This is a genomic window from Mycobacterium sp. AZCC_0083 (genome assembly GCF_014202335.1).
In the GTDB taxonomy this organism is placed as follows: Bacteria; Actinomycetota; Actinomycetes; order Mycobacteriales; family Mycobacteriaceae; genus Mycobacterium.
The window spans coordinates 57,672-105,534 of record NZ_JACHGP010000019.1 but is presented as its reverse complement, the minus strand read 5'-3'; the positions used below and the strand labels follow the sequence as shown (position 1 = coordinate 105,534).

At 63.0% G+C, this 47,863-nt stretch carries 87 protein-coding genes, 15 tRNA genes, 1 other RNA gene and 1 pseudogene (2 of these 104 only partly in view); 70 read left to right on the top strand and 34 right to left on the bottom strand.

Annotation, left to right across the window (positions count from 1 at the left end; genetic code table 11):
* From HNP02_RS35055 to HNP02_RS34720, 69 genes are all read left to right on the top strand, one after another.
* A protein-coding gene (locus tag HNP02_RS35055) for a hypothetical protein (protein ID WP_184445257.1) crosses the window boundary here: on the top strand, positions 1 to 278 show its 3' portion. It extends 109 nt beyond the left edge of the window; only the last 278 of its 387 coding nucleotides appear in the window; its start codon lies beyond the left edge, outside the window; it ends in the stop codon at positions 276 to 278.
* Positions 278 to 502 carry a hypothetical protein gene (locus HNP02_RS35050; protein ID WP_184445256.1) on the top strand — a complete coding sequence of 75 codons (225 nt, stop codon included), beginning with the start codon at positions 278 to 280 and terminating at the stop codon, positions 500 to 502. The genes HNP02_RS35055 and HNP02_RS35050 overlap by 1 nt, the downstream gene beginning before the upstream one ends.
* Positions 487 to 723: a hypothetical protein gene (locus HNP02_RS35045; RefSeq protein WP_184445255.1), complete on the top strand. Its 237-nt coding sequence runs from the start codon at positions 487 to 489 to the stop codon at positions 721 to 723. The genes HNP02_RS35050 and HNP02_RS35045 overlap by 16 nt, the downstream gene beginning before the upstream one ends.
* Positions 720 to 1,106 (top strand): hypothetical protein, encoded by a 387-nt coding sequence (locus HNP02_RS35040; RefSeq protein ID WP_184445254.1) that lies wholly within the window; start codon positions 720 to 722, stop codon positions 1,104 to 1,106. Before HNP02_RS35045 ends, HNP02_RS35040 begins: the two co-directional genes overlap by 4 nt.
* Complete coding sequence (locus HNP02_RS35035) at positions 1,090 to 1,422, top strand: hypothetical protein (protein WP_184445253.1); 333 nt, start codon at positions 1,090 to 1,092, stop codon at positions 1,420 to 1,422. The genes HNP02_RS35040 and HNP02_RS35035 overlap by 17 nt, the downstream gene beginning before the upstream one ends.
* Positions 1,403 to 1,957 carry a hypothetical protein gene (locus HNP02_RS35030; protein WP_184445252.1) on the top strand — a complete coding sequence of 185 codons (555 nt, stop codon included), beginning with the start codon at positions 1,403 to 1,405 and terminating at the stop codon, positions 1,955 to 1,957. Before HNP02_RS35035 ends, HNP02_RS35030 begins: the two co-directional genes overlap by 20 nt.
* A gap of 266 nt (positions 1,958 to 2,223) precedes the next feature.
* Positions 2,224 to 2,583: a hypothetical protein gene (locus tag HNP02_RS35025; RefSeq protein ID WP_184445251.1), complete on the top strand. Its 360-nt coding sequence runs from the start codon at positions 2,224 to 2,226 to the stop codon at positions 2,581 to 2,583.
* 1 nt (position 2,584) lies between these two features.
* Positions 2,585 to 2,806: a hypothetical protein gene (locus HNP02_RS35020; RefSeq protein WP_184445250.1), complete on the top strand. Its 222-nt coding sequence runs from the start codon at positions 2,585 to 2,587 to the stop codon at positions 2,804 to 2,806.
* Between the two features lie 422 nt (positions 2,807 to 3,228).
* Positions 3,229 to 3,669 (top strand): single-stranded DNA-binding protein, encoded by a 441-nt coding sequence (gene ssb, locus HNP02_RS35015; RefSeq protein WP_184445249.1) that lies wholly within the window; start codon positions 3,229 to 3,231, stop codon positions 3,667 to 3,669.
* 88 nt (positions 3,670 to 3,757) lie between these two features.
* Entirely contained in the window at positions 3,758 to 4,315 is a 558-nt protein-coding gene (locus HNP02_RS43880) for a hypothetical protein (RefSeq protein WP_221318376.1), read from the top strand.
* Positions 4,225 to 5,508 (top strand): replicative DNA helicase, encoded by a 1,284-nt coding sequence (locus tag HNP02_RS35010; protein ID WP_221318375.1) that lies wholly within the window; start codon positions 4,225 to 4,227, stop codon positions 5,506 to 5,508. The genes HNP02_RS43880 and HNP02_RS35010 overlap by 91 nt, the downstream gene beginning before the upstream one ends.
* Positions 5,505 to 5,711: a hypothetical protein gene (locus tag HNP02_RS35005; RefSeq protein WP_184445247.1), complete on the top strand. Its 207-nt coding sequence runs from the start codon at positions 5,505 to 5,507 to the stop codon at positions 5,709 to 5,711. Before HNP02_RS35010 ends, HNP02_RS35005 begins: the two co-directional genes overlap by 4 nt.
* Complete coding sequence (locus tag HNP02_RS35000; RefSeq protein ID WP_184445246.1) at positions 5,708 to 6,076, top strand: hypothetical protein; 369 nt, start codon at positions 5,708 to 5,710, stop codon at positions 6,074 to 6,076. The genes HNP02_RS35005 and HNP02_RS35000 overlap by 4 nt, the downstream gene beginning before the upstream one ends.
* A gap of 259 nt (positions 6,077 to 6,335) precedes the next feature.
* Entirely contained in the window at positions 6,336 to 6,740 is a 405-nt protein-coding gene (locus HNP02_RS34995) for a hypothetical protein (protein WP_184445245.1), read from the top strand.
* Positions 6,724 to 7,362: a WhiB family transcriptional regulator gene (locus tag HNP02_RS34990; RefSeq protein WP_184445244.1), complete on the top strand. Its 639-nt coding sequence runs from the start codon at positions 6,724 to 6,726 to the stop codon at positions 7,360 to 7,362. Before HNP02_RS34995 ends, HNP02_RS34990 begins: the two co-directional genes overlap by 17 nt.
* A gap of 299 nt (positions 7,363 to 7,661) precedes the next feature.
* A complete protein-coding gene (locus HNP02_RS34985) occupies positions 7,662 to 7,937 on the top strand; it encodes a hypothetical protein (RefSeq protein WP_184445243.1) in 276 nt (91 codons plus the stop codon).
* A complete protein-coding gene (locus HNP02_RS34980; RefSeq protein WP_184445242.1) occupies positions 7,934 to 8,140 on the top strand; it encodes a hypothetical protein in 207 nt (68 codons plus the stop codon). The genes HNP02_RS34985 and HNP02_RS34980 overlap by 4 nt, the downstream gene beginning before the upstream one ends.
* A complete protein-coding gene (locus HNP02_RS34975; RefSeq protein WP_184445241.1) occupies positions 8,127 to 8,501 on the top strand; it encodes a DUF4406 domain-containing protein in 375 nt (124 codons plus the stop codon). The genes HNP02_RS34980 and HNP02_RS34975 overlap by 14 nt, the downstream gene beginning before the upstream one ends.
* Positions 8,498 to 8,779 (top strand): hypothetical protein, encoded by a 282-nt coding sequence (locus HNP02_RS34970; RefSeq protein WP_184445240.1) that lies wholly within the window; start codon positions 8,498 to 8,500, stop codon positions 8,777 to 8,779. The genes HNP02_RS34975 and HNP02_RS34970 overlap by 4 nt, the downstream gene beginning before the upstream one ends.
* Positions 8,776 to 8,946: a hypothetical protein gene (locus HNP02_RS34965; RefSeq protein ID WP_184445239.1), complete on the top strand. Its 171-nt coding sequence runs from the start codon at positions 8,776 to 8,778 to the stop codon at positions 8,944 to 8,946. The genes HNP02_RS34970 and HNP02_RS34965 overlap by 4 nt, the downstream gene beginning before the upstream one ends.
* The gene (locus tag HNP02_RS34960) at positions 8,943 to 9,641 is read left to right on the top strand and encodes a dATP/dGTP diphosphohydrolase domain-containing protein (protein WP_184445238.1); all 699 of its coding nucleotides are present in this window, start codon (positions 8,943 to 8,945) and stop codon (positions 9,639 to 9,641) included. The genes HNP02_RS34965 and HNP02_RS34960 overlap by 4 nt, the downstream gene beginning before the upstream one ends.
* A gap of 160 nt (positions 9,642 to 9,801) precedes the next feature.
* The gene (locus HNP02_RS34955; RefSeq protein ID WP_184445237.1) at positions 9,802 to 10,557 is read left to right on the top strand and encodes a ribonuclease H-like domain-containing protein; all 756 of its coding nucleotides are present in this window, start codon (positions 9,802 to 9,804) and stop codon (positions 10,555 to 10,557) included.
* The gene (locus HNP02_RS34950; protein WP_184445236.1) at positions 10,557 to 10,799 is read left to right on the top strand and encodes a hypothetical protein; all 243 of its coding nucleotides are present in this window, start codon (positions 10,557 to 10,559) and stop codon (positions 10,797 to 10,799) included. The genes HNP02_RS34955 and HNP02_RS34950 overlap by 1 nt, the downstream gene beginning before the upstream one ends.
* A complete protein-coding gene (locus HNP02_RS34945; RefSeq protein ID WP_184445235.1) occupies positions 10,796 to 11,035 on the top strand; it encodes a hypothetical protein in 240 nt (79 codons plus the stop codon). The genes HNP02_RS34950 and HNP02_RS34945 overlap by 4 nt, the downstream gene beginning before the upstream one ends.
* On the top strand, positions 11,035 to 11,631 hold the full coding sequence (locus HNP02_RS34940) for a dual specificity protein phosphatase family protein (protein ID WP_184445234.1): 597 nt from the start codon (positions 11,035 to 11,037) through the stop codon (positions 11,629 to 11,631). The genes HNP02_RS34945 and HNP02_RS34940 overlap by 1 nt, the downstream gene beginning before the upstream one ends.
* Before the next feature lie 64 nt (positions 11,632 to 11,695).
* Positions 11,696 to 12,199 (top strand): NUMOD4 domain-containing protein, encoded by a 504-nt coding sequence (locus HNP02_RS34935; protein ID WP_184445233.1) that lies wholly within the window; start codon positions 11,696 to 11,698, stop codon positions 12,197 to 12,199.
* Positions 12,196 to 12,354, top strand: a complete 159-nt coding sequence (locus HNP02_RS34930) for a hypothetical protein (RefSeq protein ID WP_184445232.1) — start codon at positions 12,196 to 12,198, stop codon at positions 12,352 to 12,354. Before HNP02_RS34935 ends, HNP02_RS34930 begins: the two co-directional genes overlap by 4 nt.
* Entirely contained in the window at positions 12,351 to 13,136 is a 786-nt protein-coding gene (locus HNP02_RS34925; protein ID WP_184445231.1) for a metallophosphoesterase, read from the top strand. Before HNP02_RS34930 ends, HNP02_RS34925 begins: the two co-directional genes overlap by 4 nt.
* Positions 13,133 to 13,471 carry a hypothetical protein gene (locus tag HNP02_RS34920; protein WP_184445230.1) on the top strand — a complete coding sequence of 113 codons (339 nt, stop codon included), beginning with the start codon at positions 13,133 to 13,135 and terminating at the stop codon, positions 13,469 to 13,471. The genes HNP02_RS34925 and HNP02_RS34920 overlap by 4 nt, the downstream gene beginning before the upstream one ends.
* Positions 13,471 to 13,653 (top strand): hypothetical protein, encoded by a 183-nt coding sequence (locus HNP02_RS34915; protein ID WP_184445229.1) that lies wholly within the window; start codon positions 13,471 to 13,473, stop codon positions 13,651 to 13,653. Before HNP02_RS34920 ends, HNP02_RS34915 begins: the two co-directional genes overlap by 1 nt.
* On the top strand, positions 13,650 to 13,820 hold the full coding sequence (locus HNP02_RS34910; RefSeq protein WP_184445228.1) for a hypothetical protein: 171 nt from the start codon (positions 13,650 to 13,652) through the stop codon (positions 13,818 to 13,820). The genes HNP02_RS34915 and HNP02_RS34910 overlap by 4 nt, the downstream gene beginning before the upstream one ends.
* Positions 13,817 to 14,083, top strand: coding sequence for a hypothetical protein (locus tag HNP02_RS34905; RefSeq protein WP_184445227.1), 267 nt, complete (start codon positions 13,817 to 13,819; stop codon positions 14,081 to 14,083). Before HNP02_RS34910 ends, HNP02_RS34905 begins: the two co-directional genes overlap by 4 nt.
* A 33-nt stretch (positions 14,084 to 14,116) precedes the next feature.
* Positions 14,117 to 14,434, top strand: a complete 318-nt coding sequence (locus HNP02_RS34900; protein ID WP_184445226.1) for an HNH endonuclease — start codon at positions 14,117 to 14,119, stop codon at positions 14,432 to 14,434.
* 96 nt (positions 14,435 to 14,530) lie between these two features.
* Positions 14,531 to 14,716, top strand: coding sequence for a hypothetical protein (locus HNP02_RS34895; RefSeq protein WP_184445225.1), 186 nt, complete (start codon positions 14,531 to 14,533; stop codon positions 14,714 to 14,716).
* 208 nt (positions 14,717 to 14,924) lie between these two features.
* Positions 14,925 to 14,997: transfer RNA gene (locus HNP02_RS34890), tRNA-Trp, on the top strand.
* Between the two features lie 118 nt (positions 14,998 to 15,115).
* Positions 15,116 to 15,486, top strand: a transfer-messenger RNA (tmRNA) gene (gene ssrA, locus HNP02_RS34885).
* A 742-nt stretch (positions 15,487 to 16,228) separates the two neighbouring features.
* Positions 16,229 to 16,301, top strand: a tRNA-Asn gene (locus HNP02_RS34880).
* Between the two features lie 584 nt (positions 16,302 to 16,885).
* Positions 16,886 to 16,957, top strand: a tRNA-Gln gene (locus HNP02_RS34875).
* 45 nt (positions 16,958 to 17,002) lie between these two features.
* Positions 17,003 to 17,077, top strand: a tRNA-Pro gene (locus tag HNP02_RS34870).
* A gap of 588 nt (positions 17,078 to 17,665) precedes the next feature.
* A tRNA-Phe gene (locus HNP02_RS34865) sits at positions 17,666 to 17,737 on the top strand.
* 1 nt (position 17,738) lies between these two features.
* Positions 17,739 to 17,912 (top strand): hypothetical protein, encoded by a 174-nt coding sequence (locus tag HNP02_RS34860; RefSeq protein ID WP_184445224.1) that lies wholly within the window; start codon positions 17,739 to 17,741, stop codon positions 17,910 to 17,912.
* Between the two features lie 147 nt (positions 17,913 to 18,059).
* Positions 18,060 to 18,130: transfer RNA gene (locus tag HNP02_RS34855), tRNA-Met, on the top strand.
* A 46-nt stretch (positions 18,131 to 18,176) separates the two neighbouring features.
* A complete protein-coding gene (locus HNP02_RS34850) occupies positions 18,177 to 18,419 on the top strand; it encodes a hypothetical protein (RefSeq protein WP_184445223.1) in 243 nt (80 codons plus the stop codon).
* 25 nt (positions 18,420 to 18,444) lie between these two features.
* Positions 18,445 to 18,517, top strand: a tRNA-Arg gene (locus HNP02_RS34845).
* Positions 18,518 to 18,519: 2 nt separating this feature from the next.
* Positions 18,520 to 18,594, top strand: a tRNA-His gene (locus HNP02_RS34840).
* Positions 18,595 to 18,597: 3 nt separating this feature from the next.
* Positions 18,598 to 18,668, top strand: a tRNA-Cys gene (locus tag HNP02_RS34835).
* Between the two features lie 117 nt (positions 18,669 to 18,785).
* Positions 18,786 to 18,859 (top strand) — tRNA-Leu (locus tag HNP02_RS34830).
* A gap of 324 nt (positions 18,860 to 19,183) precedes the next feature.
* A tRNA-Lys gene (locus HNP02_RS34825) sits at positions 19,184 to 19,256 on the top strand.
* A gap of 77 nt (positions 19,257 to 19,333) precedes the next feature.
* Positions 19,334 to 19,407, top strand: a tRNA-Gly gene (locus HNP02_RS34820).
* A gap of 65 nt (positions 19,408 to 19,472) precedes the next feature.
* Positions 19,473 to 19,543 (top strand) — tRNA-Val (locus HNP02_RS34815).
* Between the two features lie 350 nt (positions 19,544 to 19,893).
* A tRNA-Asp gene (locus HNP02_RS34810) sits at positions 19,894 to 19,969 on the top strand.
* 11 nt (positions 19,970 to 19,980) lie between these two features.
* Positions 19,981 to 20,051, top strand: a tRNA-Glu gene (locus HNP02_RS34805).
* 80 nt (positions 20,052 to 20,131) lie between these two features.
* Positions 20,132 to 20,563, top strand: a complete 432-nt coding sequence (locus HNP02_RS34800; protein ID WP_184445222.1) for a hypothetical protein — start codon at positions 20,132 to 20,134, stop codon at positions 20,561 to 20,563.
* Between the two features lie 120 nt (positions 20,564 to 20,683).
* Positions 20,684 to 20,971: a hypothetical protein gene (locus HNP02_RS34795; RefSeq protein WP_184445221.1), complete on the top strand. Its 288-nt coding sequence runs from the start codon at positions 20,684 to 20,686 to the stop codon at positions 20,969 to 20,971.
* Between the two features lies 1 nt (position 20,972).
* Positions 20,973 to 21,176 carry a hypothetical protein gene (locus HNP02_RS34790; RefSeq protein WP_184445220.1) on the top strand — a complete coding sequence of 68 codons (204 nt, stop codon included), beginning with the start codon at positions 20,973 to 20,975 and terminating at the stop codon, positions 21,174 to 21,176.
* A complete protein-coding gene (locus HNP02_RS34785; RefSeq protein ID WP_184445219.1) occupies positions 21,173 to 21,544 on the top strand; it encodes a hypothetical protein in 372 nt (123 codons plus the stop codon). The genes HNP02_RS34790 and HNP02_RS34785 overlap by 4 nt, the downstream gene beginning before the upstream one ends.
* Positions 21,529 to 22,764: an RtcB family protein gene (locus tag HNP02_RS34780; RefSeq protein WP_184445218.1), complete on the top strand. Its 1,236-nt coding sequence runs from the start codon at positions 21,529 to 21,531 to the stop codon at positions 22,762 to 22,764. Before HNP02_RS34785 ends, HNP02_RS34780 begins: the two co-directional genes overlap by 16 nt.
* A complete protein-coding gene (locus HNP02_RS34775; RefSeq protein ID WP_184445217.1) occupies positions 22,765 to 23,229 on the top strand; it encodes a hypothetical protein in 465 nt (154 codons plus the stop codon).
* Positions 23,226 to 23,405 carry a hypothetical protein gene (locus HNP02_RS34770; protein ID WP_184445216.1) on the top strand — a complete coding sequence of 60 codons (180 nt, stop codon included), beginning with the start codon at positions 23,226 to 23,228 and terminating at the stop codon, positions 23,403 to 23,405. Before HNP02_RS34775 ends, HNP02_RS34770 begins: the two co-directional genes overlap by 4 nt.
* A gap of 91 nt (positions 23,406 to 23,496) precedes the next feature.
* Complete coding sequence (locus HNP02_RS34765; RefSeq protein ID WP_184445215.1) at positions 23,497 to 23,922, top strand: hypothetical protein; 426 nt, start codon at positions 23,497 to 23,499, stop codon at positions 23,920 to 23,922.
* The gene (locus tag HNP02_RS34760; protein WP_184445214.1) at positions 23,919 to 24,218 is read left to right on the top strand and encodes a hypothetical protein; all 300 of its coding nucleotides are present in this window, start codon (positions 23,919 to 23,921) and stop codon (positions 24,216 to 24,218) included. Before HNP02_RS34765 ends, HNP02_RS34760 begins: the two co-directional genes overlap by 4 nt.
* Positions 24,215 to 24,898: a hypothetical protein gene (locus HNP02_RS34755; RefSeq protein WP_184445213.1), complete on the top strand. Its 684-nt coding sequence runs from the start codon at positions 24,215 to 24,217 to the stop codon at positions 24,896 to 24,898. The genes HNP02_RS34760 and HNP02_RS34755 overlap by 4 nt, the downstream gene beginning before the upstream one ends.
* On the top strand, positions 24,895 to 25,272 hold the full coding sequence (gene pth2, locus HNP02_RS34750; RefSeq protein ID WP_221318374.1) for an aminoacyl-tRNA hydrolase: 378 nt from the start codon (positions 24,895 to 24,897) through the stop codon (positions 25,270 to 25,272). The genes HNP02_RS34755 and pth2 overlap by 4 nt, the downstream gene beginning before the upstream one ends.
* A gap of 139 nt (positions 25,273 to 25,411) precedes the next feature.
* Entirely contained in the window at positions 25,412 to 25,555 is a 144-nt protein-coding gene (locus tag HNP02_RS34745) for a hypothetical protein (protein ID WP_184445212.1), read from the top strand.
* Positions 25,552 to 25,824: a hypothetical protein gene (locus HNP02_RS34740; protein WP_184445211.1), complete on the top strand. Its 273-nt coding sequence runs from the start codon at positions 25,552 to 25,554 to the stop codon at positions 25,822 to 25,824. Before HNP02_RS34745 ends, HNP02_RS34740 begins: the two co-directional genes overlap by 4 nt.
* A gap of 83 nt (positions 25,825 to 25,907) precedes the next feature.
* On the top strand, positions 25,908 to 26,105 hold the full coding sequence (locus HNP02_RS34735; protein WP_184445210.1) for a hypothetical protein: 198 nt from the start codon (positions 25,908 to 25,910) through the stop codon (positions 26,103 to 26,105).
* On the top strand, positions 26,102 to 26,773 hold the full coding sequence (locus HNP02_RS34730) for a metallophosphoesterase (protein WP_184445209.1): 672 nt from the start codon (positions 26,102 to 26,104) through the stop codon (positions 26,771 to 26,773). The genes HNP02_RS34735 and HNP02_RS34730 overlap by 4 nt, the downstream gene beginning before the upstream one ends.
* Positions 26,774 to 26,933: 160 nt before the next feature.
* Entirely contained in the window at positions 26,934 to 27,254 is a 321-nt protein-coding gene (locus HNP02_RS34725; RefSeq protein ID WP_184445208.1) for a hypothetical protein, read from the top strand.
* Positions 27,251 to 27,604: a hypothetical protein gene (locus HNP02_RS34720; RefSeq protein ID WP_184445207.1), complete on the top strand. Its 354-nt coding sequence runs from the start codon at positions 27,251 to 27,253 to the stop codon at positions 27,602 to 27,604. The genes HNP02_RS34725 and HNP02_RS34720 overlap by 4 nt, the downstream gene beginning before the upstream one ends.
* 223 nt (positions 27,605 to 27,827) lie before the next feature.
* Here the strand turns inward: HNP02_RS34720 and HNP02_RS34715 are convergent, their stop codons facing one another.
* The 33 genes and pseudogenes from HNP02_RS34715 to HNP02_RS34560 all read right to left on the bottom strand — a co-directional run bounded on the left by HNP02_RS34715 (position 27,828) and on the right by HNP02_RS34560 (position 47,036).
* Positions 27,828 to 29,303 (bottom strand): recombinase family protein, encoded by a 1,476-nt coding sequence (locus HNP02_RS34715; RefSeq protein WP_184445206.1) that lies wholly within the window; start codon positions 29,301 to 29,303, stop codon positions 27,828 to 27,830.
* Between the two features lie 162 nt (positions 29,304 to 29,465).
* Entirely contained in the window at positions 29,466 to 29,663 is a 198-nt protein-coding gene (locus tag HNP02_RS34710) for a hypothetical protein (RefSeq protein WP_184445205.1), read from the bottom strand.
* A complete protein-coding gene (locus HNP02_RS34705) occupies positions 29,660 to 29,851 on the bottom strand; it encodes a hypothetical protein (RefSeq protein ID WP_184445204.1) in 192 nt (63 codons plus the stop codon). Before HNP02_RS34705 ends, HNP02_RS34710 begins: the two co-directional genes overlap by 4 nt.
* A complete protein-coding gene (locus tag HNP02_RS34700) occupies positions 29,848 to 30,381 on the bottom strand; it encodes a DUF2637 domain-containing protein (RefSeq protein WP_184445203.1) in 534 nt (177 codons plus the stop codon). The genes HNP02_RS34705 and HNP02_RS34700 overlap by 4 nt, the downstream gene beginning before the upstream one ends.
* Entirely contained in the window at positions 30,378 to 30,710 is a 333-nt protein-coding gene (locus tag HNP02_RS34695; RefSeq protein ID WP_184445202.1) for a hypothetical protein, read from the bottom strand. The genes HNP02_RS34700 and HNP02_RS34695 overlap by 4 nt, the downstream gene beginning before the upstream one ends.
* Entirely contained in the window at positions 30,710 to 31,009 is a 300-nt protein-coding gene (locus HNP02_RS34690) for a hypothetical protein (RefSeq protein WP_184445201.1), read from the bottom strand. Before HNP02_RS34690 ends, HNP02_RS34695 begins: the two co-directional genes overlap by 1 nt.
* Positions 31,006 to 31,209, bottom strand: a complete 204-nt coding sequence (locus tag HNP02_RS34685; protein WP_184445200.1) for a hypothetical protein — start codon at positions 31,207 to 31,209, stop codon at positions 31,006 to 31,008. The genes HNP02_RS34690 and HNP02_RS34685 overlap by 4 nt, the downstream gene beginning before the upstream one ends.
* A complete protein-coding gene (locus HNP02_RS34680) occupies positions 31,206 to 31,349 on the bottom strand; it encodes a hypothetical protein (protein WP_184445199.1) in 144 nt (47 codons plus the stop codon). The genes HNP02_RS34685 and HNP02_RS34680 overlap by 4 nt, the downstream gene beginning before the upstream one ends.
* Positions 31,346 to 31,597: a hypothetical protein gene (locus tag HNP02_RS34675; protein ID WP_184445198.1), complete on the bottom strand. Its 252-nt coding sequence runs from the start codon at positions 31,595 to 31,597 to the stop codon at positions 31,346 to 31,348. Before HNP02_RS34675 ends, HNP02_RS34680 begins: the two co-directional genes overlap by 4 nt.
* On the bottom strand, positions 31,594 to 31,776 hold the full coding sequence (locus tag HNP02_RS34670) for a hypothetical protein (RefSeq protein WP_184445197.1): 183 nt from the start codon (positions 31,774 to 31,776) through the stop codon (positions 31,594 to 31,596). Before HNP02_RS34670 ends, HNP02_RS34675 begins: the two co-directional genes overlap by 4 nt.
* A complete protein-coding gene (locus HNP02_RS43190) occupies positions 31,773 to 31,904 on the bottom strand; it encodes a hypothetical protein (protein WP_255507309.1) in 132 nt (43 codons plus the stop codon). Before HNP02_RS43190 ends, HNP02_RS34670 begins: the two co-directional genes overlap by 4 nt.
* 116 nt (positions 31,905 to 32,020) lie before the next feature.
* Complete coding sequence (locus tag HNP02_RS34665; protein WP_184445196.1) at positions 32,021 to 32,485, bottom strand: hypothetical protein; 465 nt, start codon at positions 32,483 to 32,485, stop codon at positions 32,021 to 32,023.
* Positions 32,486 to 32,643: 158 nt separating this feature from the next.
* Positions 32,644 to 32,838, bottom strand: coding sequence for a hypothetical protein (locus HNP02_RS34660; RefSeq protein ID WP_184445195.1), 195 nt, complete (start codon positions 32,836 to 32,838; stop codon positions 32,644 to 32,646).
* On the bottom strand, positions 32,831 to 33,004 hold the full coding sequence (locus HNP02_RS34655) for a hypothetical protein (RefSeq protein WP_184445194.1): 174 nt from the start codon (positions 33,002 to 33,004) through the stop codon (positions 32,831 to 32,833). The genes HNP02_RS34660 and HNP02_RS34655 overlap by 8 nt, the downstream gene beginning before the upstream one ends.
* Positions 33,004 to 33,237 carry a hypothetical protein gene (locus HNP02_RS34650; protein WP_184445193.1) on the bottom strand — a complete coding sequence of 78 codons (234 nt, stop codon included), beginning with the start codon at positions 33,235 to 33,237 and terminating at the stop codon, positions 33,004 to 33,006. Before HNP02_RS34650 ends, HNP02_RS34655 begins: the two co-directional genes overlap by 1 nt.
* On the bottom strand, positions 33,234 to 33,470 hold the full coding sequence (locus HNP02_RS34645; protein ID WP_184445192.1) for a hypothetical protein: 237 nt from the start codon (positions 33,468 to 33,470) through the stop codon (positions 33,234 to 33,236). Before HNP02_RS34645 ends, HNP02_RS34650 begins: the two co-directional genes overlap by 4 nt.
* Before the next feature lie 107 nt (positions 33,471 to 33,577).
* The gene (locus HNP02_RS34640; protein WP_184445191.1) at positions 33,578 to 33,898 is read right to left on the bottom strand and encodes a hypothetical protein; all 321 of its coding nucleotides are present in this window, start codon (positions 33,896 to 33,898) and stop codon (positions 33,578 to 33,580) included.
* Entirely contained in the window at positions 33,895 to 34,050 is a 156-nt protein-coding gene (locus HNP02_RS34635; RefSeq protein WP_184445190.1) for a hypothetical protein, read from the bottom strand. Before HNP02_RS34635 ends, HNP02_RS34640 begins: the two co-directional genes overlap by 4 nt.
* Positions 34,051 to 34,206: 156 nt before the next feature.
* The gene (locus HNP02_RS34630) at positions 34,207 to 34,485 is read right to left on the bottom strand and encodes a hypothetical protein (protein ID WP_184445189.1); all 279 of its coding nucleotides are present in this window, start codon (positions 34,483 to 34,485) and stop codon (positions 34,207 to 34,209) included.
* Between the two features lie 135 nt (positions 34,486 to 34,620).
* Positions 34,621 to 35,694, bottom strand: a complete 1,074-nt coding sequence (locus HNP02_RS34625; protein ID WP_184445188.1) for a DUF932 domain-containing protein — start codon at positions 35,692 to 35,694, stop codon at positions 34,621 to 34,623.
* 145 nt (positions 35,695 to 35,839) lie between these two features.
* Positions 35,840 to 36,079, bottom strand: a complete 240-nt coding sequence (locus tag HNP02_RS34620; protein ID WP_184445187.1) for a hypothetical protein — start codon at positions 36,077 to 36,079, stop codon at positions 35,840 to 35,842.
* 211 nt (positions 36,080 to 36,290) lie between these two features.
* Complete coding sequence (locus HNP02_RS34615; protein WP_184445186.1) at positions 36,291 to 36,650, bottom strand: hypothetical protein; 360 nt, start codon at positions 36,648 to 36,650, stop codon at positions 36,291 to 36,293.
* A gap of 185 nt (positions 36,651 to 36,835) precedes the next feature.
* Positions 36,836 to 36,994 (bottom strand): hypothetical protein, encoded by a 159-nt coding sequence (locus tag HNP02_RS34610; RefSeq protein WP_184445185.1) that lies wholly within the window; start codon positions 36,992 to 36,994, stop codon positions 36,836 to 36,838.
* Between the two features lie 87 nt (positions 36,995 to 37,081).
* Positions 37,082 to 37,810, bottom strand: a complete 729-nt coding sequence (locus HNP02_RS34605; RefSeq protein ID WP_184445184.1) for a hypothetical protein — start codon at positions 37,808 to 37,810, stop codon at positions 37,082 to 37,084.
* A 114-nt stretch (positions 37,811 to 37,924) separates the two neighbouring features.
* Positions 37,925 to 38,362: pseudogene (locus tag HNP02_RS34600) on the bottom strand (acyltransferase family protein); the annotation flags it as partial.
* 48 nt (positions 38,363 to 38,410) lie between these two features.
* The gene (locus HNP02_RS34595; protein ID WP_184445341.1) at positions 38,411 to 39,544 is read right to left on the bottom strand and encodes an MFS transporter; all 1,134 of its coding nucleotides are present in this window, start codon (positions 39,542 to 39,544) and stop codon (positions 38,411 to 38,413) included.
* Between the two features lie 135 nt (positions 39,545 to 39,679).
* Positions 39,680 to 40,744: an SGNH/GDSL hydrolase family protein gene (locus tag HNP02_RS34590; RefSeq protein WP_184445183.1), complete on the bottom strand. Its 1,065-nt coding sequence runs from the start codon at positions 40,742 to 40,744 to the stop codon at positions 39,680 to 39,682.
* 67 nt (positions 40,745 to 40,811) lie between these two features.
* The gene (locus tag HNP02_RS34585; protein WP_184445182.1) at positions 40,812 to 42,440 is read right to left on the bottom strand and encodes a cation acetate symporter; all 1,629 of its coding nucleotides are present in this window, start codon (positions 42,438 to 42,440) and stop codon (positions 40,812 to 40,814) included.
* Positions 42,437 to 42,787, bottom strand: a complete 351-nt coding sequence (locus HNP02_RS34580; protein WP_184445181.1) for a DUF485 domain-containing protein — start codon at positions 42,785 to 42,787, stop codon at positions 42,437 to 42,439. The genes HNP02_RS34585 and HNP02_RS34580 overlap by 4 nt, the downstream gene beginning before the upstream one ends.
* 137 nt (positions 42,788 to 42,924) lie before the next feature.
* Complete coding sequence (locus HNP02_RS34575; protein WP_184445180.1) at positions 42,925 to 44,664, bottom strand: cation acetate symporter; 1,740 nt, start codon at positions 44,662 to 44,664, stop codon at positions 42,925 to 42,927.
* Positions 44,664 to 45,035 carry a hypothetical protein gene (locus tag HNP02_RS34570; RefSeq protein ID WP_184445179.1) on the bottom strand — a complete coding sequence of 124 codons (372 nt, stop codon included), beginning with the start codon at positions 45,033 to 45,035 and terminating at the stop codon, positions 44,664 to 44,666. Before HNP02_RS34570 ends, HNP02_RS34575 begins: the two co-directional genes overlap by 1 nt.
* Positions 45,028 to 45,825: a LytTR family DNA-binding domain-containing protein gene (locus tag HNP02_RS34565; protein WP_184445178.1), complete on the bottom strand. Its 798-nt coding sequence runs from the start codon at positions 45,823 to 45,825 to the stop codon at positions 45,028 to 45,030. The genes HNP02_RS34570 and HNP02_RS34565 overlap by 8 nt, the downstream gene beginning before the upstream one ends.
* Positions 45,822 to 47,036, bottom strand: a complete 1,215-nt coding sequence (locus HNP02_RS34560; RefSeq protein WP_184445177.1) for a sensor histidine kinase — start codon at positions 47,034 to 47,036, stop codon at positions 45,822 to 45,824. The genes HNP02_RS34565 and HNP02_RS34560 overlap by 4 nt, the downstream gene beginning before the upstream one ends.
* Positions 47,037 to 47,086: 50 nt before the next feature.
* On the opposite strand from HNP02_RS34560, the gene HNP02_RS34555 reads away from it, so the two are divergent.
* Complete coding sequence (locus tag HNP02_RS34555) at positions 47,087 to 47,662, top strand: HhH-GPD-type base excision DNA repair protein (RefSeq protein ID WP_184445176.1); 576 nt, start codon at positions 47,087 to 47,089, stop codon at positions 47,660 to 47,662.
* On the opposite strand, the gene HNP02_RS34550 is transcribed toward HNP02_RS34555, so the two are convergent.
* Positions 47,659 to 47,863, bottom strand: partial view of a nitroreductase family protein gene (locus tag HNP02_RS34550; RefSeq protein ID WP_184445175.1) — the final stretch only. Its footprint extends 455 nt past the window's final position; only the last 205 of its 660 coding nucleotides appear in the window; its start codon lies off the right edge, out of view — the gene reads right to left on this strand; the stop codon is at positions 47,659 to 47,661. The two genes, HNP02_RS34555 and HNP02_RS34550, sit on opposite strands and share 4 nt — an antisense overlap.

Here is a 47,863-nt window from a genome sequence, read left to right as displayed (position 1 = left end):
TTGCCTGGCATCGGGCGCAGCTGCGCCACTACGAGACCATCCATGGCAAGGCTGTCGCGGTGGTCGAGTTCCGGTGGACCGGTCCAGGCTGGAAGTCGAAGGCCGCTGCGACCCTCGATCCTGATGTGCAGGCGGCGAAGCTCGCCATGGACATCGCCCACATGCAGCTGGGTACGTGCGAAAGGCGTTGCCACGCACTGGAAAAGGAAGCAATCAACCTGGCGTTGAGGAACAAGATCCTCGGCGCTCTCTACAACAACGGAGGCGGAAGCTACTAATGAGCGACACAACACTCAAGAACGCGGTATCGGCGGCCACAGAGTCACCCAGCATCGTGCTGTCTGCGCTCGCTGTGGGGATGTTCGTGGCGAAGGCCAAGCTCATCGAGAAGTACGGCGTGGGAGGCGATCTGCCCGAGGCGCTGGTCGAGTACACCGAGTGGGTGTCGGCCGCGTCCGATGAATACATCGGCAAGACCCTCGACCCGTGGGGCATCGTCTGATGGCCGACAACATCGTGGACGACGTCATCGAGAACGTCCTGAGCGTGTCCAACCCCGCGCTGCTGGCCGCTGCGGTCGGCGTGGGTGTAGCCATCGAGAACGCCAGGGTGAAGTACGGCGAGGACAACCTCCCCGAGGCGCTGCAAGAGTTCCTCGCAGACGCCGCCGACGCTGGCGAGAAGTTCATCAGCGGGCTGTTCGATGGGCTCGGTATCAAGTGAGCCGGGACCGCAAGCCGATCCCGCCACCGATCCAACTGAACGCGCCACGCCTCACCGAGGCGAATATCGAAGAGGCGTACAAGATCCCGTTCATGATCGCTGAGGGCCCGCGCCTGATGCTGAACTTCCTGGCGCTGTCGAGCAACCTGCCCGAAGCGTACCGGAACATGATCTCGCAGTGGCTGCACGGTTACAACGAGGAGCTGATGACGTACCTCGCATCCCACTACGGCCCGCACGCCGTCGTGGAGTGCGACCTCATCGCGAAGAAGATGTTCGAGGGGTTCGTCGGCGTGATCCGCGAGGAGCGAGAGGCAGCCGACGCGGAGATGTTCAGCGGTCTGGATCGAGACATCTTCGGGGACAATGGCCTACCCGAATAGCGGCGTGCCCGTCCCGGCGATGATCGCCGAGGCGGCGTACGCGGCGCTGAGCTACGCGCACAAGTACCTGACCGACCACAACGGCCATATGCCGCCGGACATGGTGGAGAAGCTGGGCAAGGTGGCGTTCGCGTACAACCGCGACCGCACCGCGTCCCTGGTCTACCGGGGGATCCCGCCAGTCGTCGTTGAGAAGTTCTCGGAGACGGCAGCCGACAAGCTCGCCGAGTGGATGGGTAAGCGCCAGACCATCTTGAGCGACGGCGATTTCGAACGATGGGCAGAGGAGTTGGGCAGTGGCGAAGACACAGCTTGAGGTCATTGGCCGGTACGCCGAGGGCGGCTGGGAAGATGAGCACGGCACGTCGTACTACAACGACCGTGTCCGCGTTGGCGGCTACGGCGATCTGGGCAAGCTGCAGGTCGACTTCGTTGAGAAGTACGGACGCGACGACCGGGTCGTCGGCGAGTACCCGATCATCCTGCGTGCCGACCCCGTGGTCCTGATCCGTCGCGGGTTCCCCGACGACTGGACGACATCAACTGCGGGCGTGTCGATCGAGCTGAATCCGTTCGGGTTCCAAGTGTTCGATCTGCAGGCCGGTAACGGCATGGTCCGTTACAGACTGGTCGAGGACGAACTCTACTGGAAGTTCGGGTCGTTCGGCGACGAGCAGCAGGACGAGGAGAACGACCGCATCGCCAACTTCCAGCTGGGTCTGCTGACCTATCGGGATTGGAAGCCCGTCCGCGCAGCACCGGCCGACGAACGCCAAGAGGTCACGACCAAGGATCTCAAGCTGGTCGACCCATCCACCATCCCGGCCGACGCACAGGGCATCCAGCTGTGATCGAGATCGAAGTAGACGCCAGGCAACACCCTGGCGCATGCGATCCAAGAGAAGGCGTTCCGCGAGGTCGACCCGCTGTGCCTGGTACTGCGTGACGCAGAGGGAAACGTGTACTGGTCCGGCACCGTCCACCAGTGGACGTTGCACTACAACGATCTGCGCGTCCGACTACTCCCATTCGATGAGTACGTCGACAAGGCGGCAACGCAAGCCGCAACGCTGGCCCGCGTCAACCTTCTAAACGAAGCTCATGAGAAGGGATTGATATGAGCCGCATCGCCAACATCTTCCACACCATCATCGGTGCCATCGCCGTGTTCGTGGCCGTGAACGTCGCCAAGCGATTCGCCGCAGCACGTGACTACACGAATCACCTCGTTAAGGCGAAAGTCGCCCCCGGCCCGTGGTTCGCGTACTACACCGGCGACTTCATGATCGCCCATGAGACGGACACGGTCACGTCATGCCTGGTGGAGTTGCGTGATGGCACATTCCTGTGGGCCACGGAAACCCCTGAGTGGGACCGTGAGTGGTTCGGCGAGCATCTGGGTTGGGAGTTCCCTGAGCGGTGGGTGCCGTACTCGGCTCTGGCTGACTACGGCCTGGAGCCCACGGAAATGGGCTGAGGTGGAGCCAGTTGGACTGAACGGCCCATGGTTCGTCCATCGCAACGCGTGGGACGGCCGGTACTACGCGATGCCGATGTTCACCCTATGGACGGCTGAACTTGGCGACGACGGCATACCGGCCTTCGGCCCGATTGGCACCAAGCGATTCGAACACGACTGGGAGGCTGACGCTTACGCGGACAGCCTGTACCAGGCGTACCTACTCGGATGGATGCCCTGAACAAGCAAGAGAAGCTCTGTCGCGCAATCGTTTTCGAACGCTGCGACGGGAACTGCGAAAGGTGCGGCAAGGGTGGCCAAGTCACGATGCACCACCGGAAGAAGCGCGGCCAAGGTGGACCGTGGGATCCCACCAACATCGTCGGTGTCTGCGGTGATGGAACTCGTGGATGCCACGGTTGGATCGAAGCTCACCCCATGGCAGCGGCAGCTACTGGCTGGCATGTTCGCCCATGGGACGACCCGAGTGAGATTGCAGTCGTACCGCTCTTCGCACCACCACGACTACTTGCGATGGATGGCTCTACGAGACCTCCTGACCAGCAGGAATGTTCCCTGTTATCCAACTTTGAGCTGATCCATACTGATCACATCGACACCCAAGACCCTTGGGAAACCTGACCCCTACAGATCGAAGGACGCATGGCCCTCACACTTCCCGTTGTCACCATCGAAGGCACGCTGACCGCTGACCCGACGCTGAACTTCACGCAGTCCGGCAAGGGCGTCTCGAACATCAACATCGCGTGCAACACGCGGCGCAAGAACCCGCAGACCGACCAGTGGGAGGACGGCGACACCACGTTCACCCGTGGGACCGTGTGGGGCGAACTCGCCGAGAACCTGGCCGAGTCAGTCGTCAAGGGCGACAAGGTGATTGCCCACGGCGTCCTCAAGCAGAAGGACTTCACCGACAAGGAGGGCAACAAGCGCACCGCGTACGAGCTGGACATCGAGTCCATCGGCCCGTCGCTGCGCTTCGCGACCGCGAAGGTGACCAAGGTGTCGAAGAACGGCGGCGGCGGTCGTGCGCCTCAGCAGGCCAGCGGCAACTGGGACGACAGCGGCAACGACGGCTGGTAACCCACCTCACCAGTTCCCTTGTTGATATGCGGGGTCGGTGGTACTGCGGAGTGCCACCGACCCCGTTGTTGTATCAGAAAGAGATACATTGCCCCCCAAGCTGACACCAGCGCAGGCACGGAAGAAGCATCAGAGCACCTTTGACCTGTTCTGGAGATCGTATCCGCGTCACACTCACATCAACGAAGCGTCCGATGCGTGGGCGAAGCTGATGGAAGACGGCGCGGACGCCACGAAGATCATCGGAGCGGCCCGCCGATACGCAGCGAGCGTTGCCGGGACGGACATGAAATATGTTCCAGGCCCGCAGAACTGGCTCAAGGCAGGGCAGTACGACGACGCTGACATCTTCCAAGATGAGCAGCAGGCCATCAAGACATGGTTCCAGCAGCAATGGAAGACCGGCAACGTCAAGGCCGTCCAGGACCGGCTGCACATCACGATGCCGAAGGTCTACCCACCCGACGACATGATCGACCCTGACGCGATCCGCTTCTGGTTCAAGACGCAAGCGCAGGCATGGATTATGCAGATGTACAAGGAGAAGTACGAGACGTGCCAGAACGGCAACCAGTCCACGACGAGCGAGCAGAACAGTCCGTCATCGGAGCCGTCCTCACCAGCCCAGATGTCTTTGGGGATCTGAAAGCCCTTCGGCCGTACCACTTCTACCTTCCCGCACATGAGGTGCTGTACGCCACGCTGCAGCAGATGTACAACGACGGCGAAGAGATCGACTCGATCACCGTCTTCGCGAAGCTAGCGGAGAACAAGGATCTCAAGCGCATCGGTGGAGCGCCGTACCTGTCAGATCTGTTGCAGGCGTTCAAGTCTGTCGCGAACGTCAGCGCGTACGCCGAGATCGTCATCGATAAGTGGAAGATCCGCCAGGTCAACGCGCTTGGTGTGCGGTTCCAGCAGATCGCCGACCAGGTCGATGACGTGCCGGATGCCCTTGAGGCTGCACGCATCTTCTTGGACGAGGTCGATGAAGGCCGCGAGATGGACGCGATCCGGTTCCGCGACCTGTACACGCTGTGGACGGAAGATCAGGCCGACGAGCGTCCCGCCATCGAGTCCCCGTTCGTGGCCCTGAATGACCGTATCGCGGGCGGATTCCACCGGCAGCGCCTCTACGTCATTGGGGCCCGTCCCGGCTGCGGTAAGACCATCCTGGGGGCGCAGTGCGCCCTCTACGCGGCGCAGATGCACTGGAAGTCTTTGATCTTCTCCCTGGAGCTGTCGAAGCAGGATCTGATGGGTCGCATCCTGTCCTGCGGTGCCCGCGTGCCGTACGGCGAAATCACCCGCAAGCGCATGTCGCCGGACACCGTGGCCAAGGTCAGTCGGTGGGCCGGTGCCGCATCGGAGCTGACGCTCGAAGTGGACGACAACCCCGGCCACACCATCGAGACGATCACGCAAGCGTGCCGTATCAAGAAGATGCGCGACGGGCTCGACTTCGTCTTCATCGACTACCTGCAGCTCATTGAGGCGAGCAAGGGGCAGAACCGCGTCGAGGCTGTGGACCATATGGCAACTCGCGCAAGGCATATCGCACGAAAGTTGGACTGTGCAGTGGTCGTGGCCGCGCAGCTCAACCGCAAGATCGAGGACCACGGCGGTAGGCCCCGCCTGCCCGTCAAGTCCGACTTCCGCGAATCCGGTGGCATCGAGCAGACCGCTGATGCCGCAATCGTCCTTTCCCGGCCGGTGGACGACAACGCTGAGGAGGCTCCGCAGATGCCCCTGATGGATGTGACGCTAGTGAAGAACCGCACCGGCTTGGAGGAAACCTTCCAGCTCCGCGAACGCTTCGATCAGGCCCGGTTCCAGTGACCGACACGATGATCATGGACGCGCTGCAGATCCCCGATGAGCGCCGCGAGGAGTTCCTGATCTCGCTGCACGCGTGGGCCCGGTCGCTGGTCCCAGGACCAGGCCGGTACGCCGTGTTCGCAGCCCTGCTGTGGCACAGCATGAAGAACGGCCCGCTGTGGCCGATGCCCGACGACCCGTTCGACATCAAGGCGTGGGCGTGAGCGCCAAGGTCTGGCTGACGGCCGACGAGTGGACACGCTACGTCCCGTGCGACGGCGATCGAGAGTTCACCACGGCACCGGAGGAGCTGGTCGACGGCGGCGACCGAGTGCGCTCGATCTGCCGGATGTGCCCAGTGCGACCCGAGTGCATCGAGTTGAACATCAAACCGATGCCGGACCTCCGCAGCATCGGGCGGGCTCCAGGTCAGCGCGTGTCACTGCCGTCGTCGTCGGTGTGGGTGGCAGGGGAGTGGCTGCCGGACTGGGTGGACGACCCGTCACGTGACGAACTGGCAACCATCAAAGCGAAGCTGGAATCGCAACTCGCGCAAGAGTATGCCAACCGACCGGCGTCCCTGCTATGACAGTGCTTTCCCAGATATGGGATATGTGCCACTGGGGCGCGTACCCCGACAGGTTCATGGTTGAACGCTGCCAGGCGGCTGTTAGGTGGACGCGTAACAGGCTGTCAATCGGCTGCGATTGTCAGCTCTGGAGGTGTCGTACCCCCCACCTATCGTGGTGGAAATACGGGTTGCTGAGGTGTCCCAGCCGGGAGGTTATCCGTGAACGAATTTGAGCCAGTAGTTCCGAGTGAGAAGGTAGCGGGTAGTGAGTAGGAACATGAAGTCAGCCAAGGCGGCTGGATCCAAGTTCAACTGGGACATTGCGCGGGCGCTGTCAAAGGCGCTGGGAGACCCCAACATTACGAAGGCCCCCGCCTGGGGAGCCAAGGACAAGGGCGACATCGTCAACGTCCGCATCGACGGCCACGACATAGTTATCCAGACTAAAGACGTTGCTCGAATTGATCTTCCCAAGGGGGTCGGTGCCGCTAAAGTTCAGGCCGTGAACGCGAATGCCCTTGCTGGCATCTACGTCCACAAGAGGGTCGGTACAACGGACCCCATGAAGCAGTGGGTAAGTTGCACACTCGCTGAGATTGTTGCGCTGATCACTAAGGTGCCTGTACACGCTGGCACCCCGGAAGGGACAGAAGGAGGGGCCGCTCATGACAGCGACTCTTGACGACATCAACAACAGCTCGTTCGACTGGCGCAGCAACGCCGTCTGCAAGACGGGCAACTACGACATGCACTTCGCGGATGTCGAGGAACTGCTGGAAGACGGCGGTATGGACCGCGCCGACGCCGAGGCGTTCGTAGCGATGGCCGAGGAGACGGCGAAGGCCATGTGCCTCACCTGCCCCGTCCTGGACACCTGCCGAGACTGGGCGCTCACCAACGACGAGGACTGGGGAGTCTGGGGCGGCATGACCCCCCAGGAGCGCCGGGAAGACCGTGCTGCATGGCTGGCGCAGAAGGAGCTGGACGGCGCGGCCGTCGAGCCCATCGTCGTCATGGATCGGGACGCGCTGCACATCAACGCGGGCTCCAACGCCAAGCTGGCCACACGCAACGAGCGGTGCCGTGTCGGCCGCGACATGCTGCTGCAGCTCCCTCGGGACTGGGGCACGTCCAAGACGGGTAAGGACAAGGCTCGCTCGCGAGACGAGTACCTGGAGATGTGCGAGCTGGTGCTGGCCAACCCCTCTTCGACGGCAGCGGAAATCGGTGCCCGCCAAGGGAAGACCGGCGAGTGGTTGAACAACATGGTTCGCGCCATGCGGGTCGCGCTGCAGATTCCGTGACCACTGGGTACAGACAAGCGTGGAGGGCTGTGATCGAACGGTCCTCTGCGCCATGTACTTTCGGCGCCTGTGATCCTAGCGGTACAACGCTTGATACAATTGAGGTGACCGGAATCGAGCCCAGCTCTTCCGGCAGCCCCGTGGTCGAATCTGAGACGCCGTCCCCTGCGCCTGCCCACGGGGCTTCTGCTTATCTACACTCCTTCTCGAAGTTCCGCGCCCGCCGACGCTATCGCCGTTCGGCCTGGTCAACCCCCATTTAGCTTCCCTGTAATCGCTCATTTCGTCACCGTAATCTGGTGTACGACATGAGCGATTTCCATTATGGGCTGCAAGCCTCACTGAACGGTTCGATCCAATCTCTCAGCGAGACAGTCGAACTGCATAAGACGCGTGCCGATGAGGCAGAGGGCAAGCTGGCGCTGATCTCGAAGCGTCTACATGACAGCGGCATGTGGGAATCCAGCTCGCCGTACCCCCCGACCGCCGAATTTATCGCGCAGGCTTTCGCGGAAGCCATCAACGATGTCCACGACATCTTGGGCACTGGCACCAAGATTCGGGTGCCCGTGTGATCACCCGACTCCTGGAAAAGCTGACCATCGATCAGCTTGAGCCGCTCGCGAAGTTCGACATTTGGAACGTCTACAGCGTCGGCAATGCACTCGCGATCCCAGCCGCCGTCGCCATCACCGCGATGGAACACGTCCTGGACGCCACACACGCCGTCGAGACGGCCATACGGCGGGCCCTGCCCCGCTTTGATGAGTACATCTGAGAGCACGACAGTCGTCGCACTTGACGGACTGATCTACATCGCCGGTCCCATGAGCCCCAGCTCATTCGGACTGGACGAGACGCCTCCCGACTGGGACTGGAATCACCCCCAGTTCAACGCAGTCGCGGAGCAGCTGACCGCCGAGGGCCACGCGGTCATCAACCCCGCTGCGCTTGACGCCGAAGCCGGTGACACCGGCCTGGAGGCGTGGGACTTCTACCTGCGCCGCGACATCAAGGTGCTGGCTGACTGCACCGGCATCGTCATGCTCCCCGGCTGGCGTGGCTCCAAGGGCGCACGCCTGGAGCACCACATCGCCACCGAGCTGGACATGACCATCACCTACCTGGAGGACGCGTGACCAACCCGCTGCTGGTGCCTGACCTCACCAAGGCGATCCGCGAGGCGCAGGAACTCAAGCCCGAAGAGCCCGCCGCAGAGGTCGATGAGACCGCTTCCGAGTGCCCAGCAGAGCCAGAGGAAACCGAGGAAGAGGCCGCTCGCAAGGACAAAATGCACCGCGTGCCGAACCGGCAACAGACCCGGCATTTGCTAAATCAGCGCGGCGAGGAGCAGTCGCTGCGCCCACGCATCCGCCGACGCATCTACGCGCAGCGTCGGAAGCACGACGCCAAGTGAACCCGGTAACCCTCGCTCACTACAACGCGGCGATCCAGGATCTCCAGAATCGCCGCCGCGCCCTGGTGATCGAGAACCGAACCGCTGAGGCCACCGTCCGCAACAACATCCCGAAGATCGAAGCCATCGACGTGATCCTCACAGCCATAGGAGAGCCCCCTCAGTGAGCACCAACGAGGTCATCACCACCAGCTCTACCGGCGCACAGAAGGCCGGTAACGACGAGCGCCACGACCTGGTACCCATCGGACCTCTCCGCGAGCTGGCCACTCACTATGGCGTCGGCTCCCATAAGTACGAGGACCGCAACTGGGAGCTGGGCTACGAGTGGTCGAAGTCGTACGCGGCTCTCAAGCGTCACCTCTCGCAGTTCTGGGGCGGCGAGGACATCGACGCCGAGACCGGCTCGAAGCACATCATCGCGGTGGCGTGGCACGCATTCGCACTGGCGCAGTTCATGGATCAGCATCCCGAGTTCGACAACCGCCCAACCACTCTGGCGGCGAAGCGTGAAGCCGATGCTGCGATCAAGTTCGCAACGGGTGGCGTGATCGCTTCGCGCTTCGATGGCTCGATCAATCTCATGCAGGCACTCAATGACGGCAATCTCACCGTCAGCTACTCGCCCGAGTCGAGCGTCTCGATCATCGACCACCCCGCCGAGGTTGACAACCTGGACGAGCAGTGGGCCCGCGCCTACGAGTGGGTCGAGATCGATTGGGAGTTGCACTACCGCTGGTTCCGCAACGGGCACGACGGAACCGGCTGGTACTTCACCGATCCCGAAGACCCCGACGAGGGTTGGGAGTGGTCGTACATCAATGGCGACAACTCTCGCGGCAAGTGGAAGCGCGTTCCGTGAGCGTTGCCGTGATCGCACTCCTCTCCCTGATCCTCGGAGTCGGAGTCGCATCTGTCGCAGCCATGGGGATCGTCATCTTCATCGTCAACGACGTGAAGGAACAACTGGAGAGCAGCTTCCCTGTAATCCCAACTTCACCCGAAATAGGCTGTGAGACAACATGACCGCCGCAAAGATCGTCACACTCGACATTGAGCGAATCGCAGGATTGGCGGAAGTATGGGACTTCAAGCCCGACTTCATCCGGCCCGAAGCGTTCCGCGAGGCACCTCGCACCGTCTGCCTCGCGTGGAAGTGGCTCGACAAGCCGGACATCGAGTTCTCCGCCGAGTGGCTCGACGGTCAGGAGGGGATGGCGCGCAAGATCCATGCCATCCTCGATGAAGCCGACTACGTCGTGGGGTGGAACAGCCGACGCTTCGACGTGAAGCATCTCCGCACCGTCCTCCTGGAGCACGGGCTGACCCCGCCGTCGCCGCACGTCGACATCGACCTGATGGTCAACGTCAAGCGCGAGTTCGACTTCCTGTACAACCGAATGGCCTACATCGCAGACGTTCTCGGCCTCGAAGGCAAGGACAAGACGCCGCCAGGGCTGTGGTCAGACCTGCGTTCCACCGACACCGGTACCGTGGCCCGCGCCCACGCCGCGATGGAGCGGTACAACCGCCGCGACGTGGAGCTGACCGAGGAGCTGTTCTATCTGCTCCGTCCGTGGCTACGAGGCATGAATCTCGGCCTGTTCGAAGAGGACTCGGACACCATCCGCTGCTCGAACTGCGGCTCCGATCACGTGCAGTATCGAGGACACGCCGGAAACACCACCTACCGGTACCGCCGCTTCCAGTGCAAGGCGTGCGGCAAGTGGGGACGCGACCGCAACAGCTTCAAATCAACTGCCACAGTGGGGATCTGATGTACAGCACCAACGAATCCTACAAGGACATCCAGCACCGGTTCAGTCACCATGCACCGTCGCCGGTCAAGGCTGCAGTTCACACACAGGTGCGCCGCGACACCCTGGAACTTGCGGTGCTCTACGACGACCGCATTCCGCCTGGCCGCGAGAAGGCGCTCGCCCTAACCAACCTGGAACAGGCCATGTTCTGGGCCAACGCCGCCATCGCCCGTAGCAAGAAGACCGAGGAGACCCAGTGAGCGACGTGGACCCCAGCGCATTCGATGGAGTAGCCATCGACGTGACCGTGAACCGATACGACCGCACGGTGAACTACCTGTTTGCCGGTATCCCGGCCGACCACGTGCCGCAGTTCTTCGACCATCTCACCACCGACGAGGGTAGGGCCGAGCTACTCGTCGCTACCGCCAACGTGCTGGTGAATCGCGGCTACGTCACCACGGTCCACGCCAACGGCATCCTGAGCAGCATCTGATGGCGCTCCGCACCGAGGACATCACCCTCGTCGTGACCGACCCAACGACTACTCGCGAGTGGCGTGCGTCCAACGGCGACCACACCGCCATCGACATCACCACCGACCCGCAGACACAGCGCCTCAGCGGCGTGGCTCGCCATGGGTGGACGCCATTCGACATGCCGTACATCTCCGAGATCGGACACAACCTGTGGCAGGGCGGCTGCGAAACCGGCCTGGTGCTCCCGAAGCACATCAAGCATCTGGTGTCGCTGTACCCGTGGGAGCGGTACACGATCAACCATGACGTGCTGTCCGAGACGTACGTGCAGATGTACGACGCCGAGGACCAGGGCTACGAGCAAGTCGACGCGCTCGCTCGCTGGGTCAACCTCTGCCGCGAGTCCGGCCCCGTCCTGGTGCACTGCCAGGCTGGACTCAACCGGTCGTCCCTCGTCGCAGCCAAGGCGCTCTATCTCGAATGGCAGGGCCAGGAACTCCCCGGCGCTGACCCAATCGACGGCGACTTCATCGTGTCGCTACTCCGCGATAAGCGGTCGCCTGCGGCCCTATGCAACCCCGCGTTCGAAGCCGAGGTTCGCTCATGGGCGTAGCCATCATGCTGTTCCTCCTCGCGGGAACCGCCATCGCATTCTGGATCATCATGGGAGATGTGCTGTGACCATATGGAAGCCGATCCCCGGCCATCCCAAGCACGAAGCCAGCGACGACGGCCGCATTCAAACCGTCGACTACGAGACCACGTACATCACCAAGGCCGGTACGACGGTAACTCGCCACTTCAAGGGTCGAATCCTTAACTGGCGCATGGGCAAGCCGTCCTTCAAGGGTGTGAAGCACCCGGTGGTCAACATCTACAAGGGCACGGGTCGCGGGGACTTCAGGAACGCCGAAACCCGTATCGCCTACCTCGTCGCTGCAGCGTTCTACGGCATCCCATGGGACAACCCAGCCGACCACATGAGGTGGCGCATCCGTTTCCGCGACGGTAACCACCTCAACTGCTACGCGATGAACCTCGAATGGGTTCACGCCATCGGTGAGACCGCCAAGCAGCAGGAGCAGTACAACCGCAACAAGGACGCGTGGGAGAAGCGCAAGAGCTGCGGCATGCCCGCGTGGATGACGGAGATGTACGACGACGAGGACGCGGCGGCGTGAGCCTTGGCGCAATAGACCTCTGCAGCCTCCACGGCTTCCACATGTACACCGCGTGGGGCGAGGCGTTCAACAACGGCGATCAGGTGTGCCAGAAGCGCACCTGCATGGGCTGCAAGGCCGAGGAGTGGCGCAACGTCATGGTGGTCAACCGATGAACGAACCCACCAAGATCCTCGTCGCAGGCGACTGGCATGGCAACGGCGCATGGGGCCAGAAGGTCATCCATCACGCCCGCAAGTCGGGTGCCGACACCATCATTCACGTCGGCGACTTCGGCTGGTGGAGTGTCCTCGACCGCGACACGTGGAAGTACTTGCGGTTCCTGCAGGAGAACCTTCAGGAGTGCGGCGTCACCCTGCACTGGGTCGACGGCAACCATGAGAACCACGACGACCTCGAAGAGTGGGTCGACGCCTTCGATCACCAGCCATGGTCAGCCCCCAACTACCCCAACATCATTCACATGCCACGCGGTCACCGCTGGGAATGGTGGGGCCAGACCTGGATGTCACTCGGTGGTGCGCACTCCGTGGACCGACTGCAGCGTACCCCTGGTAAGTCTTGGTGGGACGGGGAACACATCTCCGACGCCGACGTAGCACGTGCCATCGGAGACGGCAGTCACGTCGATGTGATGGTCACCCACGACTGCCCATACGGCGTTGCCATTCCTGGCATCCATGCCGACGACAAGCTCGACGCCGCCCGTAGCGGGTGGCCACTCTCGGAGATCGAGGCGTCCACCGTCAACCGCAAGCAGCTGCAGAAGGTGGTCGACGTTGTCCGTCCGGCCGTCCTGTTCCACGGGCACTATCACAACCGGTACAACAGCCTGTACACAGGACCGGCGCATGTAACCCAGATCATCGGGATGGACATGGACGCAACGACACTCGACCGCAACACCATGCTGGTGATACGAAAGGATGCAGCGTGAGCGATCCCCGTGAAGAGAAGCTGCCCCGGTGGGCACGCGAAGAGCTAGCCAGGGAGCGTCACCGCGCCGCGACCGCGGAGCATCGTCTCGCCGAACACTTGGAAACCGTGGAGCCGACGCACATCTGGTACGGCGATTGGAAGAACAAGCTGTACATTCCCAGCGAGCGTGGGTACCAGACCGTGTACTTCTCCGCGACCGGCGAACCCTCGAAGTACAGCTACGACGAGGTCGGCGTCCGCATGAAGGACGGCGTGCTGAGTGTCAGCGCTAGCCGCGCGGTTTCCGTCGAGCCCATCGCATCCAACTGCTTCGACGTTCGCGTAAGGGACTGATGTACCAAGAGGGCAAGTTTCTACTCATCAAGGGCGACCGAGTCCTGGGCACCTACAACGTGCTCGCTGCGGCGAAGGGTGTGCGCACCAAGCTGTTTCGAGGCGCGGGTGACATCTATCGGGTCGTTGTATGGCAGGACGGCTGGGAGCCGACCCTGGAACTAGTAGACGAGGGCGCATGACCGACGCTGAGATCCTGGACGCCATCGCGAAGCTACGCCGCGAGCGATCAGCCACTCCGACCCGTTCTGTCGAACACCACTATGAGGTGGTGTGCGAGTACGCGGATGCCGTGAACGCCCTGCTCGACCAGCGCCAGCGCGGATGGAAGCGAATCTTCAAGGCGTGAAGCTCGAACTCAACAGCGGCACCGAGCTGTACAACGTGGTCATGCAGCACCTCTGGGGACGTCCATTTACCGTCGGTAATAGCAAGTGGCAGCAGGACGACACCTGGCCCGAGGTAATAGCCACCGTGGAAGTTGATGGCGTACAACAGCAATTCCGTCTGATCGCCCTCCATAACATCGCGTACCACTCTGAGGGCAGCACCATCGAGACCGAGTGGTATCCGGTGCGGCAGTGGCCGTACGGGCGCGGAGTGCCGCAGTAGCTAACTCCATGGGATAATGGGTAGAGGAACCCATTGCCTACCAGCTCGAAGAACGGCCCACGCTCGCTCGGCCGGACTGGGGCCAAGTTCGAACGAGCCAAGCAGCGAGTCCTGCGGGCCAACCAGATCTGCGACGAATGCCGCACACTGATCGATCTCGACCTAAAGTACCCAGATCCGTTGAGCGCCACCGTCGACCACATCATCCCCGTGTCGCAGCTCGCCTGGGATGACCCACTCACGTACGCCGACAGCAACCTTGTCCCATGCCACCTGGTCTGCAACCAGCGCCGTGGCAGCAAGGTGAAGAAGCGTCGCACGCACCCACAGTCACGCGACTGGCGGGCGTGAGAAAATCCCAGCCAGCAAACACGTGCTAAACTGGTTGTAGAAGCCCGCGCCACCTGATGGTGCTGCGCAGCACACCATTCAGACCAAAGGACACCCATGGCACTCGATCCCGCTAGCTACAACCTCACCGGATCTCAGGCAGCCGAGGACGCCCTCGCCGCCATCGTCAAGCCGCTCGTCGGCGCAGGCCCGCACGCTGACTTCACGCTGGCCCAGCTGAATCAGCGAATCGACGGCACCGGCACCGCCCCAGCCCACTCCTTCCCCACGCCACAGAACTGACCTTCTGAGAGCTTCGGGCCAAGGCCCCCAGGCTGGCGACAACGCCGGTCAGGGGGCCTTTTCGTTTCCCTGTAATCCCTCTTCACGACCCTCTAATCTCATACATGTCAGGCACCGAATGCCTCACAGCGGTACAGGTAAGAGCCTTCCATCAATGGCGAGGCAGGCTCTTGGCCCACCGGGAGTCGAAGCCTCGGTGGGCCACCATGTGAACGTAGCTTAATTGGTAGAGTCCCCGCCTCCAAAGCGGGTGGATGCACGTTCGAATCGTGCCGGTTACGCGCAGTAAACCGCGATTTCGGTTTGGGTAAAAGGCTTTTGGTTTCAAAATCCCCCCCAAACAAAAATCCGGTTGAGCACTTTCAATTGGGACTTTGACAACTACATAGCAATACCTTTGGGGCTGACAGGTTTCGATCATGAGCTTGTATGTCTTGAGAAGCGTGCCGGGAAGCAACGTCCCGTAACAGTGCAAACCCAATAAACGCAGCTTTCACCGCGTCCGACTACGCCGCAGCGGCTTAGTCCAGTGGGGCACAACGGTTCACCCGTTCCGTGTGCCAATCCACTGCCGAAATACGGGGAACCCTCGCAGGAATTGAGCACCACGTCGCAAGAGGCAAAATAGCGGAAGTCATGAGCAGAGCCGGAATGGAGACCGGCAACCGCCTCGCGGAGGGCAGCGGTATAGAAGTCGCCAAACGCTACGCACGTAGAAGGCTTGACAAACACTGCATGAGACCCGAGTTCGATTCTCGGCAGCTCCACAAAGGCCCTGGTGCGGGTTTCGAAGTCCCGCCGTCGTTTACATCGTGTGCCGTCTGTACAGCCGCATGCCTGCCGCCGCCAGATCAGCGAGCGAGTCGACGTGGTGTAAGGCAGCACAGGGCCTGTTACTTGGTTTCTTGCTTTCCCGCCTCAAAAGCAAGTGGTGGAGGTTGGACGGTTCGCCGTTCGGCCCTAGTTGCAGGCAGTCTAACGCGAACGACAGTGGCGCACACCGTTGCATACGCGGCCTGCAATGGCGCTGGAGTGGCGACCGATTTGCCCCGCATCCCCCACTGCGGACATCCGTGGGGGCAGACTTGATAAGAGGGTAGGTGAACTCATGAAAGCGTGCCCCAAGTGTGGGAAATTGAAAGCACTTAGTGAGTTCCAGTACCGCAGTGATCGTCCTGTTGATGTGATCCGAAAAGACCGACATTGCAACGTATGCCGAAAGGAATCGGCTTCTGATGCAGTGGCTCGAACTAGGCGAAAGAACAAGGCAACCCTGGTTGCCGAGCACGGGGGCAAGTGTCTCGACTGCGGCAATGAATATCCGCCGTACGCGATGGATTTTGATCACCGAGATCCGGCCGAGAAGCTATTCGGTGTAGCGGACGGCAACACAATCGTTTCCCTCGCCCGCATGCGAGCGGAAGCAGTGAAGTGCGACCTGGTGTGCGCTAATTGCCATCGGGGAAGGACACATCGGCAGCGTTGCAGCGGATGTGATTACTGCAATACCATTGGCCTGTCGGTTAATCCGGTAAACCAACGCCCTGTTAAGGCGTGACTCTAGGTTCGAATCCTGGTGGGCCAGCGAGGAGTGGTTGGGGGTTCGAATCCCCCTGCGACCTCCCGCTCCCTCTGCAGGGGGAGAGCAGAGTTACACCGACGCGGTACCAGCAGTTGGGGCTTTGTGCGGGCAGTTGTATACGGCTCAACGGTAGAGCGGCTCCGTTAAACGTGTCGGTGCGTGCTAGCTAGTCGGCGAAGAGCCGAGCACCGGCTCCAAACTTGGAATGTGGTGCAAGGGTAAACCAGCCATGTGGCGACGGCTCTTGGTAGCACGGCGACAGTCGACGGTCGCAGATGCCGGGGAAAAGCCGGTCATTCCATGACATCTCGGCTCTCTCCTATTGGCGAAGGATCTCTGACTGTAAATCAGAGCTTTCGGGTGTGGTGGTTCGAATCCATCAGTCGAGACAACTCCGTTGGTTGGCCGGGGCAAACCGTCAACTGGGTCAGCGGTCCACCCTCTCAGTCATGAATGGGAGAACCCGCTCTGACATACACGCGAGGTACCACTCCCGCCCGTGGGCACGGTGAGGGTAGGTAGGGCCGTCCCCAGCCTGGGCGCGTGATCGGCAGTGACGCTGGGCCGACTGAACGAAGCGTCTCCATACCCTGTTCGTTTAACTGGCAGGATGCCTGGCTCTGATCCAGGTGGTTGAGGTTCGAATCCTCGACGGGGTGCGTGATGCGTTGTCGGTAAAGCTAAGTCGTGGGAACCGTCGCAATCGGGATGTGGGGCAGCTTGGTCAGCCTGACCGCTTTGGAAGCGGGGTGTCGCTGGTTCGAATCCAGCCTTCCCGACGAAAGTCCACGACGGGGTCGTGGCAGACCGGGTTGATAATGACGTAACGCCGGTAGGGGGAACCCGAACAAACAGTGTTATACGTCCCATGGAAGGTACAGCAGTCCCGTAGTGGGGCGACTGGTGTCGAAAGCCAGGTAGCAGTTCGGCTGCTCGGGGAGCGTGCCCTCTGCCTTCCGCGTTACCTACCCGCCTGGCCATGGCTAAGAGTGAATACAGGTGCACCGGGACAACGCCGGTCTGAAAGGGTAGGCCAACTTTGGAGAGTGGAGCCCGCCAGGTGGCGGGAACTGATTGCTAATCAGCTTGCGGCCCAGCCGTGTGGATCGTGCCCACTCCTCTCCGCGCTTGGGTTGACGGTGACTTCGATTGCAAGGAACCGTACGCGCCGTCGCGGAGGCACCCCAGTTCGCGTTAAGCCGAGGCGCGTAGGAATATCGGCCCCCCAACCTCCACGCAGATCAGTGGTCCCAAACTGACGTGGGTCAGCGGAATAGGGGGACTCCCTGGGTGTCGGGGTTAGGGCGCCCGCTGATCGGGATTCGCGGTCCCGAGTGCCTCGCAGCGTCAACAACAGAGGAACCAATCGTGTTGTAGCTCAGTTGGAAGAGCGTCGGCCTGAAAACCCGAAGGCCCTGGTTCGGCTCCAGGCATCACGGCGTGATAGATGAGAAGCAGTGGTGGGACGACCCAATGTTCTCCAACGAGAAGCTCTGGGACCGACCAACCACGACAGCGGCACGATGGCCAGAGGGCACGTACTTCACCGGCCGGATCTTTCCACTGAGTGACCTGAAGGCGCACCTACCGGACGGCACTGTCATAGCGGCCTAGAGCCACTCAAAGTTGTTAGGTAGGTGCCGGTCTCTGCGTCCCCGGTGAAAGACGCTGACGGCTACAGGGTTGCCGTGGACAACGCCCGTCCCCATATCACTCCACACCCGTCCGTGCCGCAGCGGACGTTAAACGTCCTGCGGCTGCAGCGCGGTAGTGAAACGGAATCACCCTGGTTTCATAAGCCAGTTTTACGGGTTCGAATCCCGTCTGCGCCACGATGTCCTTTGCGGCCGCATCGGACAACACAAATCGGAGGAACAAGTGGCACTACGAGTCAGCACAGGACGAATCGACAAGGCCGTAGCGGACACGATCAACGAACACGCGGAACTCATCGAGCAGCTCATCCTTGCGGTTGGCCTGGTGCCACTGACGGGCGTGATCGAGACCGACGCAGTGATCGAAGACGCTGAGCAGCCCGCTGCGGCCCCGAAGAAGGCTCCAGCGAAGAAGGTGCCAGCGGTGGCCGAAACGCCCGCCACCGAGGCAACCAGCGCGGATTAATCTGCAACGAGGCGTAAGCCTCACTACCGCTGTTGGGCAACGGAGGCCCACCGCCCTACGAAGGCGCACAAATGCACGTTCGAATCGTGTCAGCGGTGCTGTGGTCGTAGCTCAAAGGTAGAGCCACGCGCTGTGAACGGCGACGACGCCGGGTCAGTACCGGCCGACCACCCCACTTGTGACCGTGGCCGAGAGGCAAGGCGCTGGGCTGCAACCCCAGTCACCCGCGTTCGAATCGCGGCGGGCACTCAAGGGGCACCTGGACCCGGTCGTGCTCAGGCCCAGGTGCCCTGACACGAAAGTACGGCTGCCGCCGGTCGGTGGCATTGGCGCTCACAGGGGTTCAGGCTACCGGGCAGCCACCATGGGTCACTGGGCAAACTGGCAAAGCCACTGCACTCAGACTGCAGAGTTTCCGAGTTCGACTCTCGGGTGACCTACGCAACAACGAAGGACGGGACCGATGGGCCTCACAAACCTCCGCGAAGTCTGGGCCATGACCCGCCCGCTGTGTGACGCGGAGCTTGAGTGGAATCGGCAGTACGACGAGCTGTACAACGCCGCCGTGGCGGCTGGCCAGAACGTCGAGCTGACCGATGAGAACCTCAACTGGGCGTGCTGGTTGGGCAAGGATCTGCCCAACATCGACGCCGAGCAGCGGAAGGCGCAAGCCGAGCACCTGGCGAACTACCCAGGCGACGAGCACGTCCGCAACGAAGTACGCAAGATCGCCGCAGCGAATCGTCAGCTGCGGCAACAACAATGGGTTGTTGGTGAAACGGATATCACCGCACGCTCTTAACGTGTCAGTTCTGGGTTCAAATCCCAGGCAACCCACTCGGTCATCGTCCAATAGTAAGGACGCCGTCCTGATAAGACGGAAACCTGGGGGCAGTACCCGGTGACCGTACCAAGCTGGTGTGATGTTTAACGGTTAGCATCCCTGTCTTCCAAACAGGTTGTGCGGGTTCGAATCCCGCTACCAGTTCGTAAACACCTGTCCCGCTGTGGCGCAACGCTTCTAGGGCACGCGCCTCAAGGCCAGGTTTTCAAGCCCGATTAGCTCAATGGGAGAGCGGCCGGTTTACACCCGGTTGACGACTGTTCAATTCGGTCATTGGGTACTTAGCGGAAGGTCCAGGTTCGTAAGCCTGGCATCTTAGATGTGGTGTATATGAAGCACATCCGCGTCAGGCTGGAATTGCAAATGTTGGCCCTTTGCACCTACCTAGTAAGTAGGACTACGTCAGTTCGATTCTGACTTCCAGCCCGGTAGTAGTCACGGTGACGCGTGACTGCCCGCTCCTGTGCAGGGTAGTAGTACCCGCCACGCTGTCTACGCGGAGATCGTCGGTGAGATTCCGGCCATGGGAGCCAATGGGGGCGCATGTACCAAGGGGGCGAGCGATCCTTGCAAGATTGCTGCGGTCGAGTTCGATTCTCACCGTCTCCACTCCAATAACTGAATAGTCATGCAGGCATAGGGGAGTCAGGCCGTCCCCGCCACCCTGTCACGGTGGAGATCGCGGGTTCAAATCCCGCTGTCCGCGCTCGTTTCAATGCTCGATTGGTGTAATGGAAGCATCCCAGATTCTCAATCTGTAGGCGCGAGATCGATACTCGCATCGAGTACGTCAGCCCCCAGTTCGTAAGAGCTGGGGGCTTTTTCGTGCCCTGACCAGTGATTACAGGGCGGGGTGACCATATTTCACATGACCAAGAAACCCCTTCTCATCCTCCCCGCGCTGGCCCTGACCGGCTCGCTCCTGATGACCGGCTGCGACTCGACCAGCTCCTGCGGCGCAATGGAATCCGTGGCGCTGCAGTCGTACTCGGCCCCGCTGCTCCTCCCGCCTCCCCTCAAGGGTGGTGGCGGCGGTGGCGGCGGTGGACACTCCAGCGGCGGCGGTGGCTCACACGGTGGCGGTGGCGGGAGCCATGGCTCGTCCGGTGGAGGCTCCAAGGGCGGCTCCGGTGGAGGCTCCAAGCCATCCGGTGGCGGCTCCAGCTCCAAGCCGTCCAGCGGCGGTAACAGCACCACGATCAACCACTACGGTGGCGGATCTGCCGGTGGCGGTGGAGGATTCCTCGGCCCGTTCCTGGGTGGGTTCATCGGCTCGTCGCTGGGCAGCGGCGGCTGCTGATGACGTTCTTCATCGTCGCCTTCGTGTTCCTGGCTCTCATGGCCGCAGCTTGGAGCTGCGTGTGACCGCCGTCTGGATCATCATCTTCTTCCTCATCCTCCTGCCGCTGATGACAGGCATATGAGCACTGTCCCCACCGAGATCGCCGCCAGCGGGCCAACATACGAACAGATCGTGTTGGCCCGCGAGGTGATCGCCCGCGTGAGCACCGGTCCGAAGTGGATCGGCAATCCCGAGGCGGTCGCCGTCGATGAGTGGCTACGCGATCGACAGGTCCACCTCCAACAGCAATCCCTCCGACAGGCAGTGGCCGACACGGTCTGGAGCCTCGTCGGGTCGGTCAGCGGCGAGTCGGCTGCAAAGGCCGTCGTGCAAGCACTCAGCAACTACGAACTGAAACGGGTCTGATATGGGCTACCACCACGACGCAAAGATCATCCGTCCCTCCTACGGCGAAGAGGTTTGGGTTCAAGCACTCTCGTCCGGCGCGTACGAGGTCGGCGTCCGACTGAACCGCAACCAGTACACGTACGTGGAGCTGTCCCGCGCTCAGCTGGAGCAGTACCGCGACAACATCGTCCAGGCGATGGTCGAAGTGGACGCCGCCCTGTGAGCGCCGAGACGTACGAGCGCCCGTATTGGCTGTCGTATCACGACGGCCTGGAGCACCTGGAGTTCGTCTTCGAGTTCGAGAAGTCCGAACCCTGCTACAGCTTCGACACCCTCGTCGTCCTGTACGACACCAAGCGCAAGGCGTACCGGATCGGCGAGGACAGCGGTTGTTCATGCCCGTCGCCGTTTGAGGACTTCCGTTCCGACGGCGACTGGGGGCAGCCCCTGTCGACGGCTGACGCCATCGCCTACATCCGTGGCCTCACGGGCTACGAGTGGCAGTCGGGGGTCAGCTCGTACCTGATCGACGGCAAGCGGGCATGCGTGGACGCCATCAAGGCGCATTCCAAGGAATGGGATGTCCGGTGAGCGCCACAACTCTCGCGCCGAAGCTCGTCAACTTCGCCAGCATGATCGACCACAACACGGTGGAGCAGGCGAAGGAAACAGCGAGCATGCCGTTCGTCTACCCGCACGTCGCACTGATGCCGGATGCTCACTCGGGCAAGGGATCTGCGGTCGGCACCGTCATCCCGACGAGGGGTGCGGTGATCCCTGCTGCGGTCGGCGTCGACATCGGCTGCGGCATGATCGCCGTCGCCACGCGGTTCAAGTGGGATCTGATCTCACACCTCGACCTCGCATCGTTGCGCCGCCAGGTCGAGGAGGCCATCCCGCTCAGCCCCGGCAACTACAACAAGACGCTGCAGCGGTTCACGTTCACGAAGGCGAAGCACGAAGAGCTGATCCAGTTGCAGCAGAAGCTGGACGTGGATCTGTCGCACTCGCCGAAGTGGATGGAGCAGCTCGGCTCGCTCGGCGGCGGTAACCACTTCATCGAGCTGTGTGTGGACGCCGACGACAACGTGTGGCTGTTCCTGCACAGCGGTAGCCGTGGCGTCGGCAACAAGATCGCACAGCGCCACATCAAGGTGGCCACGGAGTACTGCCTCCAGAAGCAGGTCGCGCCTCACGCGATCGAGAACTGCAAGTGCGCGAACTACAAGCTCCCCAACCGTGATCTGGCATTCCTCGAAGAGGGCACGCCTGAGTTCGACCGCTACATCAAGGATCTGGAGTGGGCGCAGCGGTTCGCGTTCCTGAACCGGGCCGAGATGATGGACCGGTTCGTCCAGGTGTTCGCCTGGTGGATGGGTGTGCAGCCACAGCGCGTCGAGATCGACCGGATCAACTGCCACCACAACTACACCGTACCGGAAACCATTGGGGGACAACGGGTATGGCTCACTCGCAAGGGAGCGATCGATGCCCACGATGGGAAGCTGGGTGTTATCCCCGGCTCCATGGGCACGAAGTCGTACGTGGTGCGGGGGAAGGGCAACGAGGCCGGACTGTTCTCTGCCCCGCACGGTGCTGGTCGGAAGTTCAGCCGGACCAAGGCGAAGGAACTGTTCACCGCTGACGATCTCGCGGCAGCCATGGAGGGCATCGAGTACCGGCATGGCGATGAGTGGATCGATGAGATCCCCGGCGCGTACAAGGACATCGACCAGGTGATGGCCGATGCGGACCCCCTAGTGGAAGTCGTCACGACGCTGCGCCAGGTCATGAATGTGAAGGGAACGTAGATGCCGACAGTGGCCGAGGCGAGAGCTGAACTGGCTGGGCACATCTCGGATGGCATGGCCTGCCCCGTGTGCGACCAGTTCGCGAAGGAGTACCGGCGCAAGCTCACCGGTCAGGCGGCGCGGTTCCTGGTGGCGATGTACCGCAAGGCGGGAGCCGGTTGGGTGTACTTCCCCGACCTTGGGCGCGAATTGAACCTGGGGGGCGGCAGGGGCGACGAAGTCAAGGCACGCTTCTGGGGGCTCATCGAGGCCCATCCGTCCGAGGTGAAGCCGGACGGCTCCTCACGTGGCGGGCTCTGGCGACTCACTGAGTTCGGGCAGCAGTTCGTTCGCGGCGAGGCGCGGATCGCAAAGTACGCCCTCGTCTACAACAATCAGTGCGTCGGCCTCGACGGATCCGAGACTGTCGACATCGACCAGGCGCTCGGCGAGAAGTTCGACTACCGCGAGCTGATGGCGTCATGACCAAGGTACTGATGCTGCTGTCCGTCCTGTGCTTGACGGCGGGCGTGTTCGAGCTGGCCGTAAGCATCGGCCTGTGGGGTCAGACCTGGCCACCGGATTGGTTCTTCTACGTTCTCGGCGGATCCTGGGCTGGCGCAGTTGGTTTCGGTGCGGCCGGAATGGTGTTGGACGAATGATCTACGACCCGAACTTCTGGTGGGGCGTGGGCCTGACCACCCTCGTCATCGTTGGCGCGTACTTCGGCGTCAACGTGTTGGACGAGCTGCTGTGACCGTCGACCCACTGCCGGACTTCGTCTATCCGAAGCGCGGCGATCAGCGGCGCATGACGATCATCGGCGACCGCCAGTCCGGCAAGACGTACACGCTGCTGGAGCGGGCCGTCTCTCACGCCCGCCAAGGTGAGATTGTCGTATTCGACTGCGAGACGCTGCGAATGGCGCAGCACACGCACAGCGAGTGCCTCAACACGCATGTGCGTTGGGGCAGCGACGATGTGTCGTACCGCGCCAGCTATCAGGACATCACGTTGGACCGCCACTCATTCCGGCCGGGGCGCATCATCTTCCGGCCCCACGGTCGGCGTGCGCCGGACTTCGATCCCAAGGCGGTCGACGTTCACCTGCTGGACTGCAGCCCGAACGACCTGGTTTACAAGAGCGCCAAGCTCGTCATCCGAGCGGTGCATCGATGAGGGACCGAGGGCACCGCAACAGCAATGAGCGCGGCAGCTCAGCGCAGCGTCGGGCACGGAAACAGTTCCTGCTCGACAAGTTCGGCGACGGCGAGACGGCACCATGCTCCGAGGAGGGGTGTGGGGCCGTTCTCACGTTGACGACGATGTTCTGTGACCGGATCATCCCGGCGCACAAGGGTGGCACGTACGCCCGCAACAATATCCAGCCGCACTGCCAGTACCACTCCTGCCGTCAGGGCGCTCTCATGCGTGCTGAGCTGCGATTACAGGGGCGCGAGAAGGTATCGGCATGAGCTACTACTGGTTCAACACGAACCCCGCCGTTGAGGGCCCTGAGGCCAACGTGGACTACGAGTTACTGGAGGCGACTCCGAACCTGCGCCGCGCCAGCCTGCACAACGCTGTCCTGTTCGGCGGGCCGGTGGTGCGTCAGGCGTTGGAGTCCGCGCCCATCGTCGGCAAGCACAAGCATGTGTTCGTGGACACGAAGGTGTCGATGCTGATGCCGGGGTGGTGGCCCGCGATCCCCGGCTGGCACACCGATGGTGTCCCACGCTACAGCGTCAACGACAAGTCGGTGACCCCTGCCAACTGGGGCAAGCCCTCCCTGCCGCTGCAGATCGACCGCCACTTCGACGGCTACCGGCCGCTGTATCACACGCTGCACGTTGGAAACGACTGCGCCACTGAGTTCGTGCAAGGGGTGATGCGGCTGGACATCGAGCACGACGAAGACGAGCAGATGTACTCCGAGATGACACGCAAGGTGGACGAGAAGGGTTTCATCGCGTACCGCGCTCCTGTCGGCCAGTGGCTGACGTGGGACTGGTGGAACATCCACCAGGCAACGCAGGCCACCGAACGCGGATGGCGAGTGTTGTTGCGTATCACCGAGTCTGACCAGCCACCGGCTGACGAGGACTTCATCCGTACCCAGAACCAGGTATACGTGCCTCGGGAGTTCGGCTGGTGAGCGACTACAAGCAAATCATCGTCATGCGCACTGACCTGAACATGCGCAAGGGCAAGATGGTCACGCAGGGTGCACACGCTTCACTGGGGGCTGTCACTCAGTACCTACTGTTCCCTGGTAAGCACCTCGAAGAGCGTACGAGGGTGCTGGATTGGCTGGCCGGGTCGTTCACGAAGATCTGCGTCCGCGTTGAATCTGAAGCCGAGCTACTGGCCGTGTACGAACAGGCGAAGGCTGCCGGTCTGATCACTGCACTGATCACTGACAACGGCAAGACCGAGTTCAACGGCGTGCCGACCCTCACGTGCATCGCCATCGGGCCCGACACGGCCGAGAACCTGGCACCGGTCACGGGAGGGTTGAAGCTGCTGTGATCGGCGATACCGAGGACCGCCACACGGCGCTCCGTGTAACGGAAGACATTCTGCGGAAGTACCTCCAGAGAGTTCCGCCGAACCAACGCCATGCACTGGCGGTCACCATCATCGAAGAGATCTGCGCAGAAGGGCTGCTGTGAACGACACCGACAATCACGACGACGCCATTGAGATCGTCGCCGTCGTCCTGGAGAACTGCATCCCTGGCTGCAACGATCTGGCCGCGAATGCTGTTGCAACGGAGATCGTCTCCGCTCTGGTGAAGGCCGACCGCCTGTGAGCGCCATCGTGCGGCATGTCGATGACCTGGCCCTGGCGCGGCGCAGGCTGTGGCTGACGAGGTTCACGTTCTCGCCAATGGACGGCGTTCATCTGACGCCGCCTGCGGTGGACTATCTGATCCATCCGCGCACTTGGCGGGAGTACCGCCGGGAGATCCTGATGCGGCGCTCGCCGTATCCGCCGCCGCCGGACCTCCAGATCTACGGCACACCAGTGCTATTGAGCGAACAGGTAGGACGCGACGAAGTGCGGTTGGCGGTCGTATGAGCGACGACGGATTCCCTCGACTGCCATGGGGATACAGCTGGCATGTTGAGGCAGCGCCACCGGCAGTCGCGCCCAGGATGATCGTGAGCATCGTCTTCCTGTGGATGCATACGGTTGAGTCCGCATGGGTTGATACCTGGCCGAAATGGACCCAAGAACAGGTGCGCGAAGCCACTCTGGCTGCGGCGCAACGTGCGTGGGACAAGTGGCAGCGCGCCCTCAACCCGTGTGAGACGCCTCAGAACTTGGCGAAGCAGATCGAGAAGGAACTGAACGCGTGAGCAACGTCTGGTTTACGTCGGACCTTCACATCGGTCACCGCAAGGTCGCCGCGAGCCGCATCCAGTTCGACGGCAAGCCTGCCTTTGAGGATCTGGACAACCTGCCAGAGTGGTTCGGGGCAGCTGACATCGCGGCGCATGACCGCATCCTGGCCGAGAACTGGGATGCGGTTGTCGGCGACGAGGACGATGTGTGGATACTCGGTGACAACTCCTCTGGCACTTCGCAGGCGCAGTTCCGCGCTCTCGAATGGCTGCGCCAACGGCCTGGCCGCAAGAGGCTGATTCCGGGTAACCACTGTGGCCCGCATCCGATGCACCGTGACGCCCATAAGTGGATGAAGGTGTACGAAGAATCTGGCGTGTTCGTGAGTGCCCCTCAGTTGGCCGCACGCCGCCGAATCCCGCTCGCCGTGGGTCATGTGACCGCTCTGCTGTCTCACTTCCCGTACGTGGGTGACAGGGAGGGTGTGGACCGCCACAAGCAGTGGCGTCTGCCGGACTGCGGTGACTGGATCCTGCATGGCCACACGCACTCAGACCGGGTGCTGCAGCCGGGGCTTCACTCGCGTCAGCTCCACGTCGGAGTCGACGCGTGGGGCGGCATGCCGGTCGCCCTGGAGGAGATCATCCGCATCATCAAGGATCAGGAGAGCTTGGGGATATGACCGTCTGCTGCGAGCACAACCGCTGCCCTGAACGCCCCAAGAGGTGGCTTCGCCGCTTCCGCACGCGCCCCTGGTATTGCCCTCAGTGCGAGGGCCTTTGGGTGACAGAGGCTAAGACCGTTGCTTGGTTCGATGACATCTGGGTCTGGAAGGAGATCCGATGAGCGAGACCTTCTACGTGGCGGTCGACCCGAAGGGTGCTTACCACCAGTCACATTGGTCGGAGTTCACTGGCCAAGCGCCGAACTTCTACATCGGCAGTTCGTACGACGATCCGTCACCACGCAACGAGATCAAGCACACCGGCCTGCGCCTGTTCGCGAGCCCGAAGAACTGGCTGCAGAAGCAGCGCCGCCGCTCTGAGCGGGGTGTTACAGGTGGACGGATGTTCGAACTCGTCTGGGACGGAACGACTCTGACCGTTGGTCGCGAGATCGAAGGATCAACTAACCCAGGCCCGAAACCGGAGGATCCGCGATGAGCAAGGCGAAGACGATGGACGTGCCGTTCGATCTTGACGGCAACATGATCTCGTACCCCATGATCGGGTGGGAGAAGTACGTCGACTACAGCGGCAACGAGCGCCAGCGCCGGGTCTTCACGGGGATCGCGCCGATGGAGCCGTTCAGCGGGACACTGCGCATCATCGGCCATGAGCGCGGCCAGAGCGCCGCACGGTTCAACCTGCGCGACGACGAGACCGGCACTGAGTACGTCATGTTCATGAAGGACGTGGTGGACATGCTGGTGGCACAGGAGATTTCGTTCACTGCGACGTGGACGCCGGTCAAGCGTGGGCAGAACTACGGCCTGGCGATGGTGACCGAGTGAGCGTGTGGGGTAAGCCCCAGGGCTGCGTTTGTGGTGGTCCATCGGATCCGTACCACTCCTGGTGTTACGCGTGCGAACAACAGGGTAAGGCTGAAGATGCTGACGCCAAAGCAGCGGAACTAGGAAAGAGTGCCTGATGGCGCTGAGTGAGGAGAGCATCCGCCTAGCTCGCGCACAGGCCGACCTGTGCCCCATGCTGACCGCCGAGGAACTGGCGGATGTCTCAGCCCTTCTTGGGCTTACGCTCATTCCAAAGGATCTTCACGCCGTGGCCGACCGGGAACTTCTTCCCGTCCTTCCCGAGCTTCGGCACCAGGATTCCGCTGCATAGGCGCTTGATCGTCGCCCGCTTACGGTCCACGTCGAGTGCGCCGAAGCTGCCCGCGATGTCGTCGGGATCGATGTTCTCATCGATAACCATTGCCTGAGTGAGGCTTTCGCGCCGCGCTTCTGCCGTGCGGAGCTGACTCGCCAGGTCGGCGTTCATCCGGTCGAACTGGTCGTCGGTGATCCGGTCGGCGTTCCACTTCGCCTCAAGCGCTTCCAGCTTGCTATTCAGGCGTGCCTCTTCGGCGCGGACCTCGTTGAGTAGTGCGGTGTTGTCCTTCTGCTTGGCAGCGGCCAGAGTGCGCTTCTCCAGGGCGTCAATGAACGCCACCTCCACCCATTCGTCCAGCGGGTCGGCCGAGCGGGCAACGCCGTAGCAGCCCTGTGTCTTGCACCGGTAGATCGCGGTGCCGTCCGAACGCTTGCCGGTACCGACACCCTTCTTGCATTCGCCGCAGATGAGGATGCCGCCGAGCAGGCGCTTGCGAGTCCGATCCTTGCCCCACTGCTTGTCCACAGAAGACATCACGGTCTGCGCTGCCTCCCACGTCTCACGATCCACAATGGCGGGCCAGTCGCCGCCACTGGTGCCATCCTCACGCACCGTGGTCACGATCTTGCCGTGGTACGTGCGTAGGCCCGCGTTGCGCGGGTTGCGCAGCGTTCGGCCCACACTGGTGCCGTCCCACAGGTTGGCGCTCTGCGTGGTCCTCAGGCCCATCGCGTTCCACTGCTCAGCGATGCGGTACAGGGATGCACCGGCCAGCACGTCGGCGTACGCCTGCCGGATCGCGTCGGCCTCCATCGGCCGCAGCTGAGGCTTCGCATGGTCGTGCTCGTAGCCGAACGTGCGCCGCCCCCAACCCTTGCCCAGGTCGGCCATCTGCTTCATCGCACGGATCTGTCGGGCACTCTTACGTTCTACCTCAGCCTTTGCCACGGCACCCTTGATACGGGCGAACAGTCGACCGCTGTCGGTGGACAGGTCGACATTGGTGTCGACGCTGGCCAGCCCGAGGCGGTGAACGTCGGCGAGGTGAATGAACTCCTCCAGCTCCAGGGGCTCGCGGTGTAGCCGGTCGAGATCCCATACGGCGACAGCGTCGATCTTGCCGTCGCGGATGTCCTGCAGCATGCGCTGGTAGGCGGGGCGCTTCTTCATGACGCCGTTCTTCATGACGGCCGTCTTGTCGTCGTCCACGTACTCGGTCCAGACCCAGTTCTTGCCTTGGCACAGCGGTTCAAGGTCTTCCCGCTGACGGTCGACGCCGAGCTGCACCACGTCTTTGTTGTGCGACATGCGTAGGTACATGGCTGCACGCACGGTCGGCACGGCCACCAGTGGCGGGTAGTCGGAGAGCGTTGCTGTCATGCCGTCTAGAGTACCGGAACCAGTGCCCTGAAACCAGGGTGGTTCGGGCTCGCACTAGGTACTGATGCCAACCAGTTACATTGGGTAACTATGTAATTCGAGACAAAAAAGGGGGAACCCCTGACGCCGCGTCGTGCTACGGCGTCAGGGGTTCCGTCTGTGTTACCTGTATGCGTGGACCCGCTTCGAGTCGGCGAGATGCCAACCGCCGCAGTTGCACTTGTACTCGGCGAGAGGTGCGGCGTTGCGCTTGCTGTTTCGGGATCGACGCTGCATGTCCTTGAGGACGCGTCGTGCGTCGTTCTTGGTGTCGAACCGGTCCTTCCACGGCGTGTAGCAGTACGCCAGTGCCGCCGTCATTGGCCGCACCGCCGTATATGCACGCCCAGCGCCGCCCGCAGGCCGCATTGCTGCTCAAGGGAGAGTGAGACGGCGTTAGTGGCCGACTCACCCTTCCGTGCGATGCTCAGGATCAGGTCGTAGCCAGCCGCTTCGACAGTCAGCGTGTCGCCGAAGATGTCGGTCCATTCCCAGTCCGGCTGGCTCATGCTGCCACCGCCGGGACCGCCTTGGGTTTGGCCGGGGCCCGCTTGACCGGACGCTTCCGCGCCGGACGGTTCGCAGCTGCAGCCTCCCGGCGTGCCTTCTTCCCGGTCGTCAGCGCCAGCAGCGCCAGTGTGGAGAACGCCACCGACAGGTCGATGATCAGCGGCCACAGCCACGCGATCTGCCATGGCATGCCGCCTTGCTTCACGGCCAGCTCGAACAGCGAGTAGAACGACAGCACCAATGCGCATACGGCCACGCATGCGAGCAGCGCCAGAGCCACCTTGAAGAACATGCCGGTGATCTGTGAGCGAACCATCACAGCTAGGCCGTGCGTGGTCACAGCGAGCACTACAGGCGGCGCAATGGACATGCACGCGGCCACCCAGGCATTGGTGAACGCAGCCCCGGCGTTGTGGCTGTTGAACATGGCGTGTGCGACGTTGCCGATCATGGAAGCCGCCGAAGAAGCAATCAGCCACCGCCAGAAGAAGGCAGTGGCTGACGCTTTCCGGTCGGCGACCGTGCTCAAGCGAGCACCTCGATGTTCGGCCAGTTGCGCTCACCGATGAACGCCAGCAGCTCGGTCCACGTCTTGGGCGCGTGGCCCTGGCGTGACGACCGGCTGCCATCTTGGGTGACGAACCAGATCCCACCGTCAGCCGCGTTGGTGTACGCGCGGATTGCGGCGAACGTGTACTTCTGGTCGTACTTGACGAACCGGATCACCGCGTGATTCAGCGCAGGTTCGATGGGGTCGGCGAGTAGCGAACGCTCCAGTGCCAGCTGCTCTTCCAACTCCTGGATACGCAGCTTCGCGAGCTTACGGTCCTGGCCGGTGGGTACGAGAGTTGTTGCCATTACTGCGTTTTCTCCTTCTGGATGTTGACCAGCGTCTTGCTGGCACGGTGGACGCGTGTTACCCGGTCTGGGTAGACGCTGACGAACTTGTCGGACTGACCGTGGAGTGGCCCGCCGACGAACGTGAGGACGAACCTGTAGCCGTCCCCACGTGGGCGATCCGCGTACCGGAAGCGATACCGCCCCGGCCTGCCCTTGAGTGCCACCTCGGTGCCCGGTACGAGCGTTGCCTTGCCGGGGATGTGGAACTCGTAGAGGTGAGGGTCGTTCTTGGGCTTGACCTTTCGCTTCGTGTTCAAGGCTTCTCCACCTCGAACGGCGATACGGCGCTCACCAGATCGTTGGTCGCCGCTTCGATGGCTCGCGCTTCTCGCACGGAACCGATGTGCCGCAGGCGATTCGCCGCCGAGTACGCTTGGGCGATGTGCCGGTAGATCGCCGAGTGCGCCTCGTCCAATAGCTCCGCGTTGAGCGTGACCCGCTTCTCGGGAATACTCATCGGTACCTCAGCGCCTGTGCGAGTTCCACCATGCGCTGCTGATAAATCACCTGGAGCAGCAACAGGCGAGCCTGCTCGGCCTCGATGGCCTCCAGGAGTGCGTTGACGTACAGCGCCTCAACCACTTCGGCGTCGGTCATGACTGCACCATCGCCCGAGTGAAGTGGACCTCGTCATCGGCCATGTCCTTGCAGCCACGACCGATTGCGGCCCCGCAGGTGGGGCACTCAGCCGCCCACCACTTGTTGATGTCGCGGATACGGTCGAGCAGGTGTAGCGCGTCGAGAGCGTGGCGTTCCGCATCCCAGTCGCAGCGCGCATGAGCGCCGAGCGCCTTGATCTCCCACAGTGACCGGTTGCGTTCGGCTACGGCCAGTTCGTCGCTCATGATGCGATCTCGTTTGGCACGTGAACCACCCGCAGCGTGTTGCCGTCGCGAACGAATAGCCACGGCAGGCAGGAGCACTTCGTGTCGAGCGTGTGCCCAATCCGCGTGCCGCCCTGGGTGAACTCGGTTGCCGCGAACTCGCTGCCGTCTGGAAACTGGTGGACCACAGCGGCGCTCACCGGTTCACCACCCAGACGATCATCGCGATCCAGATGGGCGCGGAGGCGAAGCAGCCCCAGAACGCCCCCACAAGTGCGCTGCCCGTTTCGAGCGGTTCGTCGTAGTCGTACGGGTCAAGATTTTCCATGGTTTGTGATTCCCTTCGTGTCGTGTCGAATTGTGTTGCCCCCCTGTAATCACTGGTCAGGGCATAAAAATGACCCACCAGCACATGGCTGATGGGTCGCTCTCGCGGGTGATGCTTTAGGGGATGTTCCTCAGTCGCCTGATCCAGCGAGCACAGAACACTGCCGCCTTAGCAACGCGCACCTCGGCGGGACGCTTGAGGCAGTGGGAGCACATGCGGTAGCCCTCACTGATTACGTACTCCATTGGCTCGCCCGTGAGGTGTGGAAGTGGCCGCAGCACCGTACGTTCACTGAGCGTTCGGCACGCCACCGTTGTGTGTACCGCACCGCTTGGCACCTGAAAGTAGTTCATGAACGCGCCACGGCGCACCCATGCCCTGTGCGTGTTGGCGATCATGTCGGCCAACACCCTGGCCTCAGGTGCCATTGAGGTGGCGACCTCCTCATATTCAGGTTTGCCAGAAACGCGATCCAGGTCGCGAACGATTGACTTCGCTGCTGCTAGCAGTGACAGGAACTCGGCCGTCACCTCAAGCATCTCTTCTTTGCTGACGGACTCCATCGCCGGTTGTTCACGCACGACTGTCGTCCACCCCCTCATGACGGTGCTTCGCGTAAGCGCCGCCGCCCGTTGCGATCTGGGCGTCAAGAGTACTTGCATAGGTAAAGAATCCTCCTCCCAGATAACACTCAGGGGGCCGAGAAACATTTCCTCGGCCCCCTGTTGTGTTGCGTGCGTTACTGCGTGCGAGCCTCCACGACCACTGACGAGTAGCCCTGGTGCTCCAGCTGCTGATGCAGCCACGCCTGCAGGTTGGACGTGACGAACTCCTCGAAGTCGGTACGCGCCTTCTCGTATTCGATCCCGTACTCGTCGGCCCACGCGGCCAGTGGCATGTCCTTGACCTCGACGGTGAACTTGAGGTCAGCCATGCGGAGCTGCCAGAAGTTCGCCATAGCACCCATTGCAGATGGTCACGGTCTGGCCGTCATCCCTGTGCCACTGAGCGGTGAGCTTGGCCTTCTTGTCCTTGTTGCACCGTTCGCAGTGGAAGGGCTGTGCTGTCGGCGTACGCGTGAGCGTGAGGTCGTCAGCCATCAGGCTTCTGCCATGCGCGGAAGTTCAAGCCATCCGCTCACTGCGGTCGGCGCGGGATCGTGGTGCGATATGACCCCAGTGGGTGAGAACCACTGCGCAGCCCCGAACTCCCGACCGTCGCTGTAGAACACGACCACCTTGTCGTTGTCGCGATAGTAGTTGTCCGTGATCTGCCGCGCGTCCAGCTTCCAGCCGTGCGCCTGCCCGAACGCTTGCAGCTCCTGACGTTTCACTGCGGCACTCCGCTCGCCGCCATGCTGCTGGCCACGATGTCGAGCACCTCGTCCCGCGAGAGGCCAAGCTGGTCGTTCAGCTCATCGACCATCACGTGCGCCGCGCCGAGCTGGGTGGACACCCCGTACGGCGTGTAACCGGCTTCGTTCTCGATCACCTCGGCGATGATGTACGCCTGACTGTCCCGGTCGAAGAACCCCTCGTTCGTGTAGTAGCACTTTCTGTTACCCATGCTTGTTGGCTCCCTTCGTCGTGTGTAGGTCCATATTCACTTGTCGTTAGTTGCTGAGTACAGCAGACAGCGCGCCGACGTGTCAGCCGGTGCGCCATCCTCCCCACTCAGACGCGCTGAGCCGCGAACGGCTGGCTAGAAGCCACTGTGCGCTCCCAGAACAGATCTGCCTGCGCACCCGTCTCGGGGTGGTGGAAGGTCTCACGCCACGTCTCACGACGCGTGTCGTACCGACCAGCTGGGCTGCTGGCATGGCAGTACGGGTCAGCCATGCGGACCATGCCGAGGCACATGAGGTCGAGCATCGCGTGATACACCGCATCCTCGCCCTCGTAATGGACTGCACGCGGGTGCCACGTCGGGCAGCCCTCACATAGTTCGTAGCGCAGGCCATTGACCCACACCCGAACCACCTTCGTGGTGCTCATCGCGCCCACGCAGACGGCAGGAAGCCGCCCTTGCCCAGAAACTCATGCAGGCCAAGCGTCAACTCGGCCAGCCGGTGAACCTCGTCACCGAACTCGGTGAGATCGCCGCGTGCCAGGTCCAGCATCTCTTCGAGTGCTGCATTTGGATCCATTGTGTTACTTCCCTTCTCGTGTGTTACTGCTGAATGCAGTAGGCGCACCACAGATCTCGCGACCTGCGATGCACCTGCCGCCCTCAGTGAGGGATGTAAGGCCCTGCAATCAGGATTGCGGTGAAGATGAATGCCAAGATCCACCCGCCCACGTCATCACCTCCCTTCCGATGCGAGACGTTCGGCCCAAGTGCCGAACCGCCCTGTGGTGTGCCACTTCTCAGTGGGCAACGCCATTCGCACGATGGCGTGTGCCATGCGTGCCAACGCCTCTGAGTTGCACCAGCGCTGGTGCGTCTCGTCGGCGTCCTCCTGGTTGCGGTCACACCCGACGATGTCGAGTGAGTGACCGTCAGCGCAGTACTTGCCGCCGTCCCAGTCCTGTGGCCACATGATGGCTGTCTCCCAGTAGAGACCACCGGCAGCTTCAGGCATCCTGATAGTGGAGACCTTGATGGTGCCGATGCTCTCTACCCGAAGTTCTGTAATGCGTTGTTGCATAATGCGATTCCCTTCATAGAGGCCAAGGAAGAGCACCGGAACCGCCGATGCTCAACCCAAGCGCCTAGATCAGGCCATGGCCAGTTCGGGCATGTCCAGCACCTTGGCCAGCGCCTCGACCGCGATCTGGTCGGACGCCGCCAGGTCACCACGGATGGCGCGGTCGTAGACACGCTCCAGACGCGACGTGCCACGCACGCCCACGCCGTGGTGCTGGTAGGTGTTGCTCGCCTGCACGACACCGAATGCCGTACCGGCGAAGGGGCCGTTCAGTTCGCCCAGCTCGCCCTGACCGAGGTAGATGCTGTCCAGCAGCTCACGGCGGTTGTTGGTCTTGGTGACCTTGACCGCGGTGCTACCAGCCGGGGCTGGCGGTTCGATGATGTCGAGCACCTGAAGCCAGTTCTTGCGCGGCACCTGGATACCGGACATCGTTTGGATCCAGTCCTGCATGTCGTGCGCCGACTGGTCGAGGATCACCATCGCCTCACGGAACCCTGCGACGTGCGAGGTTTCGAGTGACCGGGCGGTGTGCTTCACCTTGAACTGGCGACCGGCGTTCTTGGCGTCCCGAGAGATGCCGCCGAACATGTTGTCACAGCGCAGCACTCGGTTGAACGCCTCGTACGTTGTTGTGATGGAACCGTCCAGCGAGGTTTTCGCCAGTAGGAACGGCCAGAAGTCCAGGCCCGTTGTGTCGTCGTGCATCGTGTCGTCTAGACCGATCTCGACGGCAGCCTGAGCGCCGTTCTTCAGGGTGAGAGCCGACAGGATCGAGAGAGTGCTACCGAGCATCTCGCTGACCTTGCGGATGAGCCACACCTTGTAGTCGTGCATCGCGTAGGCCGTTGTCGGCCTACCCAGCTCAGAGAAGTCGTCCGAGCGGACGATCCCCTGCCTGCCGGTCGTGACCTTCGGCATGTAGTAATTGCCGTCGATCATGATCGAACCGATGCTGTCTGGCTCGCACGGGATGAAATTCCCCGTGGGCACGCTGATGGCCTCCCAATTGAACAGTCGCCGTTCGACTTCCGCGACGGGGATTGGACCCTCGTAGGTCGGCAGCTTGCCGTCCGTCTGACCGATCCACGTCCCACGCTTGGCGGTGTTGCCGATCAGCGCGTGTGCAATCTTGTTACCCATAGTTCTTTCCCTTCCAAAGGTGTTGCCTGTTCGTGTAACAGGACTTTGAACCTTCCCTGTAATCACAGGTCAGAGCTGCTCAACACAGCACAAAGGGCACCGACCGTGATGGCCGATGCCCCAAGCTCCCCGTTGAGTAGTGTTGTTACCGCCTGAGTTTGAACCCAAGCATCTTGTAACGCGTGGTGCGTGGCACGACCACGGTGTGATCCGAGTACGCGGATCCTGAGGTGTGCCTGTAGTGCAGTGCTACAACCTCAGGCGTGGCGCGGACGCCATCGACGTACCGCACCTCGACCACGTTGCCATCGAGGACGATCCAGTCGCCGTACCCCAGGTCAACCACCCAGGCGTCCAATTGGTTCTCGATGATGATCTCGGCCACGCTCAGTACTCCCCATTGCGGAGAGCCTGGCGGACGGCGCGACGGTCGCCACGCTTGAGACCAGCGCGAGTACCGAGACGGCGCTCACCCTTGGTGCCCAACATGCGACCGTGATTGCTGACAATCATGGTTGTGTTCCCTTCCGTGTGTATTCCGTGCCTGCCTGAGAGCAGGAGAAGGCGCACTGTCACCAATGCGCCAACCTCAGACCTCAGACCTCCCATGGTTGTGTCTCGATATCCGACAACTTCGTGTCGCCACCGCGGTTGTAATCCACCGCCTTAGCAAGGCGATTCACCTCACCGCTACGCCCGCGAAACAGCAGGCCCACCATGCCGTCCGGCACAGACTCATGCCATTCGCCATACGCGGCGATGACGAACGATTCACCTGCATCAAGTGCAGCCTCAATGGCGTCATACTTCGCCTGTGATGCCGCTGCACCTTCCGCGCAAGCGTCGTGCAAGTGCTTGCCGCCGTGAGACCGGTAGCAATCCGAGCACAGCGCAGGCGCATAGCAGTAGTGCATGGCGTGGCGAGTCCGCGAGCGGAGCGTGTCACCTAGCACCATGTGAGGACACTTGCGCTTACGCACACTCGCCCCATTGGTGGATGAATTACCACAACCGTCGCAGCAGAGCCGGTGGTACATGTCGTATCCGTAACCCATTGCTGTATCCCTTCCCGTGTTCCCTGCCTGACAGCAGGACAATGGCCACGGACAATTGCCCGTGACCAAAGCTCAAATGTCAGACCTCATGAGAGCGCCCCGCGCTCCAATAAGATGCGCCGCACAGTGGCAAAGAACGCCGTTTCGGCAGCGCCGCCAACACGCGCAGAATCGTGCAACTGCCGCAGTGTTGGAGTGGCCAGTGAGCGCAGATCAAACAGTCCTGCGCCTTTGAGTTCAGCCATTGCCTTATCCCTTCCCGTGTGTTGCTGCTAGTCACAGCACACAGCGCCCCTGTAATCACAGGGTCGCCATGCTCCGTTGGTAGTAGCTCAGATGACGGCCAGCGGTAAGGCCTTGAATGCACGTGCCGTAGCCCCGTGCACCTCTATCGAGATGCTTGCCTTACGGCCGTTGTCCGTGCCGCCGCACTGCATGCAATCGATGCATTGCACCGTGTTGGACTTGCCCTCAGTTGCTGGGCACTGCACTAAACCCTGAGGCTTGGCCGCGCCCAGCTCACGGACAACAAAGGCCCGGTAGCCCATACGGCGGGCCACCCGGTAGTCATCCATGCTGTCGGCCGATGCCATGGTGAGCTTGGCGAACCGAGGATCACAGGTACGCCATTGATGCGTGTAACCCGTGACACTGGTAGCCAACTCAGCAATACGCGCCCAGACTTCGAACGGTGCCGCAGCCGGATCGCCATATGCGCCAATGCGCACCTTGCGACCCTTGAACGGTGCCGCATCGAACGGCCGCGCGTTGCCACGATTGAACGCACGCCACACTGACGCAGGCGTGCGCGGATTGACGTAGCAAGTGCGCTTGCGACCAGTGGACTTGTCACCACGATGGACACAGCTACCGCACACAGCGGAATCCGTGCCCTCAGTGATGGCCACATTGGGCGCAACGTCGGACCTGAGGATCCAGGTCTGAATCATGTTGCCGGTTTTGACGTTGCTTGATTCGAACGATGCCAGAACCACAATCGGTGTGACGCCATCCAACTCAGACACGCCAGACCAGACAACCATGGTTCCGTAATTCGACATGTTCGTTTCCCTTCCGTGTGCGGAAGAATGCAGGTCAAGACGACCAGCACCCACCAAAAACACCAGGCCAACGTTCTGACCTGGTGTTATTGGTGAGTGCCCTGTGACTTACCTCATGAACCACAGCAACTGGATGCTGATTCCGGCGATCGGCTCGTAGACGTGCACGGGCAGGACGTCGTGCAGCACGACGAGCATCACGGCCCAGAACGCCAGGTAGTAGAACACCGGCCGGTACAGCCGGGTGCTTCGCTTCAGCAGCCAGCCACCCCAGCTGGCATCTGGCCGGTACGAACCGACCGACGCCGCGACGCCCGCGAAGAAGAACAGCGGCATGATCTGGAAGACCCAGGTCAGCGCCTGGAACACCACCGACGTCGTCAGCAGGTTGCCCCACATGAACACACCGTCGGCGATGATGCTGGTCGCCATCACCGCATGGCCGGCAACCACACCGACCAACGACACGATCCGGATGACGTCGATGGCCCGATCACGGTCGGCCGGTGTGGACGCCTCTATCTCGGCAGCACTGGGGAAGGCAAGTGGCATGGCTCGAATCTAGGTGCGGGCTGCCACGACCGGCGTGAGTAGAACCACTCAAATGTGCACGCCCTCGGCGGCGGGACGGCGCTCCTGAACCAGGATCATGGCAAGACAGATCACCGAAAGCACCCCGATCGCGATCGCGAAACTGACTCCGGCGGTGCGCAATCCCCAGTGCTGGGCGGCCAGGCCCTCGCCGACGACCGGCAGCGCGATCGCCACGTAGGCCACCACGAAGTAGGTGGAACTGACCTCGGCGCGGCGATCGGCAGGGGCTCGTTCGGCGATGGCGGCGAGGCCGCGGCTGAAGCTGATGCCCTGACCGACACCTGCCACCACCGCGGCGACGATCAGGCCCGTCAGCGACGAGAAGTGCAGGGCCGCAGCGAGTATCACCATCCCGACCACCAGGATCGCGCAACCGATCGCGACGGCGCGCGCCGGCGGCATCCGCCTGGCGGACAGCTGCGCGATTGCCGACGCGGCGAAGATCGAGCCTGCCGCCGCGCCCGCGATGGCGTGGTTGTCGATGCCGATGACCTTCGATAGGAATGAGGGCACCACCGCGGTGAAAAGGCCCGTCACGGCGAAGCCCGCGAATGCCGCGGTGGCCGCAGTGATGAAGACGGGCCGCACCTCGGCGGGCACCGACAGCCGCTGGACACCGAGGCGGCCCGTCCGCGACGACGTCTCAGGCGCCAGCAGTACCGCGCCGACGGCAAGCACGACCAGCACGATGTGCACCACGAATGACAACTGAAGCGGGTGCGGCGCGTACTCGACCAGCAGTCCGGCCAGTACCGGCCCCGCGCCGAGTCCGCCGATGTTGGCGATCGTCGCGGCGACGGCGGCGCGCTCACGCTGCGCCGGTGGAGCGGCCTCCACGACGGCGGCGGTGGCGGTACCGGCGAAGATGCCCGCAGAGAGGCCGGACAACACGCGCGCGATCAGCAGCAGGGCTACGTCGTCGGCGAACAGGAATATCACCGCGCTGATCAGGGCGAAGGCGGCACCGGCGAGAAGAACCGGGCGTCTGCCGAGCACGTCCGACCAGCGCCCGAACAGCAGCAGCGCTACGAGCACCCCGACGGCGTACGTCGCGAAGATCACCGTGGTGGTGAGCACGGCGAAGTGCATCCGTTCGCCGTAGAGGGCGTACATCGGCGTCGGAAGCGTGGTGCCCAACATGATCACAGCGAACGCGTAGGTGAGCAGAGCGGATCCGTAGCGGCGGGGTCGATCGGCTGGTGTCACGCGTCGAGTGTCGGGCACGTGGGGAGTCAACGTCGACCGGGTGCCCTGACTTCCCGGCGTCGCTCTGGACTATTGCCCCTCGGGTAGGCCGACCTGCTTCATCACGTAGTCGGCCAGCAGTTCGTTCGCATGCGTCGTGAGGTGTTCGGCCGCAGCGAATACGTAGGTGCGGTCGGCGTCGGGGGACTTCCAGGCGTCGGCAGCGCAGTAGTCCTGCGCGGGCTTCAGGCAGGCGTCCTCGTTGGCCCCGTGGGTGAATCCGTACGTGGCGCCATTCGTCAACAGGTCGTCGATGAAGGCTCCGGTATCGAGCACCTGGACCTTTGGATCCTTTGGCAGCGAGTCCACCAAGCTGGTGTTGTAGGCGTCGGTCAGCTCGCCCACGTACTTGCGGCTGGCGTCGGACTCGAACCAGGGCAGCACCGCAAGATCGGCGAGTTTGAACACGACCAGGTGCGCAGCGCCCTTCGCCAGCATCGCCGACGCAGTCTGCGCCTCGTCCTCGGCGGCCTTCTGCACCCGTGCCCGCTCGCTCGCCATCACCTCCGGCGACGGACTCTTGTTGTCGCGCAGGCCTTGAGCCAGCGCTGGGTCCTTGGTCAGGTCGTAGTTGTACGCAACGTCGTTCGTTCCGATGTAGAGGGTCACCAGCTGGTCCGGGCCGAAGGTGCCGTGCTGATCCACGAAGTGTTGGAGTTGCACCGCGGTGGATATCGGGGTGCCCTCCGGATTCTGCGACACCGTCGAATAGGGACTATTGGCCCTGGCTCCGCCTTCGCCATAGTTCAGCCCGCCGGGCCCGCTGAGACCGGGCTTGCCTTGATAGACATCGCCGTAGCTGACGGTGTGCTCGTTCGGTTCGGTCGACTGGCCGAAGCGTTCGGCAACGTGTTGGGCCCACGTCATGCCCGGATTGGTGGTGAAGCGCAGACCATCGTATGTGCCGGCATCGGTGAGGCTGTCGCCGAAGAACACGGCTTCGCGGAACTTGGCAGCCGCGGGAGTCGCGCCTTGGGTCCCTCCTGTCGACGTTTTTTCAACCGCGGGCGATTCGGCGGCACCACCGCATGCCGTGAGCGCACCGACCGTCAGTGCCGCCGCGACCGCGGCCTGAACACGAACCAATCTGGACATGGAGAGTTCTTTCACCGTGCGTTGAGGGTTTTTCGTACGTCGTTGAGCAGTTCCGGCTTGGCCGCGATTAGTGCGCCACGGCCTTCTCTGCGCCGATGCCGGTGAGCGAACGCACCTCCATCTCGGCTGCGAGCGCTGGGTCCTCATCATCGGGTGACGACAGCGTTCCCACGATGCCGAGGATGAACGCCAGCGGGATCGACACGATGCCGGGGTTGGCCAGCGGGAACCACGCGAAGTCCAGGCTGGGCAGCATCGCGGTCTTGGCTCCCGACACCGCGGGGGAGAAGACGATGAGCACGATCGTGGAGATCAGGCCGCCATACATACTCCACAGCGCGCCGCGGGTGTTGAACCGCCGCCAATACAGCGAGAACAGGATCGTGGGCAGGTTGGCGGCCGCGGCGACCGCGAATGCCAGCGCGACCAGGAACGCGATGTTCTGGCCGTTGGCCAGGATGCCGAGCCCGATCGCGACGATGCCGAGCACCACGACCGTGATGCGTGATACCCGCACCTGCTCGTCCTCGGTCACCTGGTGGCTCTTCAACACATTGGCGTAGATGTCGTGCGCGAACGACGTTGCCGCGGTGATGGTGAGACCCGCGACCACCGCGAGGATCGTCGCGAACGCCACCGCGGAGATGATGCCGAGGAGGATTACCCCGCCGAGGTGGAACGCCAGCAGCGGTGCCGCTGAGTTCTGGCCCCCGGGCGCCGCCAGGATTTCGTCGGGCCCGACGAGCGCCGCGGCGCCGTAGCCCAGCGCCAGCGTGAACAGGTAGAAGGCACCGATGAGGGCGATCGCCCATACCACCGAACGACGAGCTTCCTTGGCGGTGGGCACGGTGTAGAAGCGCATCAGCACGTGCGGCAGACCCGCCGTGCCGAGCACCAGGGCGAGCGCCAGCGAGATGAAGTTGATCTGCGAGGTCATCGATGCCCCGTACTGGGCGCCGGGAGCCAGCACGTCGCGGGCGGCGACGGCCTTGGTGGTGGACCCCGAAACCGAGGCCTGAGCAGCGCCGAGGATCTCGGAGAAGTTCATGCCGAACTTGGCCAACACCATCACCGTCATCAGCGCGGCACCGCCAATCAGCAGCACGGCCTTGATGATCTGCACCCACGTGGTGCCCTTCATCCCGCCGATCAGCACGTAGGCGATCATCAGCAGGCCGACGACCGCGATGACCAGGGCCTGGCCGACCTCGCTCGAGATGTTGAGCAGCAGGGCCACCAAACCCCCGGCTCCGGCCATCTGTGCCAGGAGGTAGAACAGGCATACGGCCAGGGTTGTCGTCGCTGCAGCCATTCGTACCGGCCGCTGCTTGAGCCGGAAACTCAGCACATCAGCCATGGTGAATTTGCCTGCGTTGCGGAGTAATTCGGCGACGAGCAGCAAGGCGACCAGCCACGCCACCAGGAAGCCGATCGAGTAGAGAAAGCCGTCGTACCCGTACACCGCGATGGCGCCTGCGATGCCGAGAAAGCTTGCGGCAGAGAGGTAGTCACCCGATATCGCGATGCCGTTCTGCGGCCCGGTGAACGAGCGCCCCGCAGTGAAGAATTCGGCGGCGGTGGTGTTCTTCTTGCTGGCGCGGATGACGATGAAGAGCGTGATGACCACGAAGAGGACGAAGATGCCGATGTTGGCGGCGGGATTCCCGACGGTGGCGGCTGCGGCGAGGAGTTTCATGATGCGGTGCCTTCGAACTCGGTGCGGATGGCTTCGGCCCGTGGATCGAGCTCACGGTTGGCGAATCGGACGTAGACGCCGGTGATGATGAAGGTGGTCAGGAACTGTCCAAGGCCGACGAGCAGGCCGACGTTGACGTTGCCCCAGACCTTGATGGCCATGAAGTCGTGGGCGAAGGCGCCAAGCATCACATAGGCGGCGTACCAGATCAGGAACACAGCGCTCATCGGGAAGACGAAGCGGCGCAATCTACTTCGGAGTTCCTGAAACTCCGGGCTGGCCTGGATTTGTTCAAAGTCGAGGCCGCTGGCGGCGGCTTCGCGGGGTGGAAGGTCGGTTTCGGGCACGGTCACTCCTGACTCACGGTGAACTCGCTCTGCGGCGAACTTAATTGAGATGTGAGTCACATACCCCGGCTTCCCGGCGCATACACGCCGAAGACCTCGAGTGATGCGGTAAACGGTCGATCGATGGCGATGAGCGGTCAGCCGCCGCGCGGCACGCGCTCCACGCCCATCCCGAGCCGCTCTGGGACGTGCATCTGCGCAAAGATCCTCGCCACGTCGGGCGGTCTGGTCGACGCCGTGACACGGCTGACCACCACCATCGTCAGGAACGCGAGGGGGACGGTCACCGCGGCGGGGTAGCCGACGACGACGGCAGGCCAACCGCCGAGCAGGTGCTCGTCGACGACACCGGTAACCGCCAATGTCGTCGCCACTCCAGACGTCACACCGCCCACCGCCAGGCCGCACGCGGCGCCGACACTGGTCAACCCCCGCCACCAGATGCCAAGAACCAGAAGCGGACACAGTGTGGACGCGGCGACCGCGAACACCAGACCGACGCTGCGGGAGAGCTCCAGCGACGATGCGAGCAGCGAAAGGGGGAGCGGCACCATGCCGCCGACGACGGCGGCCACCCGGAAGTCGCGGACCCGCCCGCCCAGCACGTCGGTCGACAGTGCGCCGGCGATGCTGACCAGCAGACCCGACGACGTCGCGAGGAACGCGGCGATGGCGCCCGCCGCGACGAGTGCGGCCAATCCTGCGCCACCGATGCCGCCGATCGCCGCGCTGGGCAACAGGAGCACTGCGGCGTCCGCGGTGCCCGTGATCAGGAGCTGCGGCACGAACTGCCTGGCGAAGACCCCGAGCAACGTGGGGAACAGGTAGAACAGCGAGAGCAGCGCGATGACGGCAAGCGCGGTGCGCCGTGCGGCCCTGCCGTCTGGGTTGGTGTAGAAGCGGACCAGGACGTGCGGCAGTCCCATGGTGCCGAGGAACGTGGCGACGATGATCGAAAGGACTTGGTAGGACGGGTGATAACCACCCAGCCCGCCGCCGGATGCTATCCAGTCGTCGCCTGCGCTCGGCGCCCCGGCGACGACGGGCGTCGCCGACCCGGCCGCCAGCGTGAGCGTCGTGCCCTTCTGCAGCGTGTATCTGCCGGGGGCGTGGAACGGCGCGCCGTCGACGTGCTGTCCGTCGACGCTGCCGACCACCGTGATGCCATCCGGTTCGGCGACCTGCACCACGACGTCGGTCTCGACGGTGACGGTGGTCTGCTGGTGCACGGTCGGGGGCAGCGGCCCTGCCAGGTCGGTGCCGTGGTGCAGGAACACGACGAGCAGGGCGAGTGCAGGCACCGCGATCGCGGTGAGCTTCAGCCAGTACTGGAAGGCCTGCACGAACGTGATCGACCGCATGCCGCCACCGACCACGTTGACGATCACGATGGTGCCGACGGCCACCGGCCCCACCCAGACCGGAAGCCCCAGAAGCGTCTTCAGGGCCAGTCCGGCGCCCTGATACTGCGGGACGAGGTAGAGCACGCAGATCACGACCACGACCAGCATCGCGACCTTGCGCAGTCGCGCCGAGGCCAGCCGGAACTCGGCGAAGTCGGGCACCGTGTACGCGCCGGAGCGGCGCAGCGGCGCTGCCACGAACAGCAAGAGCCCGAGATAGCCCGCCGTGAAGCCGACCGGGTACCACAGCGCATCGGCACCATACTTCGCGACCAGCCCGGCAACGCCGAGAAACGAAGCCGCCGAGAGGTATTCACCAGATACGGCCGCGGCATTCCATTGCGGGCCGATGCTGCGCGATGCGACCAGGAAGTCGGACGTATTGCGGGACAACCGTATCCCGTAGAAGCCGATCGCGATCGTGGCCACCGCGGCGGCGATGAGAGCGGCGGCGGTCAACGGTGCGCCGGTCATCACGGTTCGCCGTCGACGACGCGGACGAAGTCCCGCTCACTCTGTTCGGCCAGCCGAACGTACAACCGTCCGATGCCGTACATCACGGGATAGACCACAGCGGCCAGGAGTATCCAGTTGAGCCGGATGCCGAACACCTTGATGGCGGCGATCTCGGGAAACAGGCCGATCAGCAACGGAACTGCCGCTACTGCGGCCACCGCCACCGCGGCCAGTCGCAGCGCCAGCCCGAGTTGGGCGCGCACCAGACCGCGCACGAAGGCGTCGCCGACCTGGGTCTGTTCCTGGACCTCCGCGCGCGTGCGCACCATCCTGGTGCCCCTGCGGTGAGCGAGCACCACGCGCTCTCGCAGTGGACGTCCGCTAGTCATCGGTGCCCCCAGCGGGACGGAGGTTGCGCATCGGGTCTCGGATCAACCGGTCCCGAAGCTCACGCGCCTGCCGGCGGCTGACCGGCAGCTCCACCGCAGCGGACGCGCCGTTGGCACGCAGCCGGACGAGCACGGCGCCGTCGGTGGTACGCAGCCCGACGACGAGGCGCAGCGCCACCAGATAGGAGCGGTGGATGCGTTGGAAACCTCGTTCCCGCCAACGGGATTCGAGGGTGCTGATCGGTATCCGGACCAGGTGTGCACCTGACGCGGAGTGCAGCCGCGCGTAGTCGCCTTCGGCCTCCACCCAGCCGATGCTGTCCCGTGGCACCAGGTGGGTGATGCCGCCGACTTCGGCGGGGATCACGTCGGCGTCCTGGTCGCCAGCGTCCCCTGAAGTATCCGGGCGGGTGGTGTCCGAGCGGGCGGCCAGGACCCGGCGCACGGCTTCGTCGAGCCGACTCGCACGGATGGGCTTGAGCAGGTAGTCGACCGCGCCGACGTCGAATGCCTCGACCGCCTTGTCGTCGTGTGCCGTCACGAACACCACGGCAGGCCGGTACGAGAAGTTCGTCAGCACGCCCGCGAGTTCGAGACCGCTCAGCCCTGGCATGTTGATGTCGAGGAACACGGCGTCGATGGGGCGCCGGTTCAGCTCCCGCAGTGCCGATGTCGCGTCACTTGCCCGAGTCACTTCTGCGATGTCGTCATGCTCGCTCAGAAGGAACGCCAGCTCGTCGAGGGCGGGCGCCTCGTCGTCGACGGCGAGCACCACGAGTGTTCCGCTCAACCGAATGCACCTCCACCGGCCCGGACGCCCGACCGGAACTTCGGGACCCGCATGATCACCTTGGTGCCCGCGTCCATCGCCGTCTCGACCACAAGACCGTAGTCGTTGCCGAACGCCGCGCGCAGACGATGATCCACATTGGTGAGGCCGACGTGGGCGGAGTGTCCTGCCGTGTCCGGGCTTGCGTCGGCAAGCGCGTCGGCGGGGCCGGCTCGTAGGTCGTCGGGGTCCATGCCGACGCCGTCGTCCTCGACGGTGATGACGCAATCGGTGCCGTCGTCGCGCGCGACGATCTCGACGCTGCCTCCGCCCCGTCCGGCGAAACCGTGCCGGACGGCGTTCTCCACCAACGGTTGCAGTGCGAGGAAGGGCACGACGACGTTGAGCATCTCCGGCGCGACCTGCAACCGCACCTTCAACGCGTTGCCGAAGCGCGCGCGCTCGAGCGTCAGGTAGCGGTCGATGTTGCGGAGTTCCTCGGACAGCGTCGTGTACTGGCCTGCCGCGCGGAACGAGTAGCGGGTGAAGTCGGCGAATTCGAGGATCAATTCGCGGGCCCTGTCGGGATCGGTGCGCACGAACGACGCAATCGTGTTGAGCGCGTTGTAGATGAAGTGCGGGCTGATCTGGGCGCGTAATGCCAGCACCTCGGCACGGTCCAGCCGGGCCCGGGACGCGTCGAGATCGGCCAGTTCGAGTTGGCTTGCGGCGTAGCGGGCGACCTCGCCGATGGCGCCCAACATGCCAGGACCAGGCTCGCGGGACGTCACCGCGACGAGCACGCCAAGCGCGTCTCCGTCGTCGGTGAGAAGGGGCTGGGCGACCATCGCGCCCGCCAGGTGCGTCGACATGATCCTCCGTTGGCCGGTGAGCGCCTCCTTGGCGGCGTGCTCGGCTGCGGCAAGCGCGTCCGGCGTCCACGTCGACCGGTCGGAGGGATCCTGCGCCGAGCGCTGGCCGGATTCGTCGAACAGGACGACGGCGTCGGCGCCGGTGAGTTGGCGAAGAAAGGGTGCGGCACGCTGCGCGGAGTCGACGTCGATTCCGTGGCGCAGCGCGCGGGCGGCGAGCGACGCGGTGTGCAGCGCGGCGTGCACGGCTCGCTCGGTGGGGGTGGTGACGACCCGACGGGTACGCACTGCGACGACCGCGGCGACCACAGTGGCCAGGATGAGCGCCGCCGCCAACGCAATCGCGATCTCGCCCGGCATATCACCTCACACCTTCTCTGGGCGGTTGTCCGTCACCTTAAACTGATCCGATGGCGAAACTGCAGCTAGTGCAAGATCCGGCGGCCGATGAGCTGCTCGAGTCGAATCCCTTCGCACTGCTCGTCGGCATGATGCTCGACCAGCAGATTCCGATGGAAGTGGCATTCGCCGGGCCGAAGAAGATCGCCGACAGGCTTGGTGGCGTCGATGCCACTCAGATCGCCGAATACGACCCCGAGAAGTTCATCGCGATGTGTTCGGAACGCCCTGCCGTGCACCGGTTTCCGGGCTCGATGGGCAAGCGGCTGCAGACCATGGCGCAGGCCATCGTCGACGACTACGACGGCAATGCCGCCGCGTTGTGGACGGCAGGCGACCCGGACGGCCCCGAGGTGCTGCGACGGCTCAAGGCGTTGCCGGGGTTCGGCGAGCAGAAGGCCAAGATCTTCGTGGCCCTGCTCGGCAAGCAGTACGGCGTGACGCCGACGGGATGGCGTGAGGCTGCAGGTGACTACGGCAAGGCGGGCACGCACATGTCGGTTGCCGACGTCGTCGACGCGGGCTCGCTGGAGAAGGTGCGGTCGTACAAGAAGGCAGCCAAGGCGGCAGCGAAGGCGAAGGCTTAGAAAGCCTCGCCGTCGAACCGCTCGCGGGTGGCGAACTCGGCGACTGGCCGCCGCTTGAGCTTGCTGAGCTGATGCACGGGCTTGCCGAGCGGGAGGATGACGGCGATCGCGAACTCGTCGGGGATCCGCAGAAGCTCCTTCACCCGCGGCTCCTCGGCCACCGCCATCGTGTTGGTGACGCCGCCGAAGCCCTCGTTGCGC

What these genes read in the sequence shown, in the direction of transcription:
- HNP02_RS35050 (WP_184445256.1), top strand. Translation starts at nt 278, where the DNA reads ATGAGCGACACAACACTCAAGAACGCGGTATCGGCGGCCACAGAGTCA.
- HNP02_RS35035 (WP_184445253.1), top strand. Translation starts at nt 1,090, where the DNA reads ATGGCCTACCCGAATAGCGGCGTGCCCGTCCCGGCGATGATCGCCGAG.
- HNP02_RS35025 (WP_184445251.1), top strand. Translation starts at nt 2,224, where the DNA reads ATGAGCCGCATCGCCAACATCTTCCACACCATCATCGGTGCCATCGCC.
- ssb (WP_184445249.1), top strand. Translation starts at nt 3,229, where the DNA reads ATGGCCCTCACACTTCCCGTTGTCACCATCGAAGGCACGCTGACCGCT.
- HNP02_RS34995 (WP_184445245.1), top strand. Translation starts at nt 6,336, where the DNA reads ATGAAGTCAGCCAAGGCGGCTGGATCCAAGTTCAACTGGGACATTGCG.
- HNP02_RS34990 (WP_184445244.1), top strand. Translation starts at nt 6,724, where the DNA reads ATGACAGCGACTCTTGACGACATCAACAACAGCTCGTTCGACTGGCGC.
- HNP02_RS34975 (WP_184445241.1), top strand. Translation starts at nt 8,127, where the DNA reads ATGAGTACATCTGAGAGCACGACAGTCGTCGCACTTGACGGACTGATC.
- HNP02_RS34955 (WP_184445237.1), top strand. Translation starts at nt 9,802, where the DNA reads ATGACCGCCGCAAAGATCGTCACACTCGACATTGAGCGAATCGCAGGA.
- HNP02_RS34950 (WP_184445236.1), top strand. Translation starts at nt 10,557, where the DNA reads ATGTACAGCACCAACGAATCCTACAAGGACATCCAGCACCGGTTCAGT.
- HNP02_RS34940 (WP_184445234.1), top strand. Translation starts at nt 11,035, where the DNA reads ATGGCGCTCCGCACCGAGGACATCACCCTCGTCGTGACCGACCCAACG.
- HNP02_RS34925 (WP_184445231.1), top strand. Translation starts at nt 12,351, where the DNA reads ATGAACGAACCCACCAAGATCCTCGTCGCAGGCGACTGGCATGGCAAC.
- HNP02_RS34915 (WP_184445229.1), top strand. Translation starts at nt 13,471, where the DNA reads ATGTACCAAGAGGGCAAGTTTCTACTCATCAAGGGCGACCGAGTCCTG.
- HNP02_RS34910 (WP_184445228.1), top strand. Translation starts at nt 13,650, where the DNA reads ATGACCGACGCTGAGATCCTGGACGCCATCGCGAAGCTACGCCGCGAG.
- HNP02_RS34895 (WP_184445225.1), top strand. Translation starts at nt 14,531, where the DNA reads ATGGCACTCGATCCCGCTAGCTACAACCTCACCGGATCTCAGGCAGCC.
- HNP02_RS34800 (WP_184445222.1), top strand. Translation starts at nt 20,132, where the DNA reads ATGACCAAGAAACCCCTTCTCATCCTCCCCGCGCTGGCCCTGACCGGC.
- HNP02_RS34795 (WP_184445221.1), top strand. Translation starts at nt 20,684, where the DNA reads ATGAGCACTGTCCCCACCGAGATCGCCGCCAGCGGGCCAACATACGAA.
- HNP02_RS34790 (WP_184445220.1), top strand. Translation starts at nt 20,973, where the DNA reads ATGGGCTACCACCACGACGCAAAGATCATCCGTCCCTCCTACGGCGAA.
- HNP02_RS34780 (WP_184445218.1), top strand. Translation starts at nt 21,529, where the DNA reads ATGGGATGTCCGGTGAGCGCCACAACTCTCGCGCCGAAGCTCGTCAAC.
- HNP02_RS34775 (WP_184445217.1), top strand. Translation starts at nt 22,765, where the DNA reads ATGCCGACAGTGGCCGAGGCGAGAGCTGAACTGGCTGGGCACATCTCG.
- HNP02_RS34770 (WP_184445216.1), top strand. Translation starts at nt 23,226, where the DNA reads ATGACCAAGGTACTGATGCTGCTGTCCGTCCTGTGCTTGACGGCGGGC.
- HNP02_RS34760 (WP_184445214.1), top strand. Translation starts at nt 23,919, where the DNA reads ATGAGGGACCGAGGGCACCGCAACAGCAATGAGCGCGGCAGCTCAGCG.
- HNP02_RS34755 (WP_184445213.1), top strand. Translation starts at nt 24,215, where the DNA reads ATGAGCTACTACTGGTTCAACACGAACCCCGCCGTTGAGGGCCCTGAG.
- HNP02_RS34725 (WP_184445208.1), top strand. Translation starts at nt 26,934, where the DNA reads ATGAGCGAGACCTTCTACGTGGCGGTCGACCCGAAGGGTGCTTACCAC.
- HNP02_RS34720 (WP_184445207.1), top strand. Translation starts at nt 27,251, where the DNA reads ATGAGCAAGGCGAAGACGATGGACGTGCCGTTCGATCTTGACGGCAAC.
- HNP02_RS34715 (WP_184445206.1), bottom strand. Translation starts at nt 29,303, where the DNA reads ATGACAGCAACGCTCTCCGACTACCCGCCACTGGTGGCCGTGCCGACC.
- HNP02_RS34710 (WP_184445205.1), bottom strand. Translation starts at nt 29,663, where the DNA reads ATGACGGCGGCACTGGCGTACTGCTACACGCCGTGGAAGGACCGGTTC.
- HNP02_RS34705 (WP_184445204.1), bottom strand. Translation starts at nt 29,851, where the DNA reads ATGAGCCAGCCGGACTGGGAATGGACCGACATCTTCGGCGACACGCTG.
- HNP02_RS34695 (WP_184445202.1), bottom strand. Translation starts at nt 30,710, where the DNA reads ATGGCAACAACTCTCGTACCCACCGGCCAGGACCGTAAGCTCGCGAAG.
- HNP02_RS34685 (WP_184445200.1), bottom strand. Translation starts at nt 31,209, where the DNA reads ATGAGTATTCCCGAGAAGCGGGTCACGCTCAACGCGGAGCTATTGGAC.
- HNP02_RS34680 (WP_184445199.1), bottom strand. Translation starts at nt 31,349, where the DNA reads ATGACCGACGCCGAAGTGGTTGAGGCGCTGTACGTCAACGCACTCCTG.
- HNP02_RS34675 (WP_184445198.1), bottom strand. Translation starts at nt 31,597, where the DNA reads ATGAGCGACGAACTGGCCGTAGCCGAACGCAACCGGTCACTGTGGGAG.
- HNP02_RS43190 (WP_255507309.1), bottom strand. Translation starts at nt 31,904, where the DNA reads ATGGAAAATCTTGACCCGTACGACTACGACGAACCGCTCGAAACGGGC.
- HNP02_RS34660 (WP_184445195.1), bottom strand. Translation starts at nt 32,838, where the DNA reads ATGGCTGACCTCAAGTTCACCGTCGAGGTCAAGGACATGCCACTGGCC.
- HNP02_RS34655 (WP_184445194.1), bottom strand. Translation starts at nt 33,004, where the DNA reads ATGGCTGACGACCTCACGCTCACGCGTACGCCGACAGCACAGCCCTTC.
- HNP02_RS34645 (WP_184445192.1), bottom strand. Translation starts at nt 33,470, where the DNA reads ATGGGTAACAGAAAGTGCTACTACACGAACGAGGGGTTCTTCGACCGG.
- HNP02_RS34640 (WP_184445191.1), bottom strand. Translation starts at nt 33,898, where the DNA reads ATGAGCACCACGAAGGTGGTTCGGGTGTGGGTCAATGGCCTGCGCTAC.
- HNP02_RS34635 (WP_184445190.1), bottom strand. Translation starts at nt 34,050, where the DNA reads ATGGATCCAAATGCAGCACTCGAAGAGATGCTGGACCTGGCACGCGGC.
- HNP02_RS34630 (WP_184445189.1), bottom strand. Translation starts at nt 34,485, where the DNA reads ATGCCTGAAGCTGCCGGTGGTCTCTACTGGGAGACAGCCATCATGTGG.
- HNP02_RS34625 (WP_184445188.1), bottom strand. Translation starts at nt 35,694, where the DNA reads ATGGGTAACAAGATTGCACACGCGCTGATCGGCAACACCGCCAAGCGT.
- HNP02_RS34615 (WP_184445186.1), bottom strand. Translation starts at nt 36,650, where the DNA reads ATGGTGCTAGGTGACACGCTCCGCTCGCGGACTCGCCACGCCATGCAC.
- HNP02_RS34610 (WP_184445185.1), bottom strand. Translation starts at nt 36,994, where the DNA reads ATGGCTGAACTCAAAGGCGCAGGACTGTTTGATCTGCGCTCACTGGCC.
- HNP02_RS34605 (WP_184445184.1), bottom strand. Translation starts at nt 37,810, where the DNA reads ATGTCGAATTACGGAACCATGGTTGTCTGGTCTGGCGTGTCTGAGTTG.
- HNP02_RS34595 (WP_184445341.1), bottom strand. Translation starts at nt 39,544, where the DNA reads ATGTTGGGCACCACGCTTCCGACGCCGATGTACGCCCTCTACGGCGAA.
- HNP02_RS34590 (WP_184445183.1), bottom strand. Translation starts at nt 40,744, where the DNA reads ATGTCCAGATTGGTTCGTGTTCAGGCCGCGGTCGCGGCGGCACTGACG.
- HNP02_RS34585 (WP_184445182.1), bottom strand. Translation starts at nt 42,440, where the DNA reads ATGAAACTCCTCGCCGCAGCCGCCACCGTCGGGAATCCCGCCGCCAAC.
- HNP02_RS34575 (WP_184445180.1), bottom strand. Translation starts at nt 44,664, where the DNA reads ATGACCGGCGCACCGTTGACCGCCGCCGCTCTCATCGCCGCCGCGGTG.
- HNP02_RS34570 (WP_184445179.1), bottom strand. Translation starts at nt 45,035, where the DNA reads ATGACTAGCGGACGTCCACTGCGAGAGCGCGTGGTGCTCGCTCACCGC.
- HNP02_RS34560 (WP_184445177.1), bottom strand. Translation starts at nt 47,036, where the DNA reads ATGCCGGGCGAGATCGCGATTGCGTTGGCGGCGGCGCTCATCCTGGCC.
- HNP02_RS34555 (WP_184445176.1), top strand. Translation starts at nt 47,087, where the DNA reads ATGGCGAAACTGCAGCTAGTGCAAGATCCGGCGGCCGATGAGCTGCTC.